Genomic DNA, 48,299 nt, shown 5'->3' with positions numbered 1-48,299 from the left:
CAAAATCTCGGACAGGCCCTGCTGGTGCAGCGTTCACCCTAGGCAATTGGCCTACGCTGACACGCCCTGCAAACGTCATGTTGAGCAACCGCGACACAAGTCGCGCGCGGTCACACCAATTGCCGATGACGTGCTGGCCTGCACCCCATCACAGCGACTGCTTCTGGCCTCAGCAGAAGAACAATCCGCGGCTCATCAACCTCCCATAGAAGGTGGCCCCCAAAAAATGTAACCGCAATGGAAAGCATACCTCCCCTCGACCAGTCACCTACGGCAATGATCTGAAGTGTCGACTTCAGATCTGAGCTCGCGCCCACACAAGGCACTCGAGTTGGGTGCGGTAGTGCCTAAGTCGATTGACCTGAGCTCGCTTAAATTCGAAATCGATCTAATTTTTTAAAAATCGAATGAGATCATCTGCAATCTGACCATTTGCATAATCCGATATATGGTCGGAATAGCTATATAGAAATTTCCCATGGACGGATACCGGGCAAGTTCCTGTTGCCATGTCACACAGTATGTGAGCTGGATCATAGATGATTAGATCAGGATTGCTCTGCTTGAGAGTCTGCACAATATTTTGATACGCGCTGGTTTTACGAAGATGCTCTTGATATGAAACAACACAGCTAGTCGAAGTACCCAACAACTCACGTGTAATTTTCCATGCACTGGGGGGGCGATCGACACAACGCTTCGGGTCTGGCAGGGTCGGATTGTCGACCACAAGCGCTACACGCTTACCGGCTTTCATCAGAGTTTTGATTGCGGTGTCGACACCTGCAACCGCGGCAGCGGTGCTAGATTGCTGAACACCCGAAGATGCATATGTTGGACCAACCAGAATGCGTGCACCGGTCACGATCGCCACCAGTTGAATCGCCGGATCGTCCACAAGTGCTTTGATGGCCAGGGGGTTGGCCATTTGACAGTCAACAGGATTGTCCTCGTTGTAGGACGAAACGCGCTCGGTCCCAACCATTGGCGTGCAACTGGGGCGACCCAATACCGTCCAACTCTGTCCAACTGGAGATTGCCGCACGAGCCCCCAATAAAGCGCATCCGCCTTGCTATCGCCCCAAACGGCAAAATTGGCTCGTGCCCGTTTATCTGTATAGCAAAAAGGAAAAAGGGCCTGAACCGATTTGTCGATAAGACAAGACGATTGCACAAGCTCCTTACCAGCGCCGAGCGACGCCGAGTCGGCATCGGCGGATCGAGTTACCTCCCGTCCTGGGATCACCCCGTTGCAAATGAAGGCAACGCCACCACCAACGCCGAGCACCACCACTGCCGCCAAAGGAACCGCGACCACCGCCCCCATGGCACGAGCGAAGCGCAAACGCCTCTCGATACCGTAGTAAGTGAGGTATGCAAGTACGAGACTGCACACCAAAAGCCCAGCGCGTACTGATGCTGGCGGTGTCTGTCCAGCGATGATGGTGGCAAAACATAGAAGCGGCCAATGCCACAGGTACCACGGATAACTAACCCTGCCGAGAGACACCATGACCGGCCGCGACAGGATCTGTCGATTGACCCAGCCGAGATTGCCCGAAGCAATGATGAGGCAGGTGGCGACAACGGGAGCTAACGCCCACGTCCCAGGGAATCGGGATTGCGGATTCAACTTGATAACTGCATACGCGAATAGCGCGAGACCTGACGTCGCAAGCAGGTGCCTGCACACACGGCATTTGCCATCTGCGGCGAGCGGCAGCTGCGTGAGCATTGCTCCCGCCAGCAATTCCCAGAGACGACTTACCGGCAGATAGAACGCTGCCGATGGATGGTGCGGAATAAGCAAGAGACTGATGGCAAACGAGACGATTGCGCATACGCCAATCACCAAGCGGATTCGCTTACCCAATTTGAATGCAAGTGCCAACAGCAGCGGCCATACCAGATAGAACTGCTCCTCAACGCCGAGCGACCACAAGTGAAGCAGCGGTTTTAGTTCGGCTGCACGGTCGAAGTAACCAACCTCATCCCACAGTGTCAAGTTTGAAAAAAAACCGGCACCAGCAAGCACATGCTTGCCCAGTTCTCGGAACTCGTCATCGAAAAGCGTTCCCCAACCAGCGAAGAAGGTGAAGCAGAGTACGATTGCCAAGGCCGGAAAAATACGCTTGACACGGCGCGCGTAAAAATCCAAGAGACTAAACCGGCCATTCTTTAGGCTGTCCTGAAGGATGTCCGTTATGAGGTATCCGGAAATTACAAAGAAAACATCCACACCGACGAAGCCGCCGGGAAGAGTGGATGGAAATGCGTGGAAGATGACAACAGCGAGGACGGCAATCGCTCGCAGCCCATCGATGTCTGGACGATATTTCGGGTGCATGTCTCGTGGGTCAGCGACCGTCATTGCGGTTAGATTGGTCGCATGGGATTTCTGCGGACGCGGGATTGTACCCACACCCTGTGGAACGATGACGCTTCCGTTTTTTGGCTCGGGGCTCTCTGAAGCGGGAAACACTAATCTGGACTTCGCAGGTACAGAACACATCTTCTGCCCCTTTCGCCAGACCCCATCCACTGAGTCAGACGCCCTTGACTGACTACCCCGCCGGCGCCCGCAACGCCGCCAACGGCGCATTCACCACATCCCCCAACCGTTCTGCCAGCGAATACCGCGCCATATACCGCCGAAAGTGCGCCAAAAACGCCTCTTCTGCAGGCGCCAGGCGCCGCTCCTTGTGCCACATCAGATACAGATCAATGTCAGCAACGCCCTCCTCCGGCGGCAGTCGCCACAACCGTTGCTGCGCCAGGTCATCCGCCACGATGTGCTCCGGCAGACACCCCACCCCGTAGCCCGCAAACACCAACCGTTTGATCTCATCCAGACTCGGCGATGTGGCGATGATGCGACCGGTGAACCCCTGCTGATCCCGAAACACCGCCAACGGCGACAGCGCATCCCCCAACTGGTCGCTCATGAACGAGACAAAGTTCTCGCCGAGCAGGTCGCTGATCGACAGCCCGGTGCGCCCGAACAACCGGTGATGGCGCCCGCAGAACACGGCATAGCGCTGGCGCAGAAACAGCTGCCGTTCGAGCTTATCGATGGGTGTCCGGCACAGGCTGAAACCAATACCCGCGCGCTTCTGCGTCAGCGCATCGAGGATATCCGCGCTGCGCATCACCTCGACCTGCAGATCCACGCGTGGGTGATGCCGATGGAATGCAGCAAGGCATTCGTCATACACGCCCGACTGGATGCGGCTGACCGTCAGCAAGTGCAGCACGCCGCTCACGTCGTCCTGCGGTTCGCCCAGTTCTGAGCCCAGCCGCGCGACGTTGCCATAGACATCGGTGGCGATACGCAGCACATCCTCGCCGACACGCGTGAGCCGGAAGTGCGAACCCCGCCGCTCGATGAGCGTGTGGCCGAGCTGATCCTCCAGCCGCCGCAACGCCAGGCTCACGGCTGGCTGCGTGATATGCAACCGCACCGCCGCGCGGCTGATGCTGCGCTCGTGGACGATGGTCAGGAAGGTGCGCAGCAGATTCCAGTCGAGCCGGTCACTGACCAGGGCGGGATCGAGAGCAGACGGGTCCATGGCGTGGATTATGAGTCCAACTTATACAAACGATAAGTATTCAGAATTTGACTAATACCCGTCAACCGGCAATAAACACGCATCCGCTGCCTCGATGCAGCGGGCGACAAAAATATTCTGTGAGGAGCTACACCATGCAACCGTCTCAACCGGGCGGGCGTCAGCCTGCGCGTGCGGCCACCGCCGCCTTTGTCGGCACCATGATCGAGTGGTACGACTTCTACATCTACGCCACCGCTGCTGCGCTCGTCTTCGGGCCGCTGTTCTTCCCCGGCGGCGATCCGTTCCTCAGCACGCTCGCATCGTTCGGCACATTTGCCGTGGGCTTCTTCGCGCGGCCGCTGGGCGGCATCGTGTTCGGCCACTGAGGCGACCGCATCGGCCGCAAGAAGGCGCTGATGATCACGCTCACGATGATGGGCCTGGCGACCATCGGCATCGGCCTGCTGCCGACGTATGCCACCGCTGGTGCGCTCGCGCCCGTGCTGCTGGTGCTGCTGCGGGTGGTGCAAGGCATCGCGGTCGGCGGTGAATGGGGTGGCGCGGTGCTGATGGCGGGCGAACATGCGCCCAAGGGCCGCCGCACGTTCTTCGCGTCGTTTGCGCAGCTCGGCAGCCCGGCGGGATTGATCCTTTCGTTGCTGGCGTTCCGCCTGGTCACGTCGATGGACAAGGACGTATTCATGGATTGGGGCTGGCGCCTGCCCTTCCTCGCCAGCGCGGTATTGCTCGTGGTTGGCGCGGCGATTCGCTCGGGCGTGAACGAGTCGCCCGAGTTTGCGCAGGTGCAGGCACAGCGCAAGACGGCCAAGCTGCCGATCGCCGAAGTCTGGCGCACCGCACGCGTTCCGGTGCTGCTGTGCATCGGCGCCAACACCATCGGCATTGCGGGCGTGTACTTCACCAACACCTTCATGATCGCGTACACGACGCAGTATCTGTCGCTGTCGAAAACGCTGATTCTCGATTGCCTCTTCGCCGTGGCGTTCATCCAGTTCCTCGTGCAGCCGCTGGCGGCATGGGCGGCCGAGAAACTTGGCGGCGCGCGCTTCCTCAAGTTGATGGCGCTGCTGGCGATGGCCTCGCCGTATCCGATGTTCCTGCTGGTGCAGACGCGCCAGGCACCGCTGATGGTTCTCGGCATTGCGCTGGCCGTGGTGTGCATGGCGAGCTTCTACTCGGTCATCGCGGGCTTTGTGTCGGGCGTGTTCGAGACGCGCGTGCGCTACTCGGCGATCTCGCTGTCGTATCAGGTGTGCGGCGCGGTGGCAGGCGGGCTCACGCCGCTGGTGGGCACCATCCTCGCGCAGCGCTTCCATGGTGAATGGTGGCCGCTGGCGGTGTTCTACACGCTGCTCGCTGGTATCTCGCTGCTGTGCATCGCCGCCATCGATGCGCGCCGGCGCGGCCGGGCTACTGCCGGCGATGCCGTGAACGCCTGATGTTCCCACCCCGGATCTCCCCCAACCCGCTTTACCCATGCTGACGTTCTTCCACCCTGAACAGCTGCTGCACCATCCGCAGAGCTACTACTCGCGCGGCAAGATGCGCACGCCGCAGGAAGTGCCCGATCGCGCGCGCAATCTGCTGCAGGCCGCGCGCGATCTGGGCTTCACCATCGCACCGCCTGCAGACCACGGCCTCGCGCCGCTCACGGCAGTGCACGGCGAGCCCTATCTGCGCTTCCTGCAAGACGCGCACGCCGACTGGCATCGCCTGCCCGAAGACTGGGGCGACGAGGTCATGTCCAACATCTTCGTGCGCGAGCCCAATGCGCTGCGCGGCGTGTTGGCGCAGGCCGCGCGCTATCTGGCAGACGGCAGTTGCCCCGTCGGCGCCAACACGTGGCGATCGGCCTACTGGTCGGCACAAAGCGCAGCGGCCGGCGCGCAAGCCATCCTCAATGGCGAGCGCCTGGCCTATGCGCTGTGTCGCCCACCTGGCCACCATGCGCGCCGCGAGGCAGCCGGTGGCTTCTGCTACCTGAACAACGCTGCGGTCGCTGCACAGGCACTGCGCAGCAAGTACAAGCGCGTCGCCATCCTCGATACCGACATGCACCACGGTCAGGGCATCCAGGAAATTTTCTACGACCGCGCGGACGTGCTCTACGTCTCCATCCACGGCGACCCGACCAACTTCTACCCCGTCGTTGCGGGCTTTGACGACGAGCAGGGTGCGGGCGATGGACTCGGGCTGAATATCAACCTGCCGATGCCGCATCGCTCACCGGAATCGGTGTTCTTCGACAAGCTGGGCGAGGCACTTGCTGCACTTGAGCGCTTCCAGCCCGATGCGCTGGTACTGTCACTCGGCTTCGACATCTATCGCGAAGATCCACAGTCGCAGGTGGATGTGTCGACAGAGGGCTTCGGCCGGCTCGGCGCGGCCATCGGCGCGATCGGGCTGCCGACGCTGGTCGTTCAGGAAGGCGGCTATCACCTCGCTACCCTCGCGCAAAACGCCGCCGCATTCTTCGGCGGCCTGCAATCGCCCCATCAGCCCGCCGGCTGACCCCGCCACCCAGGCGCAGACATCCCTTTAGCAATTTGGATGTTTGCGTCTACTCACTTTGCAGCCCAAGCGTTTCATACGTTCTCAGGGTCATCCTCCCTCGTCTAGAGTGCCCGCTCGAATTGGGAACTTTGCGTTTTCAAACGTCTGTTCCTAACATGCCCGGGCAACCCCATACACACGTTTGAATCGGATGTTAGAGCGCTGCACCGCAGCAATCGACCCGATATCAGACCCAAAAAAACGAGGTAGGAGACATGGGACGTCCTGGAGCAGGAGACACCAAGGGCCGCATTCTGGAAGCCACCGAACTGCTGTTCATCGAGTTCGGCTACGAGGCGATGTCGCTGCGGCAGATCACTGCGCGCGCGAAGGTCAACTTGGCTGCGGTCAACTATCACTTCGGCAGCAAGGAAGCGCTGATGCAGTCCGTGCTTGGCCGTCGGCTCGACCCGCTCAACACGCGCCGTTTGGCGCTGCTGACCGCGTGCGAAGAACGCTGGACCAAGGAGCAGCTCACCTGTGACCACGTGCTCGGCGCGCTGTTCGTGCCGGCGCTGCAGATGGCGCGCAACCCTGATACCGGCGGCCCCGCTTTCCTCCGCCTGATGGGCCGCGTGTATTCCGACACTTCGCCGTTCGTGCAGAACTATCTGCTCGGGCATTACGCACCAGTGTTCGGTCGATTCTTCGAAGCGTTCTCGTGCGCGCTGCCGCACGTTCCGCGCGCTGAACTCGGCTGGCGCCTGCACTTCTCGCTCAAGGCACTCGCCGGCGTGCTTGCCGGGGATGACCTCAACAACCTGCTGCCGATGTTCACGCAGGGCAAGCCGATGAACGATGCCTCGCTGCTGGCGCGCCTGACTGCGCTGGTGGTGGCCACGCTCAATGCCCCGCTGCCCGGCGAGGCTGGCGCGCTCGATCAGGTGGTCGAACTGGCCGAAGCCCAGGCGCCTACACCCGTGGCACAGGCCGACGACGCTCCCAACGGCAGCGGCAGCGACAGTGGCAACGGCCACAACGGCTCTGGCCGCCATGGCCACGGGAGCACCAACAGCAACGGCCGTGCCCCCGAACGCACCACGACTCCCGCCACCGCATCACCCTTTGCCGGTGACCTGTTCGGCCGCACACCCGGTGCACGCGCCAGTGCCGCCGAAGATGCCGCCGAAGACGCCGACGAACACGAGGATGCGCACGACAGCACCCTCGACGACGGCGACGACCACGAGGACGGCGGCGCCCCGCCCACTGCGCGCGCGCGCGCGCTGGCCATCCGCCGCAGCAATGCCGCGCGCGCGATCTTCCCGGCCAACCCCATGCGCCCCTGGCGCAGCCCCACCGCCTGACAACCCAGGCGCAGTGCGGTTCTCCCGTGTGCAGGCACGGGAGTCGCTCGGGCATTTGGCAGGTGCTGCCGCATGTCTAAGACATCCGGCACTTGAACGCATCGAATGGAGACCCTCATGACGACGATCTGGATCGTCCTGCTCTGCATCGGCGTGCTCGGGCTCGCCAGCATGGAAGCCTCGGCATTCGCTTGGCTGGTCGCCACCGCAGTGTGGCTGGTGGCCGGCGCGTGGCTTGGCCTGATCGGCCCGGTGATGACCACGGTACTCGCCATCGTGTTCGTGTTGCCTGCGCTGGTGCTCGCGGCGGGGCCGCTTCGCCGCGCGCTGATCACACGCCGCGTGCTGACGATGTTCCGCAAGATCATGCCGGAGATGTCGCCAACGGAACGCGACGCCATCGAAGCCGGCACCGTCTGGTGGGATGCCGAACTATTCTCTGGCCGCCCGGACTGGAAGCGCCTGCTCTCCTCACCGCCGCCGCGTCTGTCGCCGGAAGAGCAAGCGTTTCTCGACGTGGAAACCGAGAGGCTCTGCGACCTCGCCAACGACTGGGAGACCACGCAGATCTGGCAGGACATGTCGCCTGAGGCGTGGGCCTATGCCAAGCAGGCGGGCTTCCTCGGCATGATCATCCCGAAGGAATACGGCGGCAAAGGCTTCTCGGCCTACGTACACTCGCAGGTCATCATGAAGCTGTCGACGCGTTGCTCGGCGGCAGCCGTATCAGTGATGGTGCCCAACTCGCTCGGCCCCGCTGAACTGCTGCTGCACTACGGCACCGACGCCCAGAAGAACCACTACCTGCCGCGCCTCGCACGCGGTGAAGAAATCCCCTGCTTTGCGCTGACCAACGCGTATGCGGGGTCGGACGCCGCCGCCATTCCCGACGTGGGCGTGGTCTGCCGCGGCATGCACGAGGGCCGCGAAACGCTGGGCTTCCGCGTGACCTGGAGCAAGCGCTACATCACACTCGGCCCCATCGCTACCGTGCTGGGGCTGGCCTTCCGCGCGACTGATCCGGATGGGCTGCTTGGTGGCGACAAAGAACCCGGTATCACCTGCGCGCTGATCCCGACCAAGCATCCTGGCGTGAACATCGGCCGCCGCCACTGGCCGCTGAACGCGGTATTCCAGAACGGCCCGAACTCGGGCAAGGATGTGTTCATCCCGATCGACTGGGTGATCGGCGGGCAGGCGCAGGTCGGCCGTGGCTGGCGCATGCTGATGGAATGTCTGGCGGCGGGCCGCGCGATTTCGCTGCCGTCGTCCAATGTGGGGCTGTCCAAGATCGCTGTGCGCAGTACCGGCGCGTATGCCGCCGTGCGCCGTCAGTTCCGCACGCCCATCGGCAAGTTCGAGGGCATTCAGGAAGCGCTCGGCCGCATGGGCGGCAACCTGTACATGATGGATGCGGCGCGGCGTTTGTCCGCGCTGGCCGTGGACTTGGGCGAGAAGCCCTCGGTCATCTCCGCCATTGCCAAGTACCACGTCACCGAACGCGCGCGTGATGTGGTCAACGACGCGATGGACATCGTCGGCGGCAAGGGCATCTGCATGGGGCCGAACAACTTCCTGGCGCGTGCGTACCAGCAGGTGCCGATCGCCATTACGGTGGAAGGCGCGAACATCATGACGCGCTGCCTGATCATCTTCGGGCAGGGCGTGATCCGCTGCCATCCGTATGTGCTGCGCGAGATGACGGCTGCACAGGGCACCGATTCACCCGAGACGCTGCGCGCATTCGATGCGGCGCTGTTCGGGCACGGCGCGTTCATCGCAGGCAACTTCGTGCGTGCGTTCCTGCATGCGCTCTCGGGCGGGCGCGTGGCGCCAGCACCGAGCCATGCCGCGCCCGAGATGCAGCGCTACTACCAGGCCGTCAACCGATTCTCGACCGCCCTGGCGCTGCTGTCCGATGTGTCGATGTTCACGCTGGGCGGCACGCTCAAGCGCCGCGAAAGCATAACCGGGCGCCTGGGCGACATCCTCTCGCAGATGTACCTGATCTCGTCTGCGCTCAAGCGCTTTGAAGACGAAGGCCGCCCGGCTGAAGATGCGTCGCTGGTGCACTGGTCGGTGCAGGATGCACTGGTGCGCGCGCACGACGCGCTCGACGGCGTGCTGGCGAACTTCCCGAACCGGGGCGTGGCTGGGTTGCTGCGCGCACTGATCTTCCCATTCGGTTCGCCCTATCGCAAACCGTCGGATGCGCTGGCCGCACAGGTAGCCGAGCTGATGCAGACACCGGGCGCCGCGCGCGACCGCCTGCTGGCCGATTCGTACTGCCCCACGCCTGACATCGACCCGATCGCCTACGGTGAATTCGCCTTCCGCCTGCAACCGGCGGTGGATGCCATCGAGCAGCGCTTGAAACCCGTCATCCGGGAAGGCAAGCTGCCGCCCGTGCCGCAAAGCCTGCCCGACTTCGAAGCCTGGACCGCGCAAGCCGTAGCACAAGGCCTCATCGACGAGGCCGAACGCAAGCAACTGTGCGACTACGCGCGCTACGGCGAACATGCCGTCGCCGTGGACGACTTCCCGCCCGACTTCAACCTGCTGGCCGATCTGCAGCGCCGCAAAGATGCGCTCGACGCATTGCAAGCTGCTGAACGCCGCGCGGCCTGACGGCGTGACATAAAACAAGACAACAACAACGATGCAAGACAAGTACCTCGATTTCGTCGGTTCCGGTTTCGGCAAATGGCTGTCGGCCAACCTCGGCCTGCCGCAGCCGGTGCCGCTGCGCCGGTATCAGGAAGGGGCGCCGGAGTTTGTCGGCCCGTTTCTGGTGGGCGCCGCACCGGGCGGCGCGATGCGCGAAACGCTCGCCGCGTTGTTTGCTGAAATCGGCGCTCCCACGCACTTTCATGAAAGCGACCCCGAATGGCTCGGCGCGGCCAACCGGCATGGGCAGATCACCGGGCGCTTTGTGGCACCCACGGGCAAGGACGGCGACGCGTTCGACCGCATTGGCGGCATCGTCTTCGATGCCACCGGCATGCAAACAACGGAAGACCTCGACGCGCTGTATCACGTGTTCCACGATGGCGTGCGCGCCGTCGGCCGCTGCGGGCGCGTGGTGGTGATCGGCCGCCCGCCGGAAGACTGCAGGACGCCGCAGGCGGCCATTGCCCAACGTGCGCTGGAGGGGCTCACGCGCTCGCTCGGCAAGGAGATCCGGCGCGGCTGCACGGCGCAGCTCGTCTACGTGGCCGAGGGGGCAGAGAACGTGGCGGCATCGACGCTGCGCTTTCTGCTGTCGGCGCGCTCGGCGTATGTGTCGGGGCAGGTGGTGCGTGTTCGGGCGGCAACGCCCGTCTCCGTGGATTGGCAGAAGCCGCTGGCGGGGCGTACCGCGTTGGTGACGGGTGCCTCGCGCGGCATTGGCGCGGCGATTGCGCACGTGCTGGCGCGTGATGGTGCGCGTGTGCTGTGTCTCGACGTGCCCGCGGCGCAGGAAGGGTTGAACGCCGTGGCACAGGAGATCGGCGGTGAAGCATTGGCCTACGACATCGCTGCGCCGGAAACACCCGCGCTGCTTGCGCAGCAACTGGCAGCCGCCGGCGGCATTGACATCCTCGTGCACAACGCCGGCATCACGCGCGACAAGACCATCGCCCGCATGACCGAGCCGGCGTGGCGCAGCGTGCTCAACATCAACCTCACCGCGCAGTTGCGCATCAACGATGCGCTGCTCGCCGCCAACGCGCTGCATGCGGGTGGGGCCATCGTCTGCGTGTCGTCCATCAGCGGCATTGCGGGCAACCTGGGGCAGACCAACTATGCGACGTCCAAGGCGGGCGTGATCGGGCTGGTGCAAGCCAGTGCGCCGCTGTTGGCGGAGCGCGGCATCACCATCAACGCCGTCGCCCCCGGCTTTATCGAGACGCAAATGACGGCGGCCGTGCCCTTCGCCATCCGCGAGGCGGGCCGCCGCATGAATGCGATGAGCCAGGGCGGCCTGCCAGTTGACGTGGCCGAGGCGATCGCGTGGTTTGCGTGCCCGGCGTCCAACGGTGTGACGGGCAACGTGGTGCGCGTGTGCGGCCAGAGCCTGCTCGGGGCGTAGAACGAGTATGCGTACCGCAGCCACCCGCGCCCGCGCGACCGTCACGCCGCTCTTTGCCACGCAAACGCTGGTGACGACGCCGCCGTCACCCAGGGCGTTGGCGTGGCGTGCGCTGCTGTCGCAACGCAAGGGCAAGCGCGGCGGTCCGCTGCCGCGCCATACGCTTGTGCGGCAGGAAGTGCCACTGGATGCGGAACACATCGCGCACTACGCCGCCATCTGTGGCTTCTCGCCCGCGCACGGCGTGCCGATGACGTATCCGCACCTGCTGGGCTTTCCGCTGCAACTCATGCTGATGACGGAACGCGCGTTTCCGTATCCGGTGATCGGGCTGGTGCACCTGTGCAACACGATCCGCCAGCATCAGCCGCTGGCCGCCGGAGAACGCGTACGCGTGGAAGTCCGCCCGCGCCGGCTGTTCCAGCATGCGCGGGGGCAGGCGTTTGCCATCGAGACAGCCATCATTCGGGCTGGCGCAGTGGTGTGGGAATCGCTCTCGACCTACCTGCGCGTGGGTGTGCCGTCTCCGCAAGGCGCGCCGCTGATCGTGCTGCCGGCAACACCGGACTTGTCGCCCGACGGCCATTGGGATGCGCCCGCCGACACCGGCCGCCGCTACGCCCGCGTCTCGGGCGACTGGAACCCCATCCACGTATCCAACCTTGGCGCGAAGCTGTTCGGCTTCGCCCACCCCATCGCCCACGGCATGTGGACCAAGGCGCGCGCGCTGGCGGCATTGCTGCCGGCTGCACCGCTTGCAGAAGGCGAGGTGGTGGCCGAGTTCAAGACACCGTTGTCGCTACCAGGTGCGGCCACGCTCTGGCAAGCCGAAGACGCCGCGCCGGACTGCCCCTTCGAAGTACCTTTCGAGGTCCGAAATGCGGCCGGCGACAAACCCTATCTGCGCGGCGTGCTGACGCTGCCGCAAAAACAACAAGACAACACGGGAGACTGAATCCATGCTCGTTAATGCACACGGAAGCGCACAGGTGCGCCGCGTCGCCATTCTCGGGGGGAATCGCATTCCGTTCGCCCGCTCGAACACGGCCTACGCCACCGCGTCGAACCAGCAGATGCTGATTGCCGCGCTGCAGGGCCTGATCGACCGTTTCAACCTGCACGGTCAGCGCCTGGACGAAGTGGTAGCCGGTGCCGTCATCAAGCACGCGCGCGATTTCAACCTGACGCGCGAGTCAGTGCTCTCCACCACACTCGCCAAGCAAACCCCCGCGTACGACGTGCAGCAGGCGTGCGGCACAGGGCTGGAGGCGGCCATTCTGGTCGCCAACAAGATCGCGCTGGGGCAGATTGACGTGGGCATTGCCGGCGGCACGGACACCACCTCCGACGCGCCGGTCGGCTTGAACGAGAAGATGCGCAAGATCCTGTTGGAAGCCAACCGCGCCAAGTCCACCGGCGCGCGCATTCAGGCGCTGGCGGGGCTGCGCCCGTCGATGTTCGTGCGACCACTCCTGCCGCGCAACAGCGAGCCGCGCACCGGCCTGTCGATGGGCGAACACTGCGAGCTGATGGCCAAGCGCTGGGGCATCCGCCGCGAAGATCAGGATGCACTCGCCCTGCGCAGCCACCACAACCTCACCGCCGCCTACGAGCGCGGCTTCTTCACCGATCTGATGACCGCCCACCTCGGGCTGGATCGCGACAACAACCTGCGCAGCAACCTCACCGCCGATCAGCTCGCCAAGCTGCAGCCGGTGTTCGACCGCAGCGCCAGCGGCACCATGACCGCCGGCAACTCCACTCCGCTCACCGACGGCGCATCGTGCGTGCTGCTTGCGAGCGAAGACTGGGCACGCACGCACAACCTGCCCGTGCTCGCCTACATGACCTGTGCGGATACGGCTGCCGTCGATTTCTTCAGTGGCACGCCCGAGCAGAACGAAGGGCTGCTGATGGCGCCGGCCTATGCCGTGTCGCGCATGCTGCAGCGCGCGGGCCTCACGCTGCAGGACTTCGACTACTACGAGATCCACGAAGCCTTTGCCGCCCAGGTGCTGTGCACGCTGGCGGCGTGGGAATCGCCCGAGTACTGCCGCGAGAAGCTCGGCCGCAGCGCCCCGATGGGCAGCATCGACCGCAGCAAGCTCAACGTGAATGGCAGCTCGCTGGGCACGGGCCACCCGTTTGCCGCCACGGGTGGGCGCATCGTCGCCACGCTCGCCAAGATGCTGGCGCAGCGCGGCAGCGGGCGCGGGCTGGTGTCGATCTGCGCGGCCGGCGGGCAAGGCGTGGTCGCCATTCTGGAGCGCCCCGAAACGATGTCGCATTGAACCACTCGGGCCAAAACGGGAACGGCCCGATTCACCAACCCGCGCGGCACATAACAACACCTCGCCGCATTTTCATGGACGGAGACACCATGAACACCGTTGCCGAACCGACAAGTCGAAACCCGAGCCTGACCGATCAGAGCGACCGCATCTGGCTGAAGTCGTACCCCGAAGGCGTGCCCGCCGACATCGACCCCGACCGCTACCACTCGCTGGCCGAGGTGTTTCGCGAATCGGTGGAGAAGTACCGCACCCGCGTCGCCTATGTGAGCGTCGGCACGGAAATGACGTACGACGAGTGCGAGCGCAAGGCCAGACAGTTTGCGGCGTGGCTGCAATCGCGCGGCGTGAAGAAAGGCGACCGCGTCGCCATCATGCTGCCCAACAGCCTGCAGTACCCGGTGTGCCTGTTCGGCACGCTGCTGGCCGGTGCCATCGTCGTCAACGTGAACCCGCTGTACACGGTGCCCGAGCTGGCGCACCAATTGCGCGATTCCGGCGCGCAGACCATCGTCGTGCTGGAGAACTTCGCGCGCACGCTGGAGCAGGCGCTGCCCGGCAGCCAGGTGCGCAACATCGTCCTCACCGGCATTGGCGACCTGATGGGCGGCGCGCTCAACCTCAAGGGCCGTGCGCTGAACTTCGTGATGCGCAACGTACAGAAGCAAGTGCCGGCATACAAGCTGCCCTCGCCTATCTGGCTGCGCGATGCGCTGTCCATCGGGCGTGCACGTGCGCCGCAAGCCGTGTCACTGGCGCCGGAAGACATCGCCTTCCTGCAGTACACCGGCGGCACCACAGGCGTAGCCAAGGGTGCGATGCTCACCCACCGCAACATCATCGCCAACCTGCTGCAGGCAGAAGTGTGGTCCAAGGGCATGCTCTCGGACGATGCGGAGACCAACGTCACGCTGCTGCCGCTGTATCACATCTTCTCGCTCACGGTGAACCTGCTGATGTTCATGACCATGGGCGGGCGCAACATCCTGATCGCCAATCCGCGCGATACCAAGCGCGTGCTGTTCATCCTGCGCAATGAACGCTTCTCGGGCATTGCCGGCGTCAACACACTGTTCAACTCGCTGCTGGAAGACCCGGAGTTTGCCAAGCGCGATTTCTCGGCCATGAAGATCACCATCGGCGGTGGCATGGCGGTGCAGCGCGCCATCGCGCAGCGCTGGAAGCAGGTGACGGGCCACACCATCGTTGAAGGCTACGGGCTGACGGAATGCTCGCCCGTGGTGTCGATGAACCCACCGCAGGTGACCGAGTTCAGCGGCACCATCGGCCTGCCGGCGCCGTCCACCGAGGTGCGCTTCAAAGCCGACGACGGCACCATCGCCCCGCTGGGCGAACCCGGTGAATTGCAGGTGCGCGGGCCGCAGGTCATGCGTGGCTACTGGCAGCGCCCTGATGAGACCGCCAAGAGCATCGACGCCGACGGCTGGTTCTCCACGGGGGACATCGGCGTGATGGACACCAACGGCTACATCCGCCTGATCGACCGCAAGAAGGACATGATCCTGGTCTCGGGCTTCAACGTGTACCCCAACGAGATCGAAGACGCCGTCGCGCTGCACCCTGAGGTGCTGGAAGTCGCCGCCATCGGCGTGCCCGACCCCGTGGCGGGCGAGCGCGTGAAGATCATCGTGGTGCGTCGCACCGGCGCGCTGACGGAGCCCGCGTTGCTCGAACACTGCCGCGCGCACCTGACCGGCTACAAGATGCCGCGCATTGTCGAGTTCCGCGACGAAGAGCTGCCCAAGTCGACCGTCGGCAAGATCCTGCGCCGCGAACTGCGCGATGCCGACCCCGACATCAAGCGTGCCCGCGCCCAGGCCCAGCAATGACCACCACCACGATCGCAACGAAGGAGAAGCCCCGCATGCAACTGCGCACCCTTGCCCTGGCGACCGCGGTGGTCTGGACAGCCGCCGCCTGGGCCCAGGCGCCCGAGGCTTCCGCACCTGCCGCCGCCGCTGTGCCCGCCGCCACCGCGGCACCGGCGTCGCAGTCCGCCGCCATCAGTGGCTTTGCCGCAATGGACGTTGCCAGGCAGACGGCCTGGCTCAGCGGCCAGGTCCACGCCAACGCCTTTGCCGACTGGTCCGACGACAACATCCTCGCCATGGCCCAGGCGATGAAGCCCGAGACGCTGCTGCGCTGGCTGCGCACCGAGGTCGCCAAGCTGCCCGAGTACGAATACCGCATGCGCCGCCAGGAACGCGTGAAAGACCAGTGGCAGAGCCAGCCAGCCCTCATGCTCATCCGCTACCGCAACGCACCGCGCCAGGTGTACGCACGCTGGCTCAAGGGCGGCGCGCATGCCGGCCAGGAAATCATCTACGACGAGACCGTCCGCAAAGACGAGATGTACGGCCACCTGGGCGGCCTGTTCGGCTTTGCCTCCATCTGGAGCGCGCTGGACGGGTCGCTGGCCAAATCGCAGTCGAACCACACTGCACGTGAACTGGGGCTGCAGTTCATCGTCGACACGGTGGAACGCGACGGACGCGCCCACGTGGCCTCCGGCGGCAGCGGCAAGTTCAATGAAGCCAAGATGGTGACCGAAAACGGTGAACGCATGCTGCGCCTGACCTGGGATGCCCCCAGTGGCCCGCCCACGTTCTACGCCAAGCGCGTGCGCCTGTATTTCGACTTCAAGAACCCCTGGGTTCGCGTCGAAGAGGCCTGGGACGAGTCGGGCAACCAGACCGAGAAGATCGTCATCGAGAGCGTCACGCGCAAGACCTGGAACGACCAGACCTTCAACCCCAAAAACCCCGAGTACAAGTTTTAAAGCTTCACCCGTAGACCGTTGTGCGCCAAGGCTCCGCCGACCGGTGGACAGTATGAAACGTGACTAGGGGAAACCCCTTGTTGCGTGCGTACCAGCTAGAGGAAAACTTCGGTGAGCGCAGCGAAAACGCTGCGTTATGCTGCGGAAACACAAATCGCCACACCCAGGCGAAATAACAATCCAATCCAGAGAGACAACCACATGAACCGCACCACCCGCCGCTTTGCCGCAGCACTCGCCTGCGCCGCCGTCAGCGCCCTCGCTGCCCCCCTGGCTCAGGCCCAATCCACCGCAGAGGCCAACGTGGCTGCAAGCGCCAGCACCGGCAGTGGCACCAGCAGCGGTGGCGGGTTCAGTGGGTTCATGGACGACTACGTCTGGGGCCGCAACGTCATGGCGTTGGGTTGGTTCTACATTCGCCCGATGGATTCGGCCACGCCGCTGACCACCACCACCAGCGCGCTGGGCCTGGGCACGTACCAATCGCCCGGAACTGACGTGCGAGTCAGTAACGCCAACACGCTGTCGCTTACGTTCACGCACTTCTTTACCGACAACATCGCCGGTACGTTCGTTGGCGGCGTGCCGCCCAAGTTCAACCTGTACGGCAGCGGCAACGTGATCGCGCCGGTGCCGGTCATCGGACCGCTCACGCTGATCAACCTGGGCCTGCCACAGAACAACCCCGTTGCCACGGTGCGTGAATGGAGCCCGGCCATCGTCGCCCAGTACTACTTCGGCACGAAGGAAAGCAAGTTCCGTCCGTTCGTCGGCGCCGGTGTCAGCTACAACTTCTTCACCAACCTGAAGCTGAACCCGAACTTCGTGAACGCGCTGCAGAACCTCGGTCAGGTGCTGCAACTCGGCATGGGCCAGGTGCCGAGCGGCACGGCCAAGGTGACGGCGGAAACGTCGAGCTCCTGGACGCCGGTGGCCAACGTGGGCCTGTCGTATGAGTTCGCCAAGAACTGGACCGCCATCGGCACGGTGTCGTACCTGCCGCTGAAGACCACGTCCACCATCACGATCCGCAGCGCACAAGGCCAGGTGCTGGCGGTCAACAAGACCGACATCAAGGTCGACCCGCTCGTGTTTGGGCTGGCGGTTGGCTACAAGTTCTAAGCCGCTGGGTTGCCCTATCGCAAACGCCACCTTCGGGTGGCGTTTTTCATTGCGGTGCGACCCGATATGATGGCGGGGTTTTGCGACCGTTTTCCGATTCCGCCCAGCCCGCCACGCTATCCATGACCCAGCCTTCCATCGCCATCGTCGGAGCCGGCATTGCCGGTGTTGCCTGTGCCAACGCGCTTGCCGCAGAGGGCATTGCCGCCACCGTCTATGAACGCGCTGGCGGCGTCGGCGGCCGGCTGGCCACCACGGTGCTGCCCGAGGGCGCACCGGCCTACGCCTTTGACCACGGCGCGCAGTCATTCAACGTACGCAGCGAGGCCTTCCGCCGCGCGGTGGACGCCGCCCGCCGGCAGGGTTCGGTGATGCCATGGCCGGCACGCTGGGGCCACCGCACGGCAGACGCCCTGCAAGCGGATTCACGTGATGAAGCCCGCTACGTCGGCCTGCCCGGCATGGGCGCGCTGGTGCGCAGCCTGGCCACGCCGCTGGATGTGCGCTTCGGCCACGCCGTCACCCGCGTGGCGCACGAGGGCCGGCGCTGGACGATCGAACGCCACGGCGCGGACACCGCCCACGCCGACATCATCGCCCTGGCCCTGCCCGCGCCCGAGCTGCCGGCGCTGTTTGGCAGCGCGGCGCCCGCTTCACTACAGGAAACCATCGCCCCGGTGCGCTACGCCCCCTGCTGGGCACTGATGATGGGCTTTGCGCAATCGCTGGACCTGCCCTTCGACGGCATCCGCATTGACGACGACATGCTCGCCTGGGCCGCACGCGACAACACCAAGCCAGGCCGCGTGATGGTCGATGAATCCTGGGTGGTGCATGCGTCGCCGAGCTGGTCGGCAGCGCACGCCAAGGACACCCCCGAGCAGGCACTGCATGCCATGCACGCCCGCTTTGCCGAAGCCTTCCCGGGCACGCCCGAGCCTGATCTGATGGCCGCGCACCTGTGGCCGCACGCGCTGGTGGAGCAGTCCGCCGGCCTGCCCTGCCACTGGGATGCCGCCACCCGCCTGGGCGCTTGCGGCGACTGGTGCGAAGGCCCGCGCGTGGAAGCCGCCTTCCTCAGCGGTGTGGCGCTGGCCGCAAAGATTGCCGACGCGCTATAAGAGTTCGCCCCGGAACGCTACAATATTGGGTTGTCTCGTGTTTCGTGTGCCGGGTCGCTCACCCGGCGGTGGCTTTCTCCTGACGACGCCATGCGCACCCGACGCCAAGTCCTCGCCCTAGCCTTTGCTGCTGCCGCTGCAGTATCGGCGCCGCTGCTGTCCGCCCATGCGCAAGTTCTGCGCAACATTCCGGCGGCGGCCCCGGCTGCCCAATTGACCGTCAACTCGGCCAATACCGGCACGCTGACCACCGGCAGCACGGGCTTGGTGAACATCCTGCTGCTCGGCTTCGGCACCACCAAGGCCGATATCCGCTTCGCCCCGGGCGTGCGGATCCTGTTGCTGAATGGGCTGCTGGCGCAGCCCAGTGCAGTGACCGGCCAGACGTTCAAGGTGCGCTATCAGCTCGACCTGTATCAGCAGTTGCTGACGGCCTGGGTTATCAGCGACGACGACTACAAGGCCGCGGTCGCCGCCCAGGCGCAGGCCCAGTCTCAGTAGCGCCAGACGCCAGAACGCCCCACGAAACACGTGCCCCCAGGTCAACCACTGTGAACGGCACATGAAAAAAGTCTTCATCAAAACCTACGGCTGCCAGATGAACGAGTACGACTCGGACAAGATGTCCGACGTGCTCAACGCGGCTGAAGGTCTCGTCCCCACCGACACGCCCGAAGATGCGGACGTGATCCTCTTCAACACGTGCTCCGTGCGCGAGAAGGCGCAGGAGAAGGTGTTCTCCGAGCTCGGCCGCGTCAAGGCGCTCAAGGCACTCAAGCCGGACCTCGTCGTTGGCGTAGGCGGCTGCGTGGCGAGCCAGGAAGGCGCCTCCATCGTGGCGCGCGCGCCGTACGTGGACGTCGTCTTCGGCCCGCAGACGCTGCACCGCCTGCCGGATCTGATCGCCGCCCGCCGCCGCACGGGCCGCTCGCAAGTGGATGTGTCCTTCCCCGAGATCGAGAAGTTCGACCACCTGCCGCCCGCGCGCGTGGAAGGCGCATCGGCGTTCGTGTCGATCATGGAAGGCTGCTCGAAATATTGCAGCTACTGCGTGGTGCCCTACACGCGCGGCGAAGAAGTCTCGCGCCCGTTCGACGACGTGCTGGCCGAGGTGGCCGGCCTGGCCGCACAGGGCGTGCGCGAAGTCACGCTGCTGGGCCAGAACGTCAACGCCTACATTGGCAAGATGGGCGACACCAGCGAGCGCGCAGACTTCGCCCTGCTGCTCGAATACGTGGCCGAGATTCCGGGCATCGAGCGCATCCGCTACACGACCAGCCACCCGAAGGAATTCACGCAGCGCCTGATCGACGCCTACGCCACCAACCCGAAGCTGGTCGACCACATGCACCTGCCCGTGCAGCACGGCTCCGACCGCATCCTGATGGCGATGAAGCGCGGCTACACGGTGCTCGAATACAAGAGCATCATCCGCAAGCTGCGCGCGATCCGGCCGAACATCTCGGTGGCGACGGACTTCATCGTCGGCTTCCCGGGCGAGACCGATGCGGACTTCGCCAAGACGATGGACCTGATTCACGAGATCGGCTACGACACCTCGTTCAGCTTCATCTACAGCCCGCGCCCCGGCACGCCGGCCGCCAACCTGCACGACGATACGCCGCAGGCCGTCAAGCTCGAACGCCTGAAACATTTGCAGGCGACCATCGAAGAGAACGTCGCGCGTATCAGCCAGGGCATGGTCGGCAGCGTGCAGCGCATCCTCGTGGAAGGCCCGTCGCGCAAGGACCCGACCGAGCTGCATGGCCGCACCGAGAACAACCGCGTGGTCAACTTCGCCCTGCCCGATCTGCCGCAGGCGCGCCGTGACCAACTGATCGGCCAGATGCTAGATGTGCGCATCGTGCACGCCTTCCCGCACTCGCTGCGTGGTGAGGTGACGGACCAGCGCACGGAACAGCACGTCGTCGGCACGGCCCACTGATCATCAACCCGCATAGATTTGATGAAACCCACCACCGCTGAATTCACAGCGCCCAAGAACGACAACACGCGCCTGCAGAACCTGTGCGGGCCGCTGGATGAAAACCTGCGCCAGATCGAACAGGCGCTGGACGTAACCATCAACCGGCGCGGCGCCAAGTTCACCGTGCGCGGCGCCAACGCGCAGGGCGCGGCCAACGCGCTGGAGACGTTCTACAACAGCGCACGCGATCCGCTGTCGGTGGACGATATCCAGCTTGGTCTGGTGGAAACCCGGCAGGTGGCCGCGCATGGTGCCTACGTGCCCGAAGCCGACCACAAGGGCCTTGACGTGCCGGACGGTAACGACCTGTCGCCAGTGCTGCACACGCGGCGCACCGACCTGCACGGCCGCACGCCGATGCAGCGCGAATACCTGCGCAGCATTCTCTCGCACGACCTGTCGTTCGGCATTGGCCCGGCCGGTACCGGCAAGACGTATCTGGCCGTCGCCTGCGCGGTGGACGCGCTCGAGCGCGACGCCGTCAAGCGCATCGTGCTGACGCGCCCAGCCGTGGAAGCCGGCGAGCGCCTGGGCTTCCTGCCCGGTGACCTCGCGCAGAAAGTCGACCCGTACCTGCGCCCGCTCTACGATGCGCTGTACGACCTGCTCGGCTTTGACAAGACGCAGAAGATGTTCGAGCGCCAGATGATCGAGATTGCGCCGCTTGCCTACATGCGCGGGCGCACGCTCAACCACGCCTTCATCATCCTGGACGAAGCCCAGAACACCACGCCGGAACAGATGAAGATGTTCCTCACGCGGATCGGCTTCGGCTCCAAGGCGGTGATTACTGGTGACACCACGCAGATCGACCTGCCGCGCGGCCAGAAGAGCGGCCTGATTGAAGCGCAGCATGTGTTGCGCGACGTGCGCGGCGTGTCGATGACGCGCTTTTCCAGCATCGACGTGGTGCGGCACCCGCTGGTCGCCCGCATCGTCGAGGCCTATGACGAATTCCATGCCCAGCATAAGGACGCCTGAACGTGGCTAAAGACAAAACCAAGACCAAGAAGACCCAAACCGCCGCTCCCGAAACGCTCGGTCCGCGTGTCGACGTATTCGACGCCAAGGGCAAGCCGAAGACGGTGGACGCCAGCGCCCTGCGCATCGCCTTTGCCGACGGCCGCAGCCTGATCATCAGCGTGCCCGACACTGCCGATGGCGCCATCACCCTGGTTGCCGAACATTCCGACACCAACACGAACGCCATGCTGTCGCTGCGCCCCGAGCACCACGACAGCGTCACGTTGCGCATCGAGGCCGAGCCGGTACAAACCGAGCGAACCGAAGACCTGGACGACCCGTTCTGGAACAACGGTGGCGAGGCCTTCGACGACGCAGAGATGCTCACGCTCGACCTCACCGTGCAGCACGGTGATGAGCTAAAGGCGGCCGCACGCAAGGCACTGCCGAGAGAGAAGGACATCGAAGCGTGGATTGCCCCGGCGCTGTTTGCCGATGCGCAACTCAACGTGCGCTTTGTCGGCGAAGAAGAAGGCCGCACGCTCAACCGCACGTACCGCGAGAAGGATTACGCCACCAACGTGCTGACGTTCTCGTACGCAGAAAGCGATGAAGACCCGGTGGCCGCCGACATCGTGCTGTGCTGCCCGGTGGTAGAGAAGGAAGCCAAGGAACAAGGCAAGCCGCTGCTCGCGCACTACGCGCACCTGATCGTGCACGGCGCGCTGCACGCACAGGGTTACGACCACGAAGACCCGGCCGATGCCGAAGAGATGGAAGGCATCGAAACCGAGATCCTCGGCGATCTGGGTTTTGCCGATCCGTACGCGAGCCGCTGACGCATCTCCCGCCTCGCAGCCAGACGCCGGCCTTGTGCCGGCGTTTTTGTTTTCTGCTACAGGAACGCAACACCGCGTTTCAACGTTGAATCAAGTCCGCTTTCCGCAGATCCAGTCCTGACAACGGTTTGCGGCATCTCCTCCGCCATTCGATGCAGGCGCGCGCCCATCGAATCGCTCATGCGCCCCGCATCGGCCGTCGGCCATCTGGCACCTGCCCTGCTCTCCGTACGGGGAATGGGTTTTGCCATGGCAATCCATATCCTCGACTCATAAGCCGCCACCCGAGCGCGCTCGATCAAATTCGCCGCAACAGGCGTCATGGGCCAACCCGCGCACAGACGGGCGCGGCCACGCGGGGAGGTCATCATGCGTCAACGTTTCATGGACAGCATTCCATGGGCCACACTGCTCGTGGGTGTGGGTGTCGGCACCGCGCTCGCGGTCACACCTCGAATCGCACATGCGGATCACAAGCAGTCGTGCTACGCAGGCGTGGTCGTGGTGTTTGATGGCACATGGCATCCGGGCGCGGTGGTCGGCTGTCGTACCGTCAACATCTCCGACAGCAACAACGTGATCGGCGCGGAAGTGAACTTCATGATCGCGCAGGGCACGATCCGGCCACGCGTGCAGGCAGTGGTCGGCAGCACCAGCGTGCAGGCGCTCATTGGTGGCGGCTACGACTTCGCAAGCAGCAAGGCACTGGTAGGCGTGGGCGCAACCGGTGACCACTGGATCGCGGGCGCCGACATGGAGATCGCCGGACGCTGGACGGCCTACGGCGGCGCGACCACGCTCGGCCGCTATCACGGCAACACGCACGACCCCGTCACAACGCCCGCTCCGGCACCGGCAAGCACCAACGTGACGGCACCGCCCTCCACGAACAACAACTCGCCAGCCCCCACGCCGGCACCGGCACCCGGCAAGTCGCCTAGCCCTAGCCCTAGCCCGAGCCCGAGCCCGAGCCCGAGTCCGAGCCCGAGTCCGAGCCCGAGTCCGAGCCCGAGTCCGAGCCCGAGCCCGAGTCCGAGTCCGAGTCCGACACCGACACCGACACCGACACCGACTCCGACTCCGACTCCGACTCCGACTCCGACTCCGACTCCGACTCCGGTTCCGACTCCGGTTCCGAGCCCAACGCCCGCTCCGACACCGGCGCCTGGCGGCGGGCATCACCACCACCATCATCACGACCACGATCATGGTGGTGATGGCAACCATGGCGGGGATCACGACCACGGTGGCGACAGCAACCACGGCGGAGACCACGACCACGGCGGCGATGGCAACCATGGCGGAGACCACGACCACGGCGGCGATGGCAACCATGGCGGAGACCACGACCACGGCGGCGATGGCAACCATGGCGGGGACCACGACCACGGTGGCGATGGCAACCACGGCGGAGACCACGACCACGGTGGCGACGGCAACCACGGCGGAGACCACGACCACGGCGGCGACGGCAATCATGGCGGGGACCATGACCACGGTGGTGGCGACGACCACAACCATTCCGGCCATGACAACGGCAACCACAAAGACAAGGGCAATCACCAAGGCCAGGACGACAACAGCCAAGGCGACAACGATCATGGCGGCGACGGCCGCCAGGGCACAGGCAGTAATGAGGGTAGCGGGCACACCGGTGATGACGGTCACCAGCAAGGCGGCAAGGACAGCGGCGACTGACCGTTTCCCCCTCGGCAGGCGCCGCGCCACGCCACCCGGGCCGGCCCCCTGAAGTGCAATTCAACGCACATCAGGGGGCTTGGTGCCCACCTCACGCCGTGTTGGAAAGCGCCCACCAATCCGCCGCCTGCGTCATCGGGGCGGCGAGTCTTTTGGTGTATGCTGGGCCGATGTTTAACGACGCGCGACCGCGCCATGAATGATCCGTATCCCAGTCCGAAGCCAGCCGACAAACCCCGTACGCTGCTGGAACGCCTGACCGACCTCATCTCGCCCGAGCCCGAATCGCGGGCCGAGCTCCTAGAAATCCTCCAAGACGCGCACGCGCGCAGCCTGATCGACGCCGACTCCCTGTCGATGATCGAAGGCGTTTTCCAGGTTTCAGACCTGTGCGCGCGCGACATCATGATCCCGCGCGCGCAGATGGACGCGCTCAACATCGCCGACGCGCCGTCTGAGTTCATCCCCTTCGTGCAGGAAGCTGCGCACTCGCGCTTCCCCGTCTACGAAGGCAGCCGTGACAACATCATCGGCATCCTGCTGGCCAAGGATCTGCTGCGCTTCTATACCGATGAAGACTTCGACGTGCGCGACATGCTGCGCCCGGCCGTGTTCATCCCTGAGTCGAAGCGCCTGAACGTGCTGTTGCGCGACTTTCGCGTCAACCGCAACCACATCGCCATCGTCGTCGACGAATACGGCGGCGTGGCCGGCCTCATCACCATTGAAGACGTGCTGGAGCAGATCGTCGGCGACATCGAAGACGAATACGACATCGAAGAGGAAGAGGACAACATCCTCGCCACCGCCGATGGCCACATGCGCGTGCGCGGCCTGACCGAGATCGAACAGTTCAACGAAGCCTTCGGCACGCACTTCTCGGATGAGGACGTCGACACCATCGGCGGGCTGCTGTCCAACCACCTCGGCCGTGTGCCGCATCGGGGCGAGAAGATCGTCCTGGGCACACTGCAGTTCGACGTGCTGCGCGCCGATGCGCGGCAAGTGCAAGTGCTGCTGGTGCGCCGTCTCACCACCCCGACCGGCGGCGATGCCTCGGTCGACGCTTCCGGTTCCAACCCCGTCTGACCCTCGTGCCCGCTCAGTTCTCCTCCCCTGCCGCCGAACCACCCCGCCGGCAGGACGCTCCCGCTGTGCCGTCTACCTTGTCGCTCGCCCGGCTGCGCTTTGCGATGCCGCTGGCGGCGCTGCTGGGCGTCATGCATACGCTGTCGTTCGCGCCCAACCACTGGTGGTGGCTGCAGATCCTGTCGCTGACGGGGCTCGCTGCCCTGGTGCAGCGCGCACCGCGTTTGCGTGACGCGGCCTGGGTCGGCTATGCCTTCGGGCTCGGCTGGTTCCTCTCGGGCGTCTGGTGGCTTTTCATCAGCATGCACGTGTATGGCGACATGCCAGCGTGGATGGCTGCGCTGGCGGTGCTGCTGTTCGCGGGCTATCTGGCACTGCATCCGGCGCTGGCGGTGTGGGCGTGGCAGTGGTTCACGCGCGATGGCCGCTTGGGCCGGTGGTCGGGCACGGCGTCGGCACTGGTGTTCGGTGCGACGTGGGCCGTCACGGAATGGCTGCGCGGCACGGTGTGGACAGGCTTCCCCTGGATCAACGGCGGCTATGCCCACACCGATGGCCCGCTGGCCGGCTACGCGCCGCTGATGGGCGTGTACGGCATCGTGCTGATTGCCGCCACGCTGGCCGGCCTGCTGTGCATGGCCGCCGAGCGCCGCCTGCACTGGCTGACCGCCATCGTGGGCGCTGTGGTGCTCGTGGCCGGCTGGCCGCTGCATGGCATTGCGTGGACGCAACCGGTGGGCAAGCCGATCTCCGTGCGTCTCTTGCAGGGCAACGTGCCGCAGGATGTGAAATTCCAGCAGACCGGCATCGAGCGTTCGCTGGAGCTGTACACGAAGATGGTCACCGAGAAGCCCGCGCAACTGGTGATCACGCCCGAGACGGCCTTCCCGATCATGATCCAGGAGATGCCGCAAGAGATCGCGCTGGCCATCCGCACGTATGTGGATACCACCGGCTCCAGCGTGCTGTTTGGCGCGGCCAGCCAGGATTCGGCGGTGGATTACACCAACAGCGTATTCGGCGTCGGCCCGCAGTTCCAGGGCGTGTACCGCTACAACAAGCACCACCTGGTGCCCTTCGGCGAGTTCATCCCCTTCGGCTTCCACTGGTTCGTCAACATGATGAACATGCCGCTGGGTGACTTCCGGCGCGGTCTGCCGGTGCAGCCAGCCATGACGGTGGCCGATCAGCGCGTCGCGCCCAACATCTGTTACGAAGATTTGTTTGGCGAAGAGATTGCCGCCTCGCTGCGGCACGCGGACCAGCCCGCCACGATGCTCGCCAACGTGACGAACCTGGCGTGGTTTGGCGACACGATTGCGCTGGACCAGCATTTGCAGATCTCGCGCATGCGTGCGCTGGAGACGGGCCGCCCGATGCTGCGCGCCACCAATACCGGCGCCACCGCCGTGGTGCGCCCGGACGGCAGCGTGCAGGCACGCCTGCCCGTTTTCACGCTTGGCACGCTGCAGGCCGAGGTGCAAGGCACGCAAGGCCTGACGCCATTCGTGCGGGCCGGTAACGCGCCCGCGTTGGGCGTGGGCGTGCTGGTGCTGCTGGCTGCGCTGGTACGCCGTCGTCGCGCCGGAACGCACTGATCGATCACCGCCCGGAGGGCTTTCGAGCCACTTTCCGGGGCGGCTGACAAAAAACGCTAAAATTCAACGTTTTACGGCGGGCACGTAGCCAGGCGCTTCTCGTGCCCGCCGCTGCATTCCACCGCCGCGCGGCGCACAGCATTGCTGCGTGCCGCAGCGGACCAACGGGTACCACCATGCTCACCTTCCAGCAAATCATCCTCAAGCTGCAGTCGTACTGGGACGCCCAGGGCTGCGCCCTGCTGCAACCGATCGACCTCGAAGTCGGCGCCGGCACTTCGCACGTGCACACCTTCCTGCGTGCGATCGGTCCCGAGCCGTGGCGGGCAGCCTATGTACAACCGTCGCGCCGCCCCAAGGATGGCCGCTATGGCGAGAACCCCAACCGCCTGCAGCACTACTACCAGTATCAGGTGGTGCTCAAGCCCGCGCCGGAAAACATCCTCGACCTGTATCTCGGTTCGCTGGAAGCGCTGGGCCTGGACCTGAAGCAGAACGACGTCCGCTTTGTGGAAGACGACTGGGAGAACCCCACGCTCGGCGCCTGGGGCCTGGGCTGGGAGGTGTGGCTCAACGGCATGGAAGTCACGCAGTTCACGTACTTCCAGCAAGTCGGCGGCCTGGATTGCAAGCCGGTCACGGGTGAAATCACCTACGGTATCGAGCGCTTGGCGATGTACCTGCAGCAGGTCGAGAACATCTACGACCTGGTCTGGACCGAGTGGGAAGAACCGGGCCCTAACGGCCCCGTGAAGCGCCGCCTGACCTATGGCGATGTCTACCACCAGAACGAAGTCGAGCAATCGACCTACAACTTCGAGCACGCCGACACCACGGTGCTGTTCCGCCGCTTTGCCGAGCACGAAGCCGAAGCCAAGCGCCTAATGGGCGTGCGCCCCGAGGGCGATGCAGCCGCGGCTGAAAGCGAGGCACCGGTCGTGCAACTGGCCCTGCCCGCCTACGAGCAAGTGCTCAAGGCTGGCCACACGTTCAACCTGCTCGACGCACGCGGCGCCATTTCGGTGACGGAGCGCGCGGCTTACATCGGCCGCATCCGCAACCTGTCGCGCCTGGTCGCACAGGCCTACTACGACTCGCGCGAGCGCCTGGGCTTCCCGATGTGCGGCACGGCTGCCGCATCTGCCGCAACCGCCGCTACCACGGAGGCTGCATGACGGCCACGCGCATGCGACGCGGGCTGGCCTTGCTGACGGCGGCATCGGTCGCCGCGCTGGCGCTGCCGGCCGGCGTTGCACAAGCAGCGCGGCATCGCACATCCAAGCCGGTATCGACGGAACAGATCTTCGTTGTGCCGAGCAATCTGACGCAGATCTGCGTGGCCGATTCCAAACCGCTGCAGCAAGCACTGGGCACGGCGTGGACACCGGCGCCGCCCGCACTCGACCAATGGACGAGCCTGGCGCGCACGATGGCCTGCGACCTGTCTGGCGCGCGTGATCTCGGCTGGCACCGCGTGCCGCTGCGCACGTACGCCACCGCCCTGCGCTTCCCGCTCACCTGGGTTGAGTGGCAGGGCTCCGGGGCCAAGGCACAGCGCCGTGCGCGCGTGTTCCGCTCATCCGCGCAGATGCCGAGCCGCCTGGAATTCAACGTATCCGGCACGCTGCAAGAGGTGCGCTATGACGCGCGCCGCGGCACGCTGTCTGCACGCTTCCTGCGCCGCGATGCGGCCGCGCCCGGCACCAACCCCGCGCCGATCGCACCACCGCCCCCGCCGGGCCAGTGCGCCGGCACGCAACTGCAGTTCCAGCAGCAAGGCGGCGTGTGGCTGCTCTCGGGCGTGGAGCCCGTGCCCGGCTCGCCGTGCTGACCACTGAACACAACAACGTAACCGCCGCACGCAAGATCGTTAAGCGGCGCAGAACAACGACGTCACCGATTCAACTGCTATGTCCACCCTCCTGATCGAACTGCTGACCGAAGAACTGCCGCCCAAGGCGCTGGCCCGCCTGGGCGAGACGTTTGCGCGCGGCCTCTTTGACGGTCTGTCGGCGCAAGGCCTGCTGGAAGACAATGCCAGCGTGGAAGGCTTTGCCACGCCGCGCCGCTTGGCTGCGTCGATCACCGGCGTGCGCCGTGCCGCGCCCGATCGCGAGCTGCGCGAAAAGGTGCTGCCCGTGACCATCGCCTTCGACGCCGAAGGCAAGCCCGCTGCGCCGCTCGTCAAGAAGCTGGCCGCGCTGGCCAAGACGGTGGGCGTGGAAGCCATCGCGCCCGAATCGCTCGAACGTGCGCCGGACGGCAAGGCGGAATCGCTCTTCTACCGCTACACCGCGCGCGGTGCCGTGCTGGCCGAGGGGCTGCAGACCGCACTGACGCAGACCATCGCCAACCTGCCGATCCCCAAGGTGATGACGTACCAGCGCCCGAACGGCGTGGAGATGGAAAGCGTGCAGTTCGTGCGCCCCGCGCACAAGCTGATCGCGCTGCTGGGTAGCGAAGTCATTCCCGTCAGCGCGCTGGGCCTGCAATCGGGCAACGTCACGGTGGGCCATCGCTTCCTGTCGAGCGGCGACATCGTCATCGCCGATGCCACGTCGTACGCGAGCACACTGGAAGCGCAAGGCAAGGTCATCGCGAGCTATGCCAAGCGCCGCGAAGCGATCCGCGCCGAGCTGTTGAAAACCGCCGGCGCCGACACAGTGGTGATGCCCGAAGCGCTGCTGGATGAAGTGAACTCGCTGGTCGAATGGCCCGTGGTCTACCCCTGCCACTTCGAGGAAGCCTTCCTCGCCGTGCCGCAGGAATGCTTGATCCTGACCATGCAGACCAACCAGAAGTACTTTGCGCTGACCGATGCGCAAGGCCATCTGCGCAACCGCTTCCTGATCGTCTCGAACATCGCCACCGGCACGCCTGAGGCCATCATCCAGGGCAACGAGCGCGTGGTGCGCCCGCGCCTGGCCGATGCCCGCTTCTTCTTCGAGCAAGACAAGAAGAAGCCGCTGGCCGACCGTGTGCCGCTGCTCTCGCGCGTGGTCTATCACAACAAGATCGGCACGCAGCTTGAGCGCGTGTCGCGCCTGCAGGCCATCGCTGGCCAACTCGCCGAGAAGCTTGGCGCGGATATGGCACACGCCTCGCGCGGTGCGCTGCTGGCCAAGGCTGACTTGCTGACCGACATGGTGGGCGAGTTCCCCGAGCTGCAAGGCACGATGGGCACCTACTACGCCCGCCACGACGGTGAACCCGACGACGTGGCGCTGGCCTGTTCCGAGCACTACCAGCCACGCTTTGCCGGCGACACGCTGCCCAGCACCGCCACCGGCACCGTGGTGGCGCTGGCCGACAAACTGGAAACGCTGGTCGGCATCTGGGGCATCGGCCTGCAACCCACGGGTGAGAAAGACCCGTTCGCGCTGCGCCGCCACGCACTGGGCATCCTGCGCATGCTGATCGAAAAGCCGCTTGCGCTGACGATCGACGACGCGCTGCAGATTGCCGCCGCCAGCTTCGACGGCATTGCCACGGTCAAGCCCGACCTGGCTGCCATCACCGACTTCCTGTACGACCGCCTGCGCGGCTACCTGAAGGACAAGGGCTACAGCACCAATGAGGTGGAAGCCGTGGTCAGCCAGCGCCCGCAGCGCCTGGACGACATCGTTGCGCGCCTGGAAGCCGTGCGCGCGTTTGCCGCCCTGCCGCAAGCCGAAGCCCTGGCCGCTGCCAACAAGCGCATCACCAACATCCTGAAGAAGACCGACGTCGCCGTCGGCGCGGTGCAGCCGCAACTGCTCAAGGAAGACGCCGAGCGCGCGCTGCATCAGGCAGTCGCTGCGTCCGAGCCGCAGGTGCACGACGCGTTTGCGCGCGGCGATTTCACCACCGCCCTCAAGACGCTGGCTGGCCTGCGCGAAGCGGTCGACACCTTCTTCGACGGCGTGATGGTGATGGCTGACGACACCGCGCTGCGTGACAACCGCCTGGCGCTGCTGGGTGAGTTGCACGGCCTGATGAACCGCGTGGCGGACATCTCCAAGCTGGCTGCCTGATTGCCAGCCTGCGCCTAGCCCGGAGCCTGACATGCCCCACATCCCCAAGCTGGTGATCCTTGACCGTGATGGCGTGATCAACCTCGACAGCGACCAGTTCATCAAGTCGCCCGACGAGTGGATCCCCATCGACGGCAGCCTGGAAGCCATTGCCGAGCTGAACCAGGCCGGCTACGAGGTGGTGGTCGCGACCAACCAGTCGGGCATCGGCCGCGGGCTGTTCGAGGCCGCTGCACTCAACGCCATGCACGAGAAGATGTACAAGGCGCTGACCGCATTTGGCGGCCGCGTCGACGCTGTCTTCTTCTGCCCCCACACCGCTGCGGACGCCTGCGAATGCCGCAAGCCCAAAGCCGGCATGTTCCGTGAGATCGCACGCCGCTTTGACGTGGACCTGACGGGCGTGCCGGTGGTTGGCGATTCGCTGCGCGACCTGCAGGCGGGCGTGGAGGTTGGCGCCGTGCCGCACCTCGTGCTGACCGGCAAAGGCATCAAGACGCGCGACGCCGGCAATCTGCCGCCCGGCACCCAGATCCACAACGACCTGCGCGCGTTTGCGCGTGCGCTGCTGTCGCCTGCACCCCAGGGCGCGCCTTCGCGTGCACCTAGTGCCCCTTGAAGTCACACCATGACCTTTATCCGTTCGCTGCTGCTGCTGATTTTCCTGGTCGTCTGGACGCCGATTTATGCGGTGGCCTGCTTCATCGTGTTTCCGATCCTGAACCCGCATCGCCGTTTCTGGATGGTGACGGGGTGGACCAAGTCCGTGATCTGGACGGCGCGCTTCCTGGTCGGCATCCGCTGGAAATACGAGGGCTGGGAGCATATTGAAGAGGCCGTCGCCACCAACAAGCAGGTGGTCCTGCTCTCCAAGCACCAGTCGGCCTGGGAGACCATGGCCTATGTTGCGACCATGCCGCGCCCGCTGTGCTTCGTGTTCAAGCGCGAGCTGCTGTTCGTGCCGTTCTTCGGCTGGACGCTGGGCCTGTTGAAGATGGTGCACATCAACCGCAAGGACGGCGCCAATGCGTTCGCCTCGGTGGCGCGCCAGGGCAAGGAGCGCCTGGCCGACGGCGCGTGGGTCATCATGTTTCCGGAAGGCACGCGCACCCGCTCGGGTGATCCGAAGCCGCGCTACAAGAGCGGCGGTGCACGCTTTGCCGTGGATACCGGCGCATGGGTCATCCCCATCGCACACAACTCCGGGCGCGTGTGGCCGCGCAATTCGTTCTTGAAGCATCCAGGTCTGATCAGGCTGTCGGTCGGCCCGGCCATTCCGACCACCGGCAAGACCAGCGATCAGCTCAACCGCGAAGTCGAAGCGTGGATCGAAACAGAAATGCGTAGAATCGACGCCGATAGCTACCGCGAGCGTGCATGAAACTGCTGCGACCACCGACTTCGCCGACCACCGCCGACAGCGTTCAGCTCGAACTGCCGCTGCTCGCGCCTGAAGCGCCGTCGCTCCCGAACTCGCAGCCGGATGCCGCCCTCCTTGCCCCACCCGGAGTCGATCCCACCAACGTACCGTTGGGCCCCAACCAGCGCCGCCTGACGCTGGGCGAGCGTGCGCTGGTGTACAACCTCAAGCGCTCGTCGCGGCGCACCATCGGCTTTGTCATCGATGACCGTGGGTTGTCCATCACGGCACCGCGCTGGGTCACGCTGGGTGAGATCGAACACGCCATCTCCGAAAAGCAGAAGTGGATCTTCGCCAAGCTGGCGGAGTGGCGCACCAGTGCTGCGCGCCGCGTGCTGCCGCCGATGGAATGGCAGGACGGCGCAACGCTGCCCTTCCTCGGCAAGTCGATCACGCTCAAGCTTGAGTCGCCCATCGGCGCCCTGATGTTCGATGCCGATGCGTGCATGCTGCATCTGGGCCTGCCGCCCGCGGCCACCGAACAGCAGATCAAGGACCGCGTACAAGGCTGGCTGCAGACGCAGGCGCGCCGCCTGTTCGGTGAACGGCTCGACGTGTATGCCGAGCGCCTGGGCGTACGACATAGCGCGTATGCGCTGTCTTCCGCCGCCACGCGCTGGGGCAGCTGCACGGCCGACGGCAAGATCCGCCTGAACTGGCGCCTTGTGCATTTCCCGATGAGCCTGATCGACTACGTGGTCGCGCACGAGCTTGCGCACCTCAAGGAAATGAACCACAGCCCGCGCTTCTGGGACACCGTGGAATCGATCTTCCCCGAGTTTCGCGAGGCACGCGAGCAACTGCGCTCGCACCCGCCGGAATATCTGCCGGCGTTCTGAGGGCGCTGCCCTCTTGCCCTCCACGCACGGCGCAGGCACGCAGCGCCGCCCTCCATGATCTTCGCCCCCACCCTCTCCCTGCTGGGCTTCCTGCTGCTCGTCATCCTGCCGCTGGTGGGCGTGCTGGGCACGATCCTGATGATCGGCTTCGTCATCTTCAGACCGGAGAAGAAACGCCCTCCGCTGTCCAGGAAAGCGCGGACATGGGTGCGCGTGTTGGTAGCCGTGCTTGCCATGCTGGATCTGTGGGCGGGTTATCTGTACTACGAATCCGTCGGCATCTCACGCGAGATCGCAGCAAAGGATGCGAACAGAACCGCACGGGAAAACTTCGTCCTCGATCGCGACTTCCAGTATGGCGATCTGGTGATTCCGGCACGCAGCCAGATCACCCGCTACGACCCGTTTGACAATGGCGAGAAGGATTTGCCGCTGGCATTGCGCGGCCTGCGCACCGTGCGCTTTCCCCATCCGGTGCGGGTGGCGGGCGTCAACACCGAGGCGATGGACGTATCGACCCTGACGATGAAACTCGTGTTGAGCGAGGACCAAACGATCGGCCCGCTCTTCGCTTACAACCAGAAAGGGAAACTGTCACGCGAGGGCCAACCGGCGTCCGTCGCCTGCAAACGCGGACAGATCGCTCGCTTCGACGCGCCCTCAATCCCCTACGACATCGTGGCCGAATTCGCCAAGCCGGAACCGGACGGCCCCGATGCCCGATTCAAACCGAGCCAGTGGCAATTCCTGGGCTGTACGCACGGCGCGTCGATCGACCTGCCGCCCATCGCGCCGCGCTGACGCATCTATCCGTGGCCTGATCAGATCGTGCATTCCACCGGCAGCGCGGTTGGTGGAGAATACGCCACCCGGCAACCCGATGAAGCCGGAACTCCTACGCCAATCATGAAGAAGATTCTGCTCCTGAGTGTCAGCGCCGGCGCCGGCCACATGCGTGCCGCTGAAGCCATTCGTGCCTTTGCCGATACGCACCCCGCCGGTGTCGAAGCCACGCACCTCGACGTGATGGACTTTGTGTCGGCGGGCTTTCGCAAGCTCTACACCGACTTCTACATCAAGCTGGTCAGCAACCAGCCGGCACTGTGGGGCTACCTGTATCAGAAGACCGATGAGGCCGCGCCCAGCGCGTTCTCCCAGAAGATCCGCCGCGCAGTCGAACGGCTGAACAGCCGCCCGTTGCTGGCCGAGATCAAGCGCCAGCGCCCCGATGCCATCATCTGCACACACTTCCTGCCGGCAGAACTGCTCTCCCGCGAACTCGGCAAGGGGCGCCTGGACGTGCCGGTCTGGGTGCAGGTGACCGATTTCGATCTGCACAGCATGTGGATCGTGCCGAACATGCGCGGCTACTTCGCGGCCAATGAAGAAATCGCGTGGCGCATGCGCGAGCGTGGGCTGGCAGCGGAAGCCGTGCACGTGAGCGGCATTCCCGTGATGCCGGCATTCGGCAAGCCGCTCGATCGTGCGGCGTGCGCGGCAGAGTTCGGCATCGACCCGAAGCGCAAGACCTTCCTGATGATGTCGGGCGGTGCCGGCCTGGGCGGCCTCGATGCGCTGGCCGAACGGCTGCTGGCGATGGACGGCGACTTCCAGCTCGTCGCGCTGGCGGGCAAGAACCAGACGATGCTGGAAGCGCTGCAGCGTGTTGCGCAGCGCTATCCGGGGCGCCTCTTCCCGCAGGGCTTCACGCACCAGGTCGAACGCCTGATGGCCTGCGCCGACCTGGTCATCACCAAGCCGGGCGGCCTGGCCACCTCCGAATGCATGGCGATGCAGTTGCCGATGATCGTCAACTCGCCCATCCCCGGCCAGGAAGAGCGCAATGCCGATTTCCTGTTGGAGCAAGGCGTGGCGCTCAAGGCCATCGACGATGCCGCACTGGAATTCCGCATTCACGCACTGCTCAAGGAGCCGGATCGACTGACGGCAATGCGGCACAAGATTGCACCGCTGGGCGCCCGCACGCGGGGCAATTCGTGCTCGACCGCGTGCTGGACCTGACCGCACAAGCCCGCGCCGCATGAACGCTGCCGACTTCATTCCGCAGCGCCGGACGCTGGCGCTGGTGGCCTGGGTGGTGCTGCTCGGCTTCTTCTTTGCCAACGTCGAGATCCAGATCGAGGGCAGCGCCGGCTGGGCCGCCAACCTGCCCACGTGGCGCATCGAAAAGCACTGGCTGCTCGACCTCTTCTGGGGTGGCCGCCCGATGACCGGCTATCACGCCTGGGTGTTCCCGTTCGTGGCGCTGTTCTTCCACCTGCCGGTGGTGTTCAACGGCCAGTGGTCATGGCGCATCGAGGCACGCGTCATCGCCTGCATCATGGTCTTCTGGCTGGTGGAAGACTTTCTCTGGTTCGTGCTGAACCCCGCCTACGGCATCGCGAAGTTCACGCCCGCCAATGTGCCCTGGCACATCCACTGGACGGCCTTTGCCCCGACCGACTACTGGACCATGAGCGCCGCCGCGATCGTGCTGTTCTTCATCTCACGCACGCGCGCCGCGGCGCGCTGACTTGCCCGCCTCCATGCGCATTCTTGCTCTTGCCACCGCAGCACTCCTGCTGATCGGCCCACTCCAATCGGCCAACGCAGACACGACACCGCCTGCCCCATCTTCGGCCAGCCGCCCGCTCCAGTGGGCGCAGAGCGTGCAGGATGCGCCGGTGAATAACCTGCACCGCATCACACCGTCGCTCTATCGCAGCGCGCAATTGTCGAAGGATGACCTTCCCCAGTTGCAGAAGCTCGGCATCAAGAAGGTCATCAGCTTTCGCGCCTTCCATTCGGATACCGAAATCCTGGCAGGCAGCGGCATCACCATGCAGCGCATCCCCATCAACACCTGGAACATCCGTGACGAAGACATGGTGACCGCGCTCAAGGCCCTGCACGAGGTCGAGCGTGACGGCCCGGTGCTGATCCATTGCCAGCACGGCGCGGATCGCACAGGGCTCGTGTCGGCGCTGTACCGCGTGGTGTACCAGGGCTGGACGAAGGAACAGGCGCTGGATGAGCTGCAGCATGGCGGCTACGGCTTCCACTCGATCTGGCAGAACATCACGCGCTATCTGCAGCGCGTGGACGTTCAGCGGCTGCGTCAGCAGGTCGAGGCGCAGGGCTGATCCTTCAGCCGCATCAAGCCACGCTCGGCATGCGCGTGGCTGCGGCCAGCTCGCCGATGTATTGCGCCAGCGTGCGCGGCGGCCGGCCAAGAATGGCCCGCAGCGTCAGGCTGTTGCCGCGCAGGCCGTGGCGTGCGTAGTGCTTTTGAACGTTGCCGAGCATCGCCAGCTGGTGCGGGTCAAGCACCCGTGCCGCGCGCGCAGCCCACTGCTCGAATGACATCTCCGCCGCCTCGATCTCGCGCCCCAGCGCATCGCTGATGAGCCGGGCGATCTCGCCGCGGGTCGGCGCCTCGTCGCTGCACAGCTCGAACGTGCCGTACGCGAGGCGATCTGACGTCAGCGCAATGGCGGCCACTTCCGCCACGTCGCGATAGTCGACGCGCGCCACGCGCGTGCTCGCCGGCAACGGCTCGGCAAGGCGGCCCTGGGCGACGATGCCATCCCAGCCGCGCTCCAGGTTCTGGAAGAAGTTGGCCGGATGCAGGATCGTGTACGCCATGCCCGAGGCATACAGCGCGCTTTCCACCGGCACCTTGACGACATGATTCTCGAGCGACGTGTCGGTCGGCTGGATCACCGACGAGAACACGAACCGCCGCACGCCAGCGCGCTGCGCTACGTCGATCATGTTCAGGCCCATCTGCGTTTCTTCCGCCGCGAAGGCCGGACCGATGTAGAACACGCCATCCACACCCGCCGCCGCACGCTCCTGTGAAGCCACGTCGCGCAGATCACCGATGGCGATCTCGCTGGCGCCGCGCTGGCGTGCCTGCGCCGCGCCCCGCTCGTCGCGCACCAGACCCCGCACGCGCACACCGCGCGCCACCAGTTCCGGCACCACCAGGCCCGCAAATTTCCCGGCCGCCCCCACCACCAACACCGTCTGCACTGACCTCGACATCACGCGCTCCTTGTTTTGCGAGAGAGATGCGTGCATCGTAGATTGCAGCCCATTTTGAGAGAATACGGCTTTCATCGAATACATCCTCCCGAAAATCAGGAGAATCCATGGACCGTGCCGACGACATTGCCGTCTTCATCGCCGTGGTGGAGGCCGGCAGCCTGACCGCTGCCGCACGCCGGCTTGAACGCTCGCTGCAGGCGGTGAGCCGCTCACTGGCGCTGCTGGAGCAAAGCATTGGCATCGCATTGATCCGGCGCACCACACGCCGCTGCAGCCCGACCGAAGCCGGCGCAGCGTTCTACCGGCGAGTGAAGCCCGCGTTTGCGGAAATCCACGACGCCTGGGCCGAAGCCGCCGAACTGCGTGACGAGCCCACCGGCGTGCTGCGCATCAGTGCGCCAGTGCTGTTTGCGCCAACCTACCTCGTGCCCACCGTGGCGAAGTTCATGGCGCGCCATCCGCGCGTGGAAGTCGATCTAACGCTCACGGACGCCTTTGCCGACCTGATCGGCCAGGATCTGGACCTGGCAGTGCGCATCGGCGACCTGCCCGACTCCGATCTGAAGGCGCGGCGCCTGGGCGTGCTGCGGCGCGTGGTGTTCGGCACGCCCGACTACTTCGCGCGGCGCGGTTATCCGCAGCACCCATCGGACCTAGCGCAACACGCATGCGTGGTGCGGCCCGTACCCGGACAAGAGAGCACATGGCCATTCCTGATCGACGGCAAGCCGCGTCGTGTGAAGGTGAGCGGACGCTTCCGCGCAGATGCCAGCGCGTCGGCCATCGAAGGTGTGGCGCAGGGGCTGGGCATCGGCTTTGGGCCACTGTGGCAGGTGCGCCATCTGCTGCAGGCGGGGCGCATCGAGATCGTGCTGGTGCCGTTCGAGCCACAGCCAACGCCCGTGCAGCTCGTCTGGCACCCGACACGCACACCGCTGGCGCGCACACGGTTGTTTGCGGACTTCCTGGTCGATGCGCTGAAGGATGAAGCGGGCTTGAAGGCGTGAAGCCGTATCTGCGTCGGGGTTGCCTGCCGTCAGCGCGTTTGCTCAGGGCGCCCTAAAATAACGCCTCTTTGCAGTTCTCCAGGTAGGAATCCCCATGCGAATGCTCCACACCATGCTGCGCGTCGGCGACATGCAGCGCTCGATCGACTTCTACACCAAGGTGCTCGGCATGCAGTTGCTGCGCACCAGCGACAACCCCGAATACAAGTACTCGCTGGCCTTCGTCGGCTACGGCCCGGAAGCCGGCAACACCGTCATCGAACTGACCTACAACTACGGTGTGAGCGAGTACGACCTCGGCTCCGCGTTCGGCCACCTCGCCATCGAAGTCGAGAACGCCGCACAGGCCTGCGACCAGATCCGCAATGCGGGCGGCAAGGTCACGCGTGAGGCTGGTCCGGTCAAGGGCGGCACGACCGTCATCGCGTTTGTGGAAGATCCGGACGGCTACAAGATTGAGCTGATCCAGGCACGCTCGATGCCCGATGGCAACCGCCACTGACGCGGTCCGCCGCCCGCTGGACGGCACTGCCATCGGCCTGATGGTGGTGCTGTGCATGTGCTGGGGCTTCCAACAGGTCGCCATCAAGGTGGCCGTGCACGACGTTGGCCCCGTCATGCAGGCCGGCGTGCGGTCGACGATTGCCTCGGTGCTGGTGCTGGCGTTTGCGCTGTGGCGCGGCACATGCCTGTCGGTACGTGACGGCACGCTGCCCGGCGGCCTGATGGCAGGCATCCTGTTCGGTGTCGAGTTCCTGTGCATCTTCATCGGCCTGGGCTACACCACGGCTTCGCGTATGGCGGTGTTTCTCTACACCGCGCCGATCTTTACCGCGCTTGGCCTGCACGTCTTCGTGCCGGGCGAGCACCTGCGCGCGCGCCAGTGGATCGGCATCGGCATTGCATTTGCGGGGATCGTGCTGGCATTTGCCGACGGCATCCTGCACCCGGCGGCTGGTCCGTCCACGTCGTTGGGCGATGCGCTGGGCGTAGTGGCCGGCGCGCTGTGGGGCGCGACGACCATCGTGGTGCGTGCGACCAAGCTGTCGAACGCGCCGGCGGCGAAAACGCTGTTGTATCAGTTGGTCGTCTCGGCGGCCTTGCTGATGGTGATGGCGGCCGGCACCGGCCAGGTCTTCACGGCCAACCTGACACCAACCGCGCTGGCCAGCCTCGCCTATCAGTCCGTGCTGATTGCATTTGCCAGCTACCTGACGTGGTTCTGGCTGCTGCGCCGCTACCTGGCGTCGCGGCTGTCGGTATTCTCGTTCCTGACGCCGCTGTTTGGCGTGGCCTTTGGTGTGATGCTGCTGCACGAGCCGGTCGGCCTGCGCTTTGCACTGGCCGCCGCGCTGGTGCTCTCGGGCATCCTGCTCGTCAATCTTCGCTAAGGTCTGACATGCTGCCGGCGATGCGGTTTGCCGGCAGCGCGTTCGCCACCGCGACGAAGTCCGCTACCGCCACCTCTTCTGCGCGCCGGCCCAGGTCGAAGCCCAGCGCCTCGAAATCGATCACGTCGCGCAGTGCGCCCAGCGTATTGCGCAGCACCTTGCGTCGCTGCGAGAACGCCATCGTCACCACCGTGCCGAGCGCGCGCATGTCGACCGGTGCATACGGCGATTTGTCTGCGGGCCACGGAATCATCCGCACGACAGCCGAATCCACCTTGGGCGGCGGGTTGAACGAACCCGGCGGCACATCCAGCACCGGCTCCATGTAGTACCGCACCTGCAGCATCACCGACAGCCGGCTGAACGCCTTGCTGCCCGGCTCGGCCACCATGCGGTCAACCACCTCTTTCTGCAGCATGAAGTGCTGATCGCGCACGCGGTCGGCAAACGTGGCCAGGTGAAACAGCAGCGGGCTGGAAATGTTGTACGGCAGGTTGCCGACAATGCGCAGCGGCCGGTCTGCCTCATACAGCGAACCGAAGTCGAAGGCCAGCGCGTCGCCCGCATGCACGATCAGCCGATCGCCAAAGCGCCGCTGCAGGCGCGCCACGAGATCACGGTCCAGCTCGACCACTTGCAGCGTACGCACACGCTCCATGAGCGGCACGGTGAGCGCGCCCAGGCCAGGGCCGATTTCGACAAGCACGTCGTCGGGCTTCGGATCAATGGCCGCAACGATGGCGTGGATCACGCCGTCATCGACCAGGAAGTTCTGGCCGAAACGCTTGCGGGCCTGATGCCCCTGGTGAACGCCGGTCGTGGATCGTGCCATCGTGAAACTCGAAATCGAAAAGGGTAAAGCGGAAATCAGGAACGTGCCGCACGGGCGGCACTCCGCGCCATGGCGATGGCAGTGTCGACCGCCTCGAGCATGCTGCCAAACTCGGCGCGGCCCGTGCCGGCCAGTGTCAGCGCGGTGCCGTGGTCGACCGACGTGCGCACGAACGGCAAGCCCAGCGTGATGTTCACGCCGTGGCCGAAGGTGCCGTACTTGAGCGGTGCCAAACCCTGGTCGTGGTACATCGCCAGCACGCAATCGGCATCGGCCAGCAGGCGCGGCTGGAACAGCGTGTCGGCCGGATACGGGCCACGGGCGTTGATGCCCCGATCCAGCGCGCGGGCGATGGCGGGCTCGATGACCTCGATTTCCTCGCGGCCGAGGTGCCCGGACTCGCCGGCATGCGGGTTCAGTCCCGTCACGAGAATGCGCGGCGCGCTCAGTCCGAAGCGGGTGCGCAGGTCACGCTGCAGGATGTCGAGCGTCTCGTCGAGCACGGCAGGCGTGATGGCATCCGGCACCTCGCGCAGCGGCAGGTGGGTGGTCGCCAAAGCCACGCGCAGCATGGCGTTGTTGTGTGCGGGCTGCGGACCGGCCAGCATCATCACCACACGCGGCGTATCGCTGCGCTCGGCAAGGTATTCGGTATGGCCGGTGAAGGGCACGCCAGCATCGTTGATGGTGCTCTTCTGTACCGGTGCCGTGACCATGGCGTCATAGCGGACCCCGTCGGCCGTACCGTGCAGGCAACCGTCGATGGCGGCGTCAAGCAGGTCGAGCACATAGCGCCCATTGGCCGCGTCGAGCACGCCCGCGCGCACCGGCTCAGCCAGCGGGCGCTCCACAATGGCCAGCGCCGTGGATGCCACGCGCCAGAAATCCCCCTGGCCGATGGCGTTGGCGCGCGCCTGCAGCAAGGCGGCATCACCAATCACATGCCACTGCACATCGGCATAGCGCGACGCGCCCTGCCGCGCCAGATGCAGCAACGCTGCCACGGTGATGTCGGGACCGATGCCGGCGGGCTCGCCGGTGGTGATGGCAATGTTCAGCATGCGACGCTTTTCGGAAGCGGTATTGAAGACAGTCTAGAAACGCCACGGCCGCCCGCAGGCGGCCGTGTGCGATGCGGATACCCGCAGCGTAGCAGGCTTATGGTTGTTGGCGATTCACGCGGTATTCCACGTGTGCGCTATCGCGCAGTTCGCGCAGCCAATCCTCATACGCCGCCTGGACCTTCTGCTCGCGGATCATCGAACGCGCATAGTCGCGCTGGCGGTCCACCGGCACCTCGGCTTCGCGGCGGCCTTCCACCTGGATCAGGTGCACGCCAAACTGGCTCTGCACCGGCTGCGAGACCTCACCCTGCTTGAGCAGGTTCATCGCCTGTTCGAACTCCGGCACCAGCTGACCCGGCGACACCCAGCCCAGCTCACCACCGGCGCTGGCCGAACCATCCTGCGAGTAACGGCGTGCTGCATCGCCAAAGTCATAGCCGTGGACGATACGGTCACGCAGACCAGCCAATTGGCGGCGCGCATCGTCGGCCGACATGGTCGCACCGGTCTTGATCAGGATGTGGCGCACCTGCGTCTGCTGCACCTTGGTGGCAATGGCGGTCGTCGGCGCACGCTTTTCAAGCAGCTTGATCACGTGGTAACCCGCTGGGCTTTCGATCACCTGGCCCGCCACCTGACCGGCCTTCATATCGATCACGGCGTTGGCGAACACCGCCGGCAAGCGACCGACCGGGCGCAGGCCCAGTTCGCCGCCTTGGGCTGCGTCTTGCGCGCCGGAATTCTCACGCGCCAGCTTGGCGAAATCGGCCCCACCCTGCGCTTGCTTGAGCAGGTTTTCCGCCTTGCTGCGCGCGGCGGCCTTTTGGTCAGCCGTGGCGTCTTCGGCCACCGGTACGAGGATCTGCGCAACGTTGTATTCCTGCTCGCCAGCCGCGGCGGCGTCGCCGCCCTGCTGCGCAAGATAGTTGTCGATCTCACCGTCGTAGACCTGCACCTTGGAATCCACCTCGCGCTCGCGCAGACGCGCCAGCAAGATTTCCTGGCGCAGATCCTGGCGGTACTTGTCGTACGCCATGCCCGACTCCGTCAGCTTGCTCTTGAGCTGCGCCACCGACAGGTTGTTACGCTGGGCCACGCTATCCACCGCGCGGTCCACGTCGGCATCGGAGACGCGGATACCGCTTTCCTTGGCGGTCTGTGCCTGCACGCGCTCCAGAATCAGCTGCTCGAGCACCTCGCCGAGCAGATCGGCACGCGGAGGCAGCGGCCGGTTCTGTGCGCGGAACGTACGCTCAACCAGGTCAGCGCGGTTGAGCAGCTCACGGCGGGTGATGACATCGGTGTTGACCACGGCCACCACTTCGTCGACGAGCTGGCTGCGCGGCGCGCCAGCTGCAGTCGGCCCAGGCAGCGTGCCTTGCAGCAGCGGTTGGCTGGGTGATGAACTCGGGCTGGCGAAGATGCCGCGCACGGGTGCGGCCTTCTTCTGTGCAGGTTGCGCCTGCTGTGCGTGAACCGCCGGCGACAGCATGGTCCCCGCCATGAGAGCAACCAGCATGCCGGTCGCAACGCGCACGCGGCTCAGAGGTGCCACACGCGTGGCGAAAGCAGTCGATTGGAAAGCCATGATGTCGTTATTCATATTGATCCAGCACGGACGGCGTAATCGGCTGCGCGGTCACCGGCTGATAGCCGGGCACGTTCAGACGAATCACGTCGATCGGATTGTTCCCCACCTTCGACAGGCCCTTGAACTCGATCTGGGCAAAGATGTGCGTCGTATAGCCCGAGACCGCGTTGCTGTAACGCTGCACGGCCAGGCGGCCAACCCAGCAATCGGCCACGTATTCGAGGCCAAGCAGCATATCCGATGGCTTGCGCGCATCCAGGTCGTAACCGATACGGCCCAGGCCGTACAACCGCCGCGTGATCGGCCACTGCGTCGAGATATCGGCCTGCTCCAGCGGCAACTGACCGGTGTTGGTGTCGGCGCGGTAGTAGCGGTAGCCGAGGTTGATCACCTTGTTGGCTTCCGGCTTCCAGCTGAACGCCACAGTCGAACGCATGACACGGTCGATGTCCTGATTGTACTGAAGGTTCGTATCGAAAAAGATGCCGCGGAACATCTGGATCGTGGTCGCACCCAGCAGGTCCGAATAGCGGCGCACCGCCGTCGGCGCGGCGCCAGCCAGCGTCACACGTTGACCATCTAGATCAATCCGTTGCGCGATTGTGGCGCGCAAACGCTCAATGCCCGATTCCGCTTCGACAAAGCGCGTGGTCACGCCCGCCGTCACCTTGTTGTTGTCGGCTATGCGGTCGTAGCCGGTGTACGGGTTCTCGGTAAAGATCTGGCCGAGGTTGTAATCCGACTGCCCCGTGTCGAACAACGGGATCTGCGACTGATCACGATATGGCGTGTAGACGTAGAACAAGCGCGGTTCCAGCGTCTGGATATAGCTCACGCCAAACAGCTTGGAAACCAGGGGCGCATCGCGCTCGAACGTCATGCCGGAATCGAGCGAGAACGTCGGCAGCGTGCGGTTGATCTGCGACTGCTGCGTATCGCCTGCCGGACGGTCCAGGCGGTACGACGTGGCGTTCAGGATGAACTTGGGCGTGACATACCAGCCCGGGCGGACGATCGGATAGCTGATCGTCGGCTGCATGAACAGCCGCTCGCCCTGCACGGTGTCCGGTGTTGGGATCGAGAACCGCGTGTAGTCGGTCTGAAAGTTGATATCAAACCCGCCGAGATCGTAACGCGTGTACGACAGGTTCAATTGCGGCACACGCTCGTACGGCGGCGACAGCGGGGTCGTGGCTGTCGACAGCGTCTGGAACTTCTGCACGCGCGCCAAGGCCACCCAGTCGCCGATCGAATACCTAACGCCACCTTCCTGCGTGTACTGACGCTGCGTTGCCGTCACGATACTGCGGCCGAGGTCATCCGGATACGTGTTGTCCGAGACCTTGTTGTAGTTGATGTAGGCGCTGAGCCCAGGCGCCAGGCTCTGTGTGTGTACAGCCGAAATCGACCAACGATTCCGACCCGCCTCACGGTCATCGGGCAGGAACTCCCCACGCAGCACACCGTTGTAGCTTGTGTCCAGGTAGCGGTATTCGGCACCGAGCTGCAATCCTCGCGTGGACAACAAGCGCGGATACAGCGTCAGATCGCGGTTGGGCGCAATGTTGAAGTAGTACGGCAGCGTGATATCAGCCCCGCTGCGGCTGTTGTAGCCAAACACCGGTGAGAGGAAGCCACTGCGCCGATCGTCATTAAGCGGGAAATCCATCACCGGGGCCGCAAACACGGGCACACCGAAGAAGTGCAGCACGCCATTGCGGCCGGTGCCGACCTGGCGGTCGCTGTCGATATCGATGCGGCTCGCGCTGAAGTACCAGTCGACATTGTCCGGTGAGCACGTGGTGTACGTGCCGCGTGTGATGCGGCTGTTGTCCTTGTCGATGAAGTCGATACGGTCTGCCGTGCCGCGGCCGCCAGTCGAATGGAACTCATACGCCGGCGTGCTCATGGTGCCTTCGTTGGCGGTGACCTTGAGCTTGGCGTCGGGGCCAGTGACCAGCGTGCCCCCCTTGAACAGGCGCACATTGCCGGTGGCGGTGGCAACGTCGGTGTCCTGGTTGTAGTCGAGCGTGTCGCCCTTCACCACCGTGCCGTTGCGCCGCAATTCGCCGTGGCCGCGCAGATGCACGTCTTCATTGGTGCGGCCGTCCATCTTGTCGGCCGCGGTAAATGTGGGGACAGTGTTGTCCTGGCGCTGAGCCGGCTCGGCCATCTTGGGCACGAGCGGGCTGCCGCCGGGCGTCGCCGGGCCGGAGGTGGCCAGCGCCGTCACGGAAGACTCAGACGAGGTCGCCGCAGGCGCCGATTGCGTGGTGTCCTGGCTCTGCGCTGCGGACGTCGCTGCCCAGACCCCGGCCACCGCGAACACCAGCGGCCGCAATGCCAGCGTGCTGCGCCGGTTTGCGGCCCCACGTTCAGCCCTGTCGGCGCCCCGCTCGTCGGGCTTGGCAACAGCAGTGCGCTGCCGGGTCTTCCTGGCTCGGTTGGGTTCGGTCATGCAAGTCGGAAACTGGGCACGCGCCGGGCGAATGGGCCCCGGGCGCGCTGGCACGTCATCGGTCGGTGTTTTGCCGCGCCGGGCCGGCCAGACAGGGCCAGCGCTCGCTCGCGGCGAAACTCGGTCGGGTATTATACGGGGCTTCCTTCCTGCCTCATTCCAGCGTTCCCTCAGCATGGCTTCGACCCCTGGCGCCGCTACCGGCGCAACCGACGCGCGTCTCGACCAACTGCGCGACTGGCTCAGCACTTTGCCCGCCGCCCATGAACTGCGCATCGGCACGCTGCGCCCCGCCTCGGCCGATGCCAGCTTCCGTCGTTACTTCCGCATAGATGGCGCCACTGGTGGCCAATCCAGCACGCTCATCCTCATGGACGCCCCGCCGCCGCAGGAAGACTGCCGCCCGTTCGTCCACGTGGCTGGCCTGCTGAACGGTGCCGGTGTGCACGCGCCGCAGGTGCTGGAGCAAGACCTCGCGCAAGGCTTTCTGCTGCTGACCGACCTGGGCCCGCAAACGTATCTGCAATCGCTGCGCGAACGCGATTTCGACCTCGCCTACGCCAACACGCTCTTCCGCCCGGCCATCCATACACTAGTGCGCTGGCAATCGGCCTCGCGCGAAGGCGAGCTACCGCCGTACGACGAAGCGCTGCTGCGCCGCGAACTGTCGCTGTTTCCCGACTGGTATGTCGACCGCCACCTGCAGCGCCCGCTCGACGCCGCCCAGCGCGAATCGCTCGACAAGGTGTTCAAGCTGCTGGTCGATAGCGCCCTGGCCCAGCCGCGCGTGTACGTGCATCGTGACTACATGCCGCGCAACCTGATGATCAACGTGGCCGATCCGTCGCGGCCGGGCGTGCTGGACTTCCAGGACGCCGTCTACGGCCCGATCACCTACGACGCCGCCTCGCTGCTGCGCGACGCGTTCCTGTCGTGGGACGAAGAGCAGGAGCTCGACTGGGCTGTGCGCTACTGGGAAGCCGCCCGCAGCGCCAAGCTGCCGGTGGACGAAGATTTTGGCGAGTTCTACCGCGCGCTGGAATGGATGGGCGCGCAGCGTCACCTGAAGGTGGCCGGCATCTTCGCGCGCCTGCGCTACCGCGACGGCAAGACCGGCTACGTGGAAGACACACCGCGCTTCATCGCCTACCTGCGCCGCGTGTGCAGCCGTTACAACGCACTGGCGCCGCTCGCCCGCTTGCTCGATCAGCTCGAAGATCGCGCCCAGCAGATCGGCTACACGTTCTGATTCCCATGACCCCAATTGGCCACCCCGGTCGCGCTGCCGAATTCCGCGCTGGCGCCCTGGCGCTTGCGCCCATGCTGCTGGGCGTGGTGCCGTTCGGCCTGATCTACGGCGTGCTGGCCACCAACGCCGGCATGCCTGCCTGGCTGGCGGTGGCGATGAGCGCCATCGTCTTCGGCGGCGCCTCGCAGATGATCCTGGTGCAGCTATGGGCCGGCGGCGCGCCCGCGCTGGTGATTGCGGCAACGGTGTCGATGGTCAACCTGCGCCACGCGCTGTACTCGGCCAGCATCGCCCCGGCGCTCGCACATCTGCCGCGCCGCTGGAAATGGCTGATCGCCTATCTGCTGACGGACGAAGCGTTCGCTGCGATGAACCGCCGCGTCGTCAACGCACGGCCGGGCACTGAAGAGACGACCTACCGCCATTGGTACTTCCTCGGCGCCGGTGTGGCGCTGTGGACAAGCTGGCAAACGTCGACCATCGTCGGCGTGGTGCTGGGCGCGCAGGTGCCAACCACCTGGCCGCTCGATTTCTTCCTGCCGCTCACGTTCATCGCCATCGTGGTGCCGTCGCTGCGTACGCGTGCGCAACTGGCCGCGGCGCTCTGCGGCGCGGCACTGGCTGTCGCATGGACGGGCTGGCCGCACAAGCTGGGGCTGATGAGCGCGGCGTGCGTCGGTATCGCCATTGGTGCGATTGTCGAGCGGTTGCTTGCTCGGCCGTCCGATAAGGGGGCCACCGCATGAAAGCCTTGATCCTCTTCGGCGTGTTGCTGATTTCCGGTGCGGCCACCTACCTGATCCGCCTGTCGTTCATCGCGCTGGAAGGGCGCATGAACCTGCCGCTGTGGTTCCGCAGCGCCCTGCCCTACGTGCCGGCCGCCATGCTGACGGCGCTGATCGCGCCGGATTTGCTGATGCACGACGGTGCGCTGGCATCCATCGACAACCCGCGCCTGCTTGCCGGCATCGTCGCGATCGTCATCGCCCGCGTGACCAAGAGCGCGATGTGGACCATCGTCGGCGGCATGGCTGTCCTGCTGATTCTCATGAAGGTGATGGCTTGAGTTCCACGACGCGCGCCATGATTTTTGCGGCGGGCCGCGGGGACCGCATGCGCCCGCTGACCGACCACACGCCCAAACCTCTGCTGAAGGTAGGCGGCAAACCGCTGATCGTCTGGCAAATCGAACGCCTTGCCACGGCCGGTGTGCGCGACATCGTCATCAACCATGCATGGCTGGGCGCGCAGATTGAAGCCACGCTCGGCGACGGCAGCGCCTGGGGCGTACGCCTTGCCTATTCGCCGGAAGGTGAAGCGCTGGAGACCGCTGGTGGTGTCGCGCAGGCCATGCCGCTGCTGCACGCCGGTGA

Annotated in this window: 40 protein-coding genes and 2 pseudogenes (1 of these 42 running past the window's edge); 35 read left to right on the top strand and 7 right to left on the bottom strand. The window is 65.1% G+C overall.

Features of this window, described 5'->3' with window-relative positions:
• Positions 1-388 precede the first annotated feature (388 nt).
• Positions 389-2,347: an acyltransferase family protein gene (locus tag PI87_RS18515; protein WP_232314024.1), complete on the bottom strand. Its 1,959-nt coding sequence runs from the start codon at positions 2,345-2,347 to the stop codon at positions 389-391.
• Positions 2,348-2,564: 217 nt separating this feature from the next.
• On the bottom strand, positions 2,565-3,569 hold the full coding sequence (locus tag PI87_RS18510; protein ID WP_039599175.1) for a LysR family transcriptional regulator: 1,005 nt from the start codon (positions 3,567-3,569) through the stop codon (positions 2,565-2,567).
• Positions 3,570-3,703: 134 nt separating this feature from the next.
• Between PI87_RS18510 and PI87_RS18505 the strand changes: the two are divergent.
• From PI87_RS18505 to PI87_RS18365, 28 genes and pseudogenes are all read left to right on the top strand, one after another.
• Positions 3,704-5,011, top strand: a pseudogene (locus PI87_RS18505) (MFS transporter).
• A gap of 37 nt (positions 5,012-5,048) precedes the next feature.
• The gene (locus PI87_RS18500) at positions 5,049-6,083 is read left to right on the top strand and encodes a histone deacetylase family protein (RefSeq protein WP_039599174.1); all 1,035 of its coding nucleotides are present in this window, start codon (positions 5,049-5,051) and stop codon (positions 6,081-6,083) included.
• Between the two features lie 257 nt (positions 6,084-6,340).
• Positions 6,341-7,432 (top strand): TetR/AcrR family transcriptional regulator, encoded by a 1,092-nt coding sequence (locus tag PI87_RS18495; protein ID WP_039599173.1) that lies wholly within the window; start codon positions 6,341-6,343, stop codon positions 7,430-7,432.
• A 117-nt stretch (positions 7,433-7,549) separates the two neighbouring features.
• Complete coding sequence (locus PI87_RS18490; RefSeq protein ID WP_039599172.1) at positions 7,550-10,060, top strand: acyl-CoA dehydrogenase; 2,511 nt, start codon at positions 7,550-7,552, stop codon at positions 10,058-10,060.
• A 31-nt stretch (positions 10,061-10,091) separates the two neighbouring features.
• Positions 10,092-11,504 carry a 3-oxoacyl-ACP reductase gene (locus tag PI87_RS18485; protein ID WP_039599171.1) on the top strand — a complete coding sequence of 471 codons (1,413 nt, stop codon included), beginning with the start codon at positions 10,092-10,094 and terminating at the stop codon, positions 11,502-11,504.
• 7 nt (positions 11,505-11,511) lie between these two features.
• Positions 11,512-12,459, top strand: coding sequence for a MaoC/PaaZ C-terminal domain-containing protein (locus PI87_RS18480; protein ID WP_039599170.1), 948 nt, complete (start codon positions 11,512-11,514; stop codon positions 12,457-12,459).
• Between the two features lie 4 nt (positions 12,460-12,463).
• Entirely contained in the window at positions 12,464-13,795 is a 1,332-nt protein-coding gene (locus PI87_RS18475) for an acetyl-CoA C-acetyltransferase (RefSeq protein ID WP_039599169.1), read from the top strand.
• Between the two features lie 89 nt (positions 13,796-13,884).
• Positions 13,885-15,645, top strand: coding sequence for an AMP-binding protein (locus PI87_RS18470; RefSeq protein ID WP_039599168.1), 1,761 nt, complete (start codon positions 13,885-13,887; stop codon positions 15,643-15,645).
• Between the two features lie 35 nt (positions 15,646-15,680).
• On the top strand, positions 15,681-16,595 hold the full coding sequence (locus tag PI87_RS18465; protein ID WP_039599200.1) for a DUF1571 domain-containing protein: 915 nt from the start codon (positions 15,681-15,683) through the stop codon (positions 16,593-16,595).
• 201 nt (positions 16,596-16,796) lie between these two features.
• Positions 16,797-17,717 carry an OmpW/AlkL family protein gene (locus PI87_RS18460; protein WP_039599167.1) on the top strand — a complete coding sequence of 307 codons (921 nt, stop codon included), beginning with the start codon at positions 16,797-16,799 and terminating at the stop codon, positions 17,715-17,717.
• 122 nt (positions 17,718-17,839) lie between these two features.
• Positions 17,840-18,838, top strand: coding sequence for an NAD(P)/FAD-dependent oxidoreductase (locus tag PI87_RS18455; RefSeq protein WP_039599166.1), 999 nt, complete (start codon positions 17,840-17,842; stop codon positions 18,836-18,838).
• A 90-nt stretch (positions 18,839-18,928) separates the two neighbouring features.
• The gene (locus PI87_RS18450) at positions 18,929-19,339 is read left to right on the top strand and encodes a hypothetical protein (RefSeq protein WP_039599165.1); all 411 of its coding nucleotides are present in this window, start codon (positions 18,929-18,931) and stop codon (positions 19,337-19,339) included.
• Between the two features lie 61 nt (positions 19,340-19,400).
• Complete coding sequence (miaB, locus tag PI87_RS18445; protein WP_039599164.1) at positions 19,401-20,783, top strand: tRNA (N6-isopentenyl adenosine(37)-C2)-methylthiotransferase MiaB; 1,383 nt, start codon at positions 19,401-19,403, stop codon at positions 20,781-20,783.
• 21 nt (positions 20,784-20,804) lie between these two features.
• The gene (locus PI87_RS18440; RefSeq protein WP_039599163.1) at positions 20,805-21,806 is read left to right on the top strand and encodes a PhoH family protein; all 1,002 of its coding nucleotides are present in this window, start codon (positions 20,805-20,807) and stop codon (positions 21,804-21,806) included.
• Positions 21,807-21,808: 2 nt separating this feature from the next.
• Positions 21,809-22,627, top strand: coding sequence for an rRNA maturation RNase YbeY (gene ybeY / locus PI87_RS18435; RefSeq protein ID WP_039599162.1), 819 nt, complete (start codon positions 21,809-21,811; stop codon positions 22,625-22,627).
• A 369-nt stretch (positions 22,628-22,996) separates the two neighbouring features.
• Positions 22,997-24,325, top strand: a complete 1,329-nt coding sequence (locus PI87_RS28605) for a hypothetical protein (protein ID WP_039599160.1) — start codon at positions 22,997-22,999, stop codon at positions 24,323-24,325.
• Between the two features lie 195 nt (positions 24,326-24,520).
• The gene (locus PI87_RS18420) at positions 24,521-25,414 is read left to right on the top strand and encodes an HlyC/CorC family transporter (protein WP_039599159.1); all 894 of its coding nucleotides are present in this window, start codon (positions 24,521-24,523) and stop codon (positions 25,412-25,414) included.
• A gap of 77 nt (positions 25,415-25,491) precedes the next feature.
• Positions 25,492-27,012, top strand: a complete 1,521-nt coding sequence (gene lnt, locus PI87_RS18415; protein ID WP_039599158.1) for an apolipoprotein N-acyltransferase — start codon at positions 25,492-25,494, stop codon at positions 27,010-27,012.
• Between the two features lie 176 nt (positions 27,013-27,188).
• A complete protein-coding gene (glyQ, locus tag PI87_RS18410) occupies positions 27,189-28,187 on the top strand; it encodes a glycine--tRNA ligase subunit alpha (protein ID WP_039599199.1) in 999 nt (332 codons plus the stop codon).
• Positions 28,184-28,843 carry a hypothetical protein gene (locus PI87_RS18405; RefSeq protein WP_039599157.1) on the top strand — a complete coding sequence of 220 codons (660 nt, stop codon included), beginning with the start codon at positions 28,184-28,186 and terminating at the stop codon, positions 28,841-28,843. The genes glyQ and PI87_RS18405 overlap by 4 nt, the downstream gene beginning before the upstream one ends.
• A 79-nt stretch (positions 28,844-28,922) precedes the next feature.
• The gene (glyS, locus tag PI87_RS18400) at positions 28,923-31,025 is read left to right on the top strand and encodes a glycine--tRNA ligase subunit beta (RefSeq protein ID WP_039599156.1); all 2,103 of its coding nucleotides are present in this window, start codon (positions 28,923-28,925) and stop codon (positions 31,023-31,025) included.
• A gap of 31 nt (positions 31,026-31,056) precedes the next feature.
• Positions 31,057-31,644, top strand: coding sequence for a D-glycero-beta-D-manno-heptose 1,7-bisphosphate 7-phosphatase (gmhB, locus tag PI87_RS18395; RefSeq protein WP_039599155.1), 588 nt, complete (start codon positions 31,057-31,059; stop codon positions 31,642-31,644).
• Positions 31,645-31,653: 9 nt separating this feature from the next.
• The gene (locus PI87_RS18390) at positions 31,654-32,406 is read left to right on the top strand and encodes a lysophospholipid acyltransferase family protein (protein WP_039599154.1); all 753 of its coding nucleotides are present in this window, start codon (positions 31,654-31,656) and stop codon (positions 32,404-32,406) included.
• Entirely contained in the window at positions 32,403-33,284 is an 882-nt protein-coding gene (locus PI87_RS18385; RefSeq protein ID WP_039599153.1) for a M48 family metallopeptidase, read from the top strand. The genes PI87_RS18390 and PI87_RS18385 overlap by 4 nt, the downstream gene beginning before the upstream one ends.
• 54 nt (positions 33,285-33,338) lie before the next feature.
• Complete coding sequence (locus PI87_RS18380) at positions 33,339-34,085, top strand: hypothetical protein (protein ID WP_052321588.1); 747 nt, start codon at positions 33,339-33,341, stop codon at positions 34,083-34,085.
• Between the two features lie 105 nt (positions 34,086-34,190).
• Positions 34,191-35,329 (top strand): annotated as a pseudogene (locus tag PI87_RS18375) (MGDG synthase family glycosyltransferase).
• Positions 35,326-35,817 (top strand): hypothetical protein, encoded by a 492-nt coding sequence (locus tag PI87_RS18370; RefSeq protein ID WP_039599152.1) that lies wholly within the window; start codon positions 35,326-35,328, stop codon positions 35,815-35,817. The pseudogene PI87_RS18375 and the gene PI87_RS18370 overlap by 4 nt, the downstream one beginning before the upstream one ends.
• Positions 35,818-35,830: 13 nt before the next feature.
• Positions 35,831-36,427, top strand: a complete 597-nt coding sequence (locus tag PI87_RS18365) for a dual specificity protein phosphatase family protein (RefSeq protein WP_039599197.1) — start codon at positions 35,831-35,833, stop codon at positions 36,425-36,427.
• 13 nt (positions 36,428-36,440) lie between these two features.
• On the opposite strand, the gene PI87_RS18360 is transcribed toward PI87_RS18365, so the two are convergent.
• On the bottom strand, positions 36,441-37,367 hold the full coding sequence (locus PI87_RS18360; protein WP_232314023.1) for an NmrA/HSCARG family protein: 927 nt from the start codon (positions 37,365-37,367) through the stop codon (positions 36,441-36,443).
• Between the two features lie 71 nt (positions 37,368-37,438).
• Between PI87_RS18360 and PI87_RS18355 the strand changes: the two genes are divergently transcribed.
• The 3 genes from PI87_RS18355 to PI87_RS18345 all read left to right on the top strand — a co-directional run bounded on the left by PI87_RS18355 (position 37,439) and on the right by PI87_RS18345 (position 39,732).
• Positions 37,439-38,341 carry a LysR family transcriptional regulator gene (locus tag PI87_RS18355; RefSeq protein WP_039599150.1) on the top strand — a complete coding sequence of 301 codons (903 nt, stop codon included), beginning with the start codon at positions 37,439-37,441 and terminating at the stop codon, positions 38,339-38,341.
• Positions 38,342-38,435: 94 nt separating this feature from the next.
• The gene (gene gloA, locus PI87_RS18350) at positions 38,436-38,843 is read left to right on the top strand and encodes a lactoylglutathione lyase (RefSeq protein WP_039599149.1); all 408 of its coding nucleotides are present in this window, start codon (positions 38,436-38,438) and stop codon (positions 38,841-38,843) included.
• Positions 38,827-39,732 carry a DMT family transporter gene (locus PI87_RS18345; protein ID WP_039599148.1) on the top strand — a complete coding sequence of 302 codons (906 nt, stop codon included), beginning with the start codon at positions 38,827-38,829 and terminating at the stop codon, positions 39,730-39,732. The genes gloA and PI87_RS18345 overlap by 17 nt, the downstream gene beginning before the upstream one ends.
• On the opposite strand, the gene rsmA is transcribed toward PI87_RS18345, so the two are convergent.
• The 4 genes from rsmA to PI87_RS18325 all read right to left on the bottom strand — a co-directional run bounded on the left by rsmA (position 39,719) and on the right by PI87_RS18325 (position 45,677).
• The gene (rsmA, locus tag PI87_RS18340; RefSeq protein WP_039599147.1) at positions 39,719-40,564 is read right to left on the bottom strand and encodes a 16S rRNA (adenine(1518)-N(6)/adenine(1519)-N(6))-dimethyltransferase RsmA; all 846 of its coding nucleotides are present in this window, start codon (positions 40,562-40,564) and stop codon (positions 39,719-39,721) included. The two genes, PI87_RS18345 and rsmA, sit on opposite strands and share 14 nt — an antisense overlap.
• A 35-nt stretch (positions 40,565-40,599) precedes the next feature.
• On the bottom strand, positions 40,600-41,625 hold the full coding sequence (gene pdxA / locus PI87_RS18335) for a 4-hydroxythreonine-4-phosphate dehydrogenase PdxA (RefSeq protein WP_039599146.1): 1,026 nt from the start codon (positions 41,623-41,625) through the stop codon (positions 40,600-40,602).
• Between the two features lie 97 nt (positions 41,626-41,722).
• Positions 41,723-43,231 (bottom strand): peptidylprolyl isomerase, encoded by a 1,509-nt coding sequence (locus PI87_RS18330; RefSeq protein WP_039599145.1) that lies wholly within the window; start codon positions 43,229-43,231, stop codon positions 41,723-41,725.
• Positions 43,224-45,677, bottom strand: coding sequence for an LPS-assembly protein LptD (locus PI87_RS18325; RefSeq protein ID WP_039599144.1), 2,454 nt, complete (start codon positions 45,675-45,677; stop codon positions 43,224-43,226). The genes PI87_RS18330 and PI87_RS18325 overlap by 8 nt, the downstream gene beginning before the upstream one ends.
• A gap of 175 nt (positions 45,678-45,852) precedes the next feature.
• Between PI87_RS18325 and PI87_RS18320 the strand changes: the two genes are divergently transcribed.
• The 4 genes in view from PI87_RS18320 to murU are tightly spaced (at most 17 nt apart) and all read left to right on the top strand, a layout consistent with a single transcriptional unit that may run on beyond the window.
• On the top strand, positions 45,853-46,926 hold the full coding sequence (locus PI87_RS18320) for an aminoglycoside phosphotransferase family protein (protein ID WP_039599143.1): 1,074 nt from the start codon (positions 45,853-45,855) through the stop codon (positions 46,924-46,926).
• A gap of 5 nt (positions 46,927-46,931) precedes the next feature.
• Positions 46,932-47,672, top strand: a complete 741-nt coding sequence (locus PI87_RS18315) for an AzlC family ABC transporter permease (RefSeq protein ID WP_039599142.1) — start codon at positions 46,932-46,934, stop codon at positions 47,670-47,672.
• Entirely contained in the window at positions 47,669-47,992 is a 324-nt protein-coding gene (locus tag PI87_RS18310; protein WP_039599141.1) for an AzlD domain-containing protein, read from the top strand. Before PI87_RS18315 ends, PI87_RS18310 begins: the two co-directional genes overlap by 4 nt.
• A gap of 17 nt (positions 47,993-48,009) precedes the next feature.
• Positions 48,010-48,299, top strand: the 5' end (the start) of a protein-coding gene (murU, locus tag PI87_RS18305) for an N-acetylmuramate alpha-1-phosphate uridylyltransferase MurU (RefSeq protein ID WP_039599140.1). It continues 409 nt past the right edge of the window; 290 of the gene's 699 nt are visible here — the first part of the coding sequence; it begins with the start codon at positions 48,010-48,012; its stop codon lies off the right edge, out of view.

The sequence above is a fragment of the Ralstonia sp. A12 genome (assembly GCF_000801955.1).
Lineage (GTDB): Bacteria > Pseudomonadota > Gammaproteobacteria > Burkholderiales > Burkholderiaceae > Ralstonia.
The sequence above is the reverse complement of the archived record's forward strand: the minus strand, read 5'-3'. Positions and strand labels throughout refer to the sequence as shown.

Excerpts from the sequence above, each read along its gene's own strand:
- PI87_RS18440 (WP_039599163.1), top strand. The coding sequence starts at position 20,805 with ATGAAACCCACCACCGCTGAATTCACAGCGCCCAAGAACGACAACACG.
- rsmA (WP_039599147.1), bottom strand. The coding sequence starts at position 40,564 with ATGGCACGATCCACGACCGGCGTTCACCAGGGGCATCAGGCCCGCAAG.
- PI87_RS18355 (WP_039599150.1), top strand. The coding sequence starts at position 37,439 with ATGGACCGTGCCGACGACATTGCCGTCTTCATCGCCGTGGTGGAGGCC.
- PI87_RS18370 (WP_039599152.1), top strand. The coding sequence starts at position 35,326 with ATGAACGCTGCCGACTTCATTCCGCAGCGCCGGACGCTGGCGCTGGTG.
- PI87_RS18360 (WP_232314023.1), bottom strand. The coding sequence starts at position 37,367 with ATGCACGCATCTCTCTCGCAAAACAAGGAGCGCGTGATGTCGAGGTCA.
- PI87_RS18495 (WP_039599173.1), top strand. The coding sequence starts at position 6,341 with ATGGGACGTCCTGGAGCAGGAGACACCAAGGGCCGCATTCTGGAAGCC.
- pdxA (WP_039599146.1), bottom strand. The coding sequence starts at position 41,625 with ATGCTGAACATTGCCATCACCACCGGCGAGCCCGCCGGCATCGGTCCC.
- PI87_RS18420 (WP_039599159.1), top strand. The coding sequence starts at position 24,521 with ATGAATGATCCGTATCCCAGTCCGAAGCCAGCCGACAAACCCCGTACG.
- PI87_RS18385 (WP_039599153.1), top strand. The coding sequence starts at position 32,403 with ATGAAACTGCTGCGACCACCGACTTCGCCGACCACCGCCGACAGCGTT.
- PI87_RS18465 (WP_039599200.1), top strand. The coding sequence starts at position 15,681 with ATGCAACTGCGCACCCTTGCCCTGGCGACCGCGGTGGTCTGGACAGCC.
- PI87_RS18500 (WP_039599174.1), top strand. The coding sequence starts at position 5,049 with ATGCTGACGTTCTTCCACCCTGAACAGCTGCTGCACCATCCGCAGAGC.
- PI87_RS18380 (WP_052321588.1), top strand. The coding sequence starts at position 33,339 with ATGATCTTCGCCCCCACCCTCTCCCTGCTGGGCTTCCTGCTGCTCGTC.
- PI87_RS18320 (WP_039599143.1), top strand. The coding sequence starts at position 45,853 with ATGGCTTCGACCCCTGGCGCCGCTACCGGCGCAACCGACGCGCGTCTC.
- gloA (WP_039599149.1), top strand. The coding sequence starts at position 38,436 with ATGCGAATGCTCCACACCATGCTGCGCGTCGGCGACATGCAGCGCTCG.
- PI87_RS18310 (WP_039599141.1), top strand. The coding sequence starts at position 47,669 with ATGAAAGCCTTGATCCTCTTCGGCGTGTTGCTGATTTCCGGTGCGGCC.
- PI87_RS18390 (WP_039599154.1), top strand. The coding sequence starts at position 31,654 with ATGACCTTTATCCGTTCGCTGCTGCTGCTGATTTTCCTGGTCGTCTGG.
- PI87_RS18315 (WP_039599142.1), top strand. The coding sequence starts at position 46,932 with ATGACCCCAATTGGCCACCCCGGTCGCGCTGCCGAATTCCGCGCTGGC.
- PI87_RS18485 (WP_039599171.1), top strand. The coding sequence starts at position 10,092 with ATGCAAGACAAGTACCTCGATTTCGTCGGTTCCGGTTTCGGCAAATGG.
- PI87_RS18510 (WP_039599175.1), bottom strand. The coding sequence starts at position 3,569 with ATGGACCCGTCTGCTCTCGATCCCGCCCTGGTCAGTGACCGGCTCGAC.
- PI87_RS18470 (WP_039599168.1), top strand. The coding sequence starts at position 13,885 with ATGAACACCGTTGCCGAACCGACAAGTCGAAACCCGAGCCTGACCGAT.
- PI87_RS18460 (WP_039599167.1), top strand. The coding sequence starts at position 16,797 with ATGAACCGCACCACCCGCCGCTTTGCCGCAGCACTCGCCTGCGCCGCC.
- PI87_RS18345 (WP_039599148.1), top strand. The coding sequence starts at position 38,827 with ATGGCAACCGCCACTGACGCGGTCCGCCGCCCGCTGGACGGCACTGCC.
- PI87_RS18480 (WP_039599170.1), top strand. The coding sequence starts at position 11,512 with ATGCGTACCGCAGCCACCCGCGCCCGCGCGACCGTCACGCCGCTCTTT.
- PI87_RS18365 (WP_039599197.1), top strand. The coding sequence starts at position 35,831 with ATGCGCATTCTTGCTCTTGCCACCGCAGCACTCCTGCTGATCGGCCCA.
- PI87_RS18325 (WP_039599144.1), bottom strand. The coding sequence starts at position 45,677 with ATGACCGAACCCAACCGAGCCAGGAAGACCCGGCAGCGCACTGCTGTT.
- miaB (WP_039599164.1), top strand. The coding sequence starts at position 19,401 with ATGAAAAAAGTCTTCATCAAAACCTACGGCTGCCAGATGAACGAGTAC.
- glyQ (WP_039599199.1), top strand. The coding sequence starts at position 27,189 with ATGCTCACCTTCCAGCAAATCATCCTCAAGCTGCAGTCGTACTGGGAC.
- gmhB (WP_039599155.1), top strand. The coding sequence starts at position 31,057 with ATGCCCCACATCCCCAAGCTGGTGATCCTTGACCGTGATGGCGTGATC.
- PI87_RS18475 (WP_039599169.1), top strand. The coding sequence starts at position 12,464 with ATGCTCGTTAATGCACACGGAAGCGCACAGGTGCGCCGCGTCGCCATT.
- PI87_RS28605 (WP_039599160.1), top strand. The coding sequence starts at position 22,997 with ATGCGTCAACGTTTCATGGACAGCATTCCATGGGCCACACTGCTCGTG.
- PI87_RS18455 (WP_039599166.1), top strand. The coding sequence starts at position 17,840 with ATGACCCAGCCTTCCATCGCCATCGTCGGAGCCGGCATTGCCGGTGTT.
- PI87_RS18490 (WP_039599172.1), top strand. The coding sequence starts at position 7,550 with ATGACGACGATCTGGATCGTCCTGCTCTGCATCGGCGTGCTCGGGCTC.
- PI87_RS18330 (WP_039599145.1), bottom strand. The coding sequence starts at position 43,231 with ATGAATAACGACATCATGGCTTTCCAATCGACTGCTTTCGCCACGCGT.
- glyS (WP_039599156.1), top strand. The coding sequence starts at position 28,923 with ATGTCCACCCTCCTGATCGAACTGCTGACCGAAGAACTGCCGCCCAAG.
- PI87_RS18515 (WP_232314024.1), bottom strand. The coding sequence starts at position 2,347 with ATGCACCCGAAATATCGTCCAGACATCGATGGGCTGCGAGCGATTGCC.
- PI87_RS18450 (WP_039599165.1), top strand. The coding sequence starts at position 18,929 with ATGCGCACCCGACGCCAAGTCCTCGCCCTAGCCTTTGCTGCTGCCGCT.
- PI87_RS18405 (WP_039599157.1), top strand. The coding sequence starts at position 28,184 with ATGACGGCCACGCGCATGCGACGCGGGCTGGCCTTGCTGACGGCGGCA.